The organism is Streptomyces sulphureus DSM 40104 (assembly GCF_000381025.1).
Taxonomy (GTDB): domain Bacteria; phylum Actinomycetota; class Actinomycetes; order Streptomycetales; family Streptomycetaceae; genus Streptomyces; species Streptomyces sulphureus.
In genome coordinates this window covers 230687-286617 of sequence record NZ_KB905816.1, presented here as the reverse complement: position 1 = coordinate 286617, position 55931 = coordinate 230687, and the positions used below count along the sequence as shown (strand labels likewise).

Sequence of the window (55931 nt, the reverse complement as noted above, 5' to 3'; positions counted from 1 at the left end):
TGCGGCGAAGGCAGGTTGGCTGAAGAACCGGTGCCGTGGGGTCAAGGGGCGGTCGCAGAGTCGAGGTGGGCGTGTTCGCTCCTCGCGGTGATCGACGGTGCTGGTGTGGCTGCGGACTGTGCTCCCCCTGCGCTGCCGGTGTGTGCGTCTGCGTGGCAAGTCCGTTTCCGAGCGCGGGAGTTCGGTGATTGGTGCCTGTAAACCCACCGGTGGTCGGGGAGTTGGCGCAGGGCCACGGCGCCGGATGCTTTCGGGCGCGTTCTCGTTGTGCCCCGAGCCCCGAACCCAGGATCAGTACGGGCAGTCCCTCTAAGCGCATGAGTGGATGCGCTGTGTAGCAATGCGAATGCCACCGCACCGGCTCAGTCCAACTCCGCAACGATTGCGCAGAGTTGCCGGTCAGTGACACCGGCTGCAAGGCGTCGGGCGTAATGCGGCCCGGGGGCGGGCCTCCGTTAGGCTGGATGGTTGCAGCATGCCGTCGGCCAGCGCCGCCCGCCGGATCGTCCCCACCGACGAGGAGGCAAGTGCACAGGACACCGCACCGTCCGCAACCCGCACCCCGCATACCTTCCGAGTCCCGCACGCGCGCCGTGCTGCCGCCCTGGCTGGCGCACCTCTTCCACTGGCAGCGGGGCCCCATGCCCTGGCAGGCCGTCTTCCGCGGAGCGCTCAGCGCGGGACCGCTCCTCGTCCTCGCCACCCTCGCGGGACACCCGGCGGCAGGCGTGCTCGCGGGCGTCGGCGCCATGCTCGCCGGCGTCAACGACCGTCCGGGCACGCGGCGTACGGGCATTGCGCACATCGGTGTGCCTGCGCTCGCAGGGGCTTTCGGCATCCTGCTCGGCAGCGTCTTCGCGGCGCTGGTGGCCTCGGGCTGGTGGGCCGTGCCGCTGCTTTTCGCCGTCGGACTCGTCTCGGGCGCGGTGAGCGTGAGCGGGCCCGTGCTCTCGGCCGCCGGTATGCAGCTAACGGTGGCGACGGCCGTCGGCGCGGGGATGCCGCTGCCGGGCGACGCCTGGCTGAAGGCGCTCTGCTTCCTCGGTGGTGCGGGCTGGCTCCTGCTCCTCCGGGTGCTGCTGCGTACGCCGGGCGCGCGTGCCGGTGCGCTCGACGGGGAACGCGCGGCGGTCGCCGGCGTCTACGAGGCGCTCGCCGACGCACTGGAAGCGGCGGGACGGCCCGGAGCCGAGGCCGCGCGCCGGCGTCTCACAACGGCACTCGACCGTGCGGACGAGGCACTCCGGATGCGGAGGGTCCTGCGCACCCTGCGCCGCTCGGGCCGCGTCGAAGAGGCGCTCCTCGCCGGGCGGTTCGCCGCGGCCACGGCGCTCTGCGAAGCGAGCGTCGCGCTGCTGTGGGAGGGGTGTCTTCTCCCGGCGCGCGTCGCCGAAGGGCCGCGGCGGCTCGCCGCCGCCGCGCGCACCGGCGCGCTGCCGGGGTGGCTCCCGGCGCCCGCCTCGGACACCCCGGCGCGCGCCTCCTTCGACCGTGCGCTCTTCGAGGCGGCACAGGTCTTCGCCCGGAACGAACCGACCACCGCGGCCGGGCCCCACACCCTCGACGCGGCCGTGCGGCGGCGGAGCCGGCGCGGTCGCATGCTCGGTGCCGCCGGGCGCGAGTACGGGCTGCGCGTCGCGGTCACCGTCTCGGCGGCCACCGCCGCGGCGCAGCCGCTGAGCACGGCGCACTGGTACTGGCTGCCCGCCACGGCGGCCTTCCTCGTCAAGCCGGACATGGGGCCGCTCTTCTCGCGGACGGTGAGCCGGTTCGCGGGGACCGCCGTCGGGGTGCTCCTCTTCGAGCTGTTGTGGCTGCTCGGCGGCGGGCCGTGGTGGCCCGTCATCGTCGCAGGGGCCGCCGGTGCCGCGGTGCCGGTCGCCGGGCGGCACTTCGCCGGACAGACCGCTGTGGCGACGGTGATGGTGCTCGCGATGGTCTTCACGGCGGGGGACACCCAGGCCGCGGGCGCCCGCCTCACCCACACGGCGATCGCGTGCGGACTCGCACTGCTCGTAGGCCACCTGCCGCTGGTCTTCGGGCCCGGGGCGCGGGTCGGGCACCGGTTCGTCGTCGGGCTGCGCCTCACCGAGGAGTACGTGCGACTCGCCCTTGCAGCCGGGCCGGACGACACCGAGTCCGTGGCGCACCGCAGGGCCCTGCGCAGAGCCGCCTACCGCGCGCTCGCGGAGGCGCGCGGCCTCGCGGAGACGGCGTCCGCCGAACTCCCCTGGCTGCGCGGGCGGATGCACGAGTGGCTGCCGGCGATGGCGACGGCCGAACGCGTCGTCGACGCGGCGACCGCCTGCGCCGTGCGCCTCGCCAACGGGGCTCCGCCACCCGAGGCCGCGTCCGTGCAGGAGACGGTCGGGATACTCGCGTGCGCGGGTCGCCGCCTCGAGGAGCGGCGCGCGTTCACCCACCCCGGCGCTCCGGCGCGCGAGCGTCGCGCGCTCGGTGATGCTGCCGAACGGTTGCGTGGAGTGGGGGTGTTCACTCCGGCGGCGTGAGCCGGGGCGCTCCGGGCCCTGGCGCTGTGCCGCTGCTGACTGCCTGCGTGAGCGTTGTGCGTGCGCCGATGCCGGCGAACGGTCGCGTGGAGCAGGCGTGTTCGCGCACCGGCGCCGTGCGCCCGAGGGAAGTGCGCCGCGGCGCTGCCGCTGCACCGACATGCCCCGGACCGCCTCGACGAGCCCGGTTCCGAGCCCCGCTCGCGGTACCGGCGGCTGCGTCGGGACCCCCGGGGGCCACGCCTCGGGCGCCCGGGCGCCCGAGGCGTGGACTACCCGCCGCCCGCCGGCCTGCGGGCGTCGCGAACAGTCACCCCCGACGTGGTCCGCCCCTCGGAGGAGGCCGCCCAACTCGCCCTCCGTGGGCGGCCTTCCGGTGTCACAGGATGTCGAGCGGCTGCTTCTGCGACGGTGGTGGGAAGGCCGCGTCCAGTGCGGCGAGGTCGTCCGCGGTGAGGTGGAGGTCGAGGGCCTTGCGGTTCTCCTCCACGTGGGCGTTGGTGCCGGCCTTCGGGATGGCGATGGTGTCGCCGCCGCGCAACACCCAGGCGAGCGCCACCTGGGCGGGGGTCGCGTCGTGCGCGTCGGCGACGGAGTGCAGTGCCGGCTCCTGGAGGATGCGGCCCTGCTCCACCGGTGAGTACGCCATCGCGGGGACCGACAGTTCGCGCAGGCGGGGGAGCAGGTCGTACTCGGGGCCCCTGCGCGAGAGGTTGTAGAGGACCTGGTCGGTCTGCGGGAGGGCGCCGTCGGGGAGTTGGGCGAGGTCGTCGGTGTCGAGGTTGCTCACGCCCCACGCGCCGATCGAACCAGCCTGCTGGAGCCGTTCGAAGGCGTCGACGGTCTCCTCCAGCGGCACTGTTCCCCGCCAGTGGAGCAGGTAGAGGTCGATGTGCTCCGTTTCGAGCCGGCTCATGCTGTCGTGGCAGGCGCGCGCGACGTCCCGTGCGCCGGCGTGCGAGGGCAGAACCTTGGAGACGAGAAAGACCTCGTCCCTGTGCCCCCGCAGGGCTTCGCCCACGAGCTCCTCGGCAGCGCCTTCCGCGTACATCTCCGCCGTGTCGACGAGGGTGAGCCCCAGCTCCAGACCCCGGCGGAGCGCGGCGAGCTCGGCACTCCGCTTCCCACGGTCCTCGGCCATGCGCCAGGTGCCCTGACCGAGTGCAGGCACGAGGGTGCCGTTCGGCAGCGCCACGGTGCGTACCTCTGACATCGTTCGTCCTCTCATCGCGGTGCCCGGGATGGGCGACCTCGGGCGATGATCGCCCACCCGCCGTCCTTCCGCGAGGAGGAGGGGCGTGCGCCGCAGGTCCGACGGTCGACGAGCGGGCGTGCGCCGCGCGCTCCGAGCGCCCGGCGCAAGTCACGCCGTCACCGCGACATGCCGCCCGCAAGCCTCTCCGCAACAACGGCTCGTGCTCCTCTCGGGCCACCCAACTCCCGGCGCACACAGCCCGATCGACCCTCTTACCGCTGCCCCGACCCGATAGCGTGCCCGGACCGCACCATCCCGGCGGACGAGTCCGCCCGCCGTACGACCGGAAGGCGCACCCATGCCGCAGACCGCCGCCGAAGCGACCACCGGAGCCGTCACCCGGCTCCCCGGACTCGTCCTCACGGACAGGCACTTCCACGTACCCCTCGACCCGTCCGACCCCGGAGGCGAACACCTCACCCTCTACGCGCGCGAGGCCGTCGCACCGGACCGGGAGGCAGAGCGGCTCCCCTGGCTCCTCTTCCTCCAGGGAGGTCCCGGCGGCAAGGCACCGCGGCCGCTCGGCAGGGACGGCTGGCTCGACCGCGCCCTCCAGGAGTTCCGGGTGCTCCTCCTCGACCAGCGCGGCACCGGCCTCTCCGCACCCGTCGACCGGCACACCCTCCCCTTCCGGGGCACCGCGTCCCAACAGGCCGAGTATCTCGCGCACTTCAGGGCCGACACGATCGTGCAGGACTGCGAGGCGATACGGCATGCGCTCCTCGGCGACGAGCCGTGGAGCGTGCTCGGTCAGAGCTTCGGCGGCTTCTGCGCCCTCAGCTACCTGTCGCACGCGCCGGAAGGACTCCGCGAGGCGCTGCTCACGGGCGGCCTGCCGGCGCTCGGGGTCGACGCGGCCGACTCCTGGCGCGCGGCCTTCCGCCGTTGTGCGCATCGCGTCGAGGCGTACTACGAGCGGTACCCGCAGGACGTCGAGACGGTCCGCACGATCGTGCGTGAGCTGCTCCGCGAACCCGTACTGCTGCCGGACGGCGGGGAGTTGACGGCCGAACGCTTCCAGGCGCTGGGCAACGTCCTCGGCGCCGACACCGGCGCCGAGGTCCTCCACCACTTGCTCCAGGAGGCGTTCACCGGGGGCGCCGACGCGGGCGGTACGGTCCCGCGCCGGTTCTCCGACGCTTTCCTCGCGCAGACCGCCGCGATCGTCTCCTTCGCGCAGATGCCGCTCTTTCCGCTGATGGTGGAGCCCTCCTTCGACCAGGCCGGGCCCACCCGTTGGGCGGCCCAGCGCGTCCGCGACGCATCCCCGGAGCTGGACGCCGCTGCCGCGCTGGAGGCGGGCGGCCCCGTACCGCTCACCGGCGAGGCACCCTTCCCCTGGGCGTTCCGCGCCGACCCCGCCTTGCGTCCGCTCGAAGGCGCGGCCGAAGCGCTCCACGCGCGCGGCGACTGGCCCCCGCTCTACGACCCGAACCAGCTCGCGGCGAACGAGGTCCCCGCAGCGGCAGCCGTCTACTTCCACGACTTCTACGTCGACACGGCGCACTCCCTCGCCACCGCCGACCGCGTCCGCAACCTGCGCACATGGGTGACGAGCGAGTACGAGCACAACGGCCTACGAGCCGACGGCTTCCGCATCCTCGACCGGCTCCTCGCCATGGTGCGCGGCCGAGCGTGAACACGCCGCCGCACAAGGCCACTTGGCGGACGCCCCGCCCGGAGCCGCGGCCAGCAACCGGCCGCGGCTCCGCAACCGGTCAACGGGCGCGCACCGCGCTCCTGCGCAACGCCTCCACGGCGCCCTCGGCCGCCCGCACGCCGCTGAGCACCGAGATCTCGCCGCGCATGCCCGGCGCCGCCACCATGTCGCCGGCGAGGAAGACCCCGTCGCCGCGGTCGATGGCCGGACGGTCCCGCCACGTGCTGCCCGGCAGGTCGATCGCGCCGCTCCGGCCGCGGGCGGTGGCGGTGCGCTGCCAGACGGTGCGGCCGTGCCGGCCGGGCAGCGCGAGGTCGGCGAGCGCGTCGAGACGTGCCCTGGCCTGCGTCGTCGAATCGTCGGCGCGGACCGGCATGTCGAGCTGGAAGAGCGACTCGCCGGCCGGGGCCGTGGTCGGGTCCTGAAACGAGTACGACTCGTGGAACCCGCCCGAGTCGAGGTCGAAAACGAGGAAGCGGTCCCCTGTGCGGCGGCGTACCGCCAGGTCGAGCAGGACGCAGTGCCCGCTCTCCCAGTGCAGCGCGTCGTCGCCCAACAGCCGGCGCGCCGCGGCAAGTTCGGTGGCGACGACGACCGGGCCCGTCTCGGGAAGCGCTTCGACCCGCGACCCGAGGGCGATCTCGACGCCCAACTCCCGGGCGCGTGCCGCCATTCGGCCGAGCACCGCCTGCCACCCGCCGACCACCCATCGGACGGCCGGTGGCTTCGGCGCGAAGACCCTGCGGTAGAGCTGCCAGACGAAGGCGGCGGAGAGGCGTCCCGTGTCGGCGTCGAAAGTCGTGACGGCGACGGCGTTGGCCGCCGCGCGTGCTGCCTCCTCGCCCCAGCGTGCGGAGGCCCACTCGTGGAAGGTCTCGTCCACGGGGGCGGTGCGGGGCCGCCAAGGCGAGGCCATGCGCATCATGCCGGCGGGCGGCAGCCCCCGCAGCCTCCCGCGGCGCACGAAGGCGAGCCGTGCGTCACGCAACCGTGGGCGGCCCAACTCTCCTGTGAAACCACGTTCCTCGAGCCACGTCCAGTGCGGTCCGTCGGCGTAGAAGACGTGTGCGCCCTCGTGCGCCACGTAGGGCGGGTCGGTGGCGCGCCCGCGCCCGCCGAGGGTGCGGTGGGCCTCGTGGAGCGTGACGGGCACGCCCCTCTCCGCGCAGGCGACCGCGGCGGTGAGCCCGGCGATACCGCCGCCCACGATCGTCACCCGGTCCGTCATGCGTCTCTCCTTCCCGGGCGGCGCACGGCCGCCCCGCAGGCTGCGGCGGACCGGGTCCGGCCCGCCGCACGTACGACGCGGCCGCGGCGGACGGTGTGACATCCGGGAGGTCACCCCGCTGCGGTCCGCTCGCCGGCTGCGAGTTCCTCGTCCACCCACGCGTGGAACCCCGCCAGGTGGTGCTCGCTCGGCACGAGGACGCCGCCGGCGCGGTAGGCGCGCGAGTCCATCGAGGGCTGCGTCCGCTCGCACGCCTCGAAGTCCTGGAGGTTGACCCGGTGGAACAGCTCGACGGAGCGGGAGACGTCGTCGCCGGAAGCGACCACCTCCGGGGCGTAGAGCCAGTCGCACTCGACGAGGGTGCGCGCGGGGGAGAGGGGAACCATGCGGTGCAGCACGACGTGGTCGGGGAGGAGGTTGAGGAAGACCTGCGGGCGCACGGTAGCCGCGTAGTACCTGCGGTCGTGGGAGGCCGGCACCTCGGGGAGCCGTGCGAAGCCCGCGCCGCCGTCGACGGTGAACCCGTCCACCTCGCTCCCGAACTCGGGGCCGTGGCCCACCCAGTACTGCGCCGCGAGGCCGCCCGCGAACTCCGGTAGCACCTCGGTGAGTTCGGGGTGGATCGTCGCGCAGTGGTAGCACTCCATGAAGTTCTCGACGATCAGTTTCCAGTTGGCCGCGACGTCGTAGGAGACGCGTCGGCCGAGCGCCAGCCGTTCGACGCCGTACCGCTCCACCGCCCGCGCGTCCCCGAGCCGTTCGGTGACCTGGGCGCGCACGGTCGCGTCGAAGGACGGCGGCTCCGGCGCGAGGCAGACCCAGGCGTACCCGAGCCACTCGTGCAGCGCGACGCGGTGCAGGCCGTACGCCGTGCGATCGAGGTCGGGCATGCCGGCGAGGTTGGGCGCCGAGACGAGCCGCCCGTCGAGACCGTACGTCCACGCGTGGTAGGGGCACTGGAGCGAACGCCGCACGGCGCCGGACTCCGCGGTGCACAGCCGGGCGCCGCGGTGCCGGCAGACGTTGAGGAAGGCGCGCAGGCTGCCGTCGCGGTCCCGGACCAACACCACGTTCTCACGGCCGACTTGGGCCGTCCGGTAGGAGCCGGGCGCGTCGAGGTCCGCGCACCTCGCCGCGCAGAACCAGTGGCGTTCCAGAAGGTGCTGCTGCTCGCGTGCGAACTCCGCCGGGTCGGTGTAGCGGGTCCCCGGCAGTGTGGCCAGGAGGCTGGTTGCGGACGTCATCGGGAGGCTCCTCGGGTGCGGTGGACGCTGTGCTGAGGCGTGGCAGGGGTGGCGGAAGGCGGCGCGTCGGCTACGGAGAACCGCGTCGGGTCGAAGAGCGCGACGGGATGGCGGGTCGCGCCGTCGAGGAGCAGCTCCGCGGTGATCTCGCCGACCACCGGCGCGAACTTGAAGCCGTGGCCGGAGAACCCGCAGACGACGACGGTCGTCCCCGGGTGCGCGGGATGGCGTCCCAGGACGAAGTGCTCGTCCGGGGTGGTGGTGTACATGCAGGGGTCGCCGCGGAGGAAGGCACCGGGGAGCGACGGGAGGCGGGGTGCGAGGTGGCGGGCGAGGGCCCGCGTCTCGGAGGGATGGACGCTGCGGTCGAGGTGCTCGGGGTCGCAGTCGGTGCCGTTGCGGAAGAAAGCCGCCTTGACGCCGCCCTCGGGCCCGTCGAGGGCGGGGAAACCGTAGACCTGCACGGCCCGCCCGTCCTCCCAGATGTAGACCGGGTGCCGCTCGGGCCCGAACGGGCCGGTGCCGCCGTCCGGTTGGAACCACTGCTGCACGTGCCGCTCGACGGCGAACGGCACCCCGAGGCCGTCGAGAAGCCGGGGAGCCCATGCGCCGGGGCAGACGGCGAGCTGTGCCGCGGTGTGCACACCACGGGCGGTCTCCACGCGCACCCCCCGGCCTCCCGGCAACTCTTCCCAGGTGAACGCCGGTTCGTGGAACCGCAGTTCGGCACCCGACCTCGCGGCGAGTGCGAGTTGCGCCGCAACGGTCGCCTCGGGGCGCACGGCGCCCGCGCGCGGCTCCCAGACAGCGACCTCGTCCTCACCAGGGGCGAATGTCGGGTGCCTGCGCCGGAGTTGGGAGGCGTCGAGGAGCTCGTGCGGGAGCTCCCAGCGGCGCGCCGAGTCCAGGCTCCCCGCAACGGTACGGCTCCCGGCCGGGCCGATCATCAACCCGCCGCACCGGGTGAGGAGCGCACGTCCGCTCTCCTCTTCCAGTTCGCCGAAGAGCTCGTACGAGCGCAGCAGGAGCGGTACGTACGCGGGGTCCTCGAAGTACGCCTGGCGGATGATCCGCGAGCTGCCGTGGCTGGAGCCGCGGTCGTGCGCAGGGCCGTGGCGTTCGAGGCCGAGCACGGTGGCGCCCCGTGCGGCGAGACGGTGGGCCGCGGCACTGCCCATCGCGCCGAGCCCGAGGACGATGACGTCTGCATCCATGGTGCAACTCCTGGAGGTGCGAATCGGCTGCTTCCGGCGGTACCCCGTCACCCGGGGGCGCCGCTCGTCGCCGCCGGGGTTTCGGCGAGCGACGCGACGGCGAAGGCGCCTGCGGGGCGTTCCGGCTCCGCACGTACGGTCGCGGCGAGCCGTTCGCCGAAGTACTCGACGTCGACGGGGGTTTCGGGCACGGCGGCCCGCGCCGGCAGCCAGGCGAAAGCGAGGCAGCGACCGGCCGCGGGTGCGAACGCGGCGCCGGTGACGTGCCCGGCCGGGGCGCCCGCGACCCGCACCGGCTCACCGCCGAGCACCGCGGCGTCGGGGTCGTCGAGCGTGAGCCGGACGAGCCGGCGGCGCGGCGGGGCAGCACCGTGCAGCGCCGCCAGCCCTGTGAACCCGGTGTGCCCCGGGTCGACGGCCCGGTCGAGGCCGGCCTCCGACGGCAGGCACTCGGCGCTCAACTCCCGCCCCCACTCCGGGACTCCGGCCTCCAATCGCAGCGTCTCCAGGGCCGCGAGGCCCGCCGGGACGAGGCCGAGTCCCCTGCCCGCCGCACGCAGCGTGTCCCACAGCGCCGGCCCGAGATCGGCGTCGGTGTGCAGTTCCCAGCCGGGCTCGCCGAACTCCTCGGAGCGCACGGCGGTCACCGGCACCCGCCCGATCCAGACGAGGCGCACGTCAGCGGACCGGTCGCCTGCGCGGCGTACGGTCCCGGCCGAGCGGAGCACCTCCCCGGCGTGCGGTCCCCACAGGCCGAGCCGGCAGCATCCACCGGTCACCTCTGCCACGTGGGTGCCCAACTCCGCGTCACGCGCCAATAGTTCGACGATTCCGGGCGCCCGCGTCGTGAGGAGCCAGCGCTGCGGGGCCACCTCCGCCAGGTGCGCGTCGCCGCGGATGCCGGCGGCCTCGTCGAGGAAGAGCGCGCGGACGCTCCCGCCCGGAACATCGGGCAGCCTCCGGGTCAGAGAACGCTCCAGGAGGGACACGCCTCCGGGACCCGTGACCTCGATCCGCCTGCGCCAGCTCAGGTCGAAGAGCCCCGCTGCGGTGCGTACGGCACGGGCCTCGGCGGCGATCGCGGGGGAGCGGTGCCGCCCGGCCCAGGTGGTGTCCTCGCGCCGCGGTGCGTTGACCGCGTACCACCGCGGGGTCCGACGGCCGTCCGACTCACCCATCTCGGCGTCGAGTTCGAGGTGGCGGGCGTGGCACGGAGAGGTGTGCGGCGAGTGGCGGTCCGTTGGTGCCTCGGGATGGCGGATCGCGTAGACGTCGCGGAACTCGTCCACGGCGCGCTCGCGGACCAGGGCGGGGGACAGCTCGCCCGCCGCGAACCGTCCGGGGTCGCACTCGTGCAGGTCGAGCGAGGAGCGGCCGTCGACGAGCGCCTCGGCGACCGCCCGCGCCGCGCCCGCCGAGTGGGTCACCCAGACCGCCTCCGCGAGCCAGCAGCCGCGCACCCCCGGGGCCTCCCCGAGGAGCGGCATACCGTCGGGGGTGAAAGACAGGATTCCGTCGATGCCGTGCCGCGGCTCCATCCCTTCGAGGATCGGCAGCAGCCGGGCGCTCTCCCGCATGGACGGACCGAACAGGTCCTGTGTGAAGGGGAGTTGCGACGGATTCGGCGTCGTCTCGGAGTGCGTAGGGGGAGCCTGCGGGTCCAGGGGGAGCGGGGGATGGGCGTAGCTGCCGATGCCCAGTTCCCCCTCGGCAAGGTGCTCGCGGAAGTAGAGGGAGTGGTCCTGATGGCGCAGGATCGGCCGGGACGCCTCTGCGAACACGGCGCCGCCGTCCGCCCGCTGGGCGAGGGCGGGGAGAGCGTGAGTGCGGGCGTACTGGTGCGCCATCGGCAGCAGCGGCACCTCGAACCCTGCGAGCGCCCCGAGTTGGGCCCCCCACAGTCCGGCTGCGCAGACGAGCACGTCGCACGGAAGGTGCCCCTGCTCCGTCGCGACGCCCGTGACGGCCCCGGCGGTCCGCTCGACGCCGACGACGGCGCACCGCTCCAGCAGCCTGGCGCCGCGGGCCTCCGCCCTGGCGAGCTGCGCCCGGCATGCGGGCACCGCGCGCGCGAGGCCGTCCTGCGGGGTGTGGAGGCCGCCGAGCACCGCCGCGGTGTCGAGGAGCGGCCACAGCTCGCCGCAGCGCTCGGGTGAGACGACTTCGGCCCGTACTCCCCACGAGGTGGCGAGGCCGGCCCGCCGGTGCAACTCCGCCAACCGCGCCTGAGACGTGGCGAGTTCAAGGCCGCCGACGTCGAGGAAACAGCAACGGCCGCCGTCGGCGAGTCCTCGGAACTTGGCGACGGTGTAGGCGGCGAAGGCGGTCATCGTCCGTGACGGGTGGGTCTGGAAGACCAGGCCGGGAGCGTGCGAGCTGGAGCCGCCGGTAGCGGGGAGCGGACCGCGGTCGACGACGGTGACGTCGAGTACGCCGCGCGCCGTGAGCTCGTCGGCGAGCGCGGAGCCGACCACTCCGGCGCCGACGATCACCACGCGGGGGCCGCCGTCCGAGGGCCTTCCGGGCGGCGTGAGCGGTTGGTTCGAGTGCGGGAGAGACGACATGCCGCGGGCTCCTTCCGTGCGGCGGGCGCTGGGTGCGCGGCACGGCGTACGTGCGGCGCTGCGGGGCAGCAGGTCCTCCGAGCGCGGAAGGTCCAACTATCCCGTGATATTTCGGTGTTGGGCACCGGCGCCGAAGAGCCGCAGCGGCGGGGCCGCATGCGGGCGCACGGTGCACGGTGTGGGATGCGGGGTTGCCGGCGGCCTTGCGCGGCCGGTCCCCGCGGTTCTCGAACGGCCGGAACAGGTGAGGCGGTCCGGCGGGGGAGGGGACACCTCCGGCCCTGCGCGGCAAGCGGCGGGACGGAGCGGGCGAGGCGTGCTGCGCCGAGGACGGCAGCGGCAGGGGCGAACCCGTGCCCGCACCGCACTCGCAGCCTCGCGACTGTTGCGTCTTACACGACTGGTTGCGCTATGGGAAACATCTTGGGAAAGCCGCTCGTCCAGCGTCAAGAGGTCTCGACGAGTGCGGCATCCGGCGCGGGGCGCGAGGGGGCGCACCCCGCGCACGGGGCGGCGCGGGGCGTCAACCGGCCGGTCATACGGAGACGTTGGCCAGTGGCGCTAGAGCGCGTACCCCATGCGGCGGGAGAGGTCCTGCGCCGCCGCCATCGTCCGCTTCGCGACCTCCGGCAGCCGTCCCTCGCCGCCGAGACGGTACGACGGCCCGGAGACGCTGATGGCGCCGATGACTTTGCCGTCGTGCGCCCGCACCGGGGCGGCGACGGCGTGGAGGCCGATCTCCAACTCGTCGGTGGCGACGGCGTATCCGTTCCGCACCGTGGTCCGCAGCTCTTCGCGGAGGTCGGCGGGCGAGGTGAGGGTGTACTCGGTGAGACGGGGCAGTTCGCGCGAGAGGACGCTTTCCTGGACGGACCTCGGCTCGTGGGCGAGGAGTGTCTTGCCGCTCGACGTGGCGTGGAGCGGTGTCCGGCGGCCGAGCCAGTTCTGCGCCGTCACGGAGGAAGACCCCCGCGCCTGCATGATGTTGACCGCCGCGTCGTCGTCGAGGATGGCGATGTTCGCCGTCTCGCCGGCCTCCTCGGCGAGATCGCGGCAGACCGGGGCGCCCTCCTGGGAGACGTCGAGGCGTGCGGCGGCGGCACCGGCGAGCCTCAACACCCCTGAGCCGAGATAGTACTTGCCGCGGTCCTGCTCCTGCGCGACGAGGCCGCGTGCCTCCAGCACGCCGAGCAGCCGGAAGGCCGTCGACTTGTGCACCCCCAACTCCTCGGCTATTTCCGTCACACCGACTTCCCCGTGCCGCGCCAGTATCTCCAGCACGCTCACGGCGCGGTCGACGGACTGCACGGAGCCGGCGCCTCCCCTGGTCCTCCCCGAGGTCTGCGCCTCCGTCTTCTCGCTCATCCCATCTCCTTGCGTTCTCCCAGGCCAGGGCCTGGGGGAGGGTGCGTCCACGGTCCGGCGGCGCCGTGCTCGCGACGGTCCCGCGACGGCGTGCGTGCGGTACCAAGCCGGCGGCCGTACCCGCGCGTTCCGCCGTCGGTTTGCCCAACTCCACTCCTCTGTGGGGCGGTTGGGCCGACCGTCGGAAAAGAGTCCTTGACGTACGGGCCCCGCGGCTTGGATTCTGTTGCGCATGGCGCGGCATCGTGCGTCATACGAAACGTGCCTCGCAGCCAAGAGCACGAGGGGGACCCGTGATTCCCGTCTGCCGTCTTGAGGACCTGCCCCTCGGCGGGTCCGTCCGTCTCGACCTCGACCCTCCCATCACCGTCTTCCACGCCGACGGCGGCCTCTATGCCGTCGACGACACCTGCACCCACCAAGACGCCTCGCTCTCCGACGGTTGGCTGGAGGGCTGTCTGATCGAATGCCCGTTGCACGCGGCTTCATTCGACCTGCGCACCGGAGAGCCACAGTGCCTGCCCGCGCGACGCCCCCTGCGCACACACCGGGTGAGCGTCGAAGAAGGTACGGTCTGGCTCTCGCCCGCGGAGGAGCCCGCGCGCGAGAAGGGGGATGCGGCATGAGAACCGTTACCGTAGTGGGAGCCTCACTCGCCGGCCTCCACGCCGCCAGGGCGCTCCGTTCGCAGGGGTTCGAGGGACACTTGCGCATCGTAGGCGCCGAGCACCATCTGCCGTACGACCGACCGCCGTTGACGAAGGGCTACCTCACCGGCGCGGTGACGGCGGAGCATCTCGCGCTCACCGACGCGCAGGACGAGGCCGAACTCCAGCCGGAGTGGCTCCTCGGCGCGCGGGCCACGGCGCTCGACCTCGGCGAGCGCTCCGTCGTCCTGGCGGACGGCCGCCGCCTGCGCTCGGACGGCGTCGTCCTCGCCACGGGCGCCGCGGCGGTGCCGCTGCGCGGCACGCAGTTCCTCGGGGTGCACACCCTGCGCACGCTGGAGGACGCCGCCTCGCTCCGCGCCGAGCTGCGGGAGGGGCAGGCACGTGTCGTCGTGGTGGGCGCGGGGTTCATCGGAGCCGAGGTCGCCTCCTCGTGCGCCTCGCTCGGCCACCGCGTCACCGTCGTCGAAGCGGGCGCCCATCCGCTCGCCTCCCAACTCGGCGAGGAGATAGGCGCGTTGTGCGCAGGGCTCCACGCCGACCACGGGGTGACGCTCATCTCGGGCGTGGGCGTCGCGGAGCTGCACGGCAAGGACGGCGCGGGCTCCTCGGCGGGGCAGCGCGTCTCGTGGGTCGAGTTGACGGACGGGCGGCAGCTTCCGGCCGACATCGTCGTCGTCGGCATCGGGGCGCGCCCGGCCACCGCCTGGCTCCTCGACAGCGGCCTCCCCCTCTCCGACGGAGTGGTCTGCGACGCGGGCGGTGTCACCGAGGTGCCCCAGGTCGTGGCGGTCGGCGACGTGGCCCGCTCGGCGGGCCGGCGGGAGGAGCACTGGACCCACGCGATGGCGCAGCCGGCCGTGGCCGTGCGCAACCTCCTCGCGGGCACCACGGTCGCCGGCTACGAGACACCGCCGTACTTCTGGTCCGACCAGTACGGCGCTCGCATCCAGTTCGCCGGCCGGCGCCATGCGGGCGACACCGTCCGCCTCGTCGAGGGCTCCCCGAGCGACCGCAGCTTCGCCGCCGTCTACGAGCACGAGGGGGTGCGGACAGCGGCCGTCGCCATGAACCGCCCCCGGCCGTTCGCCCACCTCCGCAGGGAGTTGGGACGCCCGGCAGGCACGGTGCCGGCATGACGCCGACAAGCACAGGGGGCTCGAGGGAGAGTTGTGGGGCGTTCACCCCGCGGGCTGCTCGATGCGGAGCCGCGTCGGGGCCGCGGCCGGAGGCGGCAGCCGGAAGCCGTCGCGGCCCGGGGTGAGCGAGCCGAGGATGCTGGGGTGACGGGCGCCCGTGAGCGTCGGCGCCGTCGCCGCCAGCCCGTGCACCGTCAGCCAGCCGAGGACGGCGAACGCGTACGCCTCCTTGTCGTCCATCGGCATCCCCAGCTTCTGCGAGGTGTGCAGCGGGGTACGTCCCAGCTCTTCGGCGAGCGCCGCCATGAGTGCCGGATTGCGGGTGCCTCCGCCCGAGGCGAGCACCTCCGTGGCGCCGGCCGTGCGCACCGCGTCGGCCGCCGTGCGGGCGGTGAGCCGTGTGACGGTCGCGACGAGGTCCTCCGCCGCAAGCTCCCCGGCGCCCGACGCGGCCAACGCCCGTTGCAGGTAGGCCGGATGGAAGTGCTCGCGGCCCGTCGTCTTCGGTGCGGGCAGCGCGTAGTAGGGGTCGTCGAGCAGGTGCCTGAGGAGGCCGGGGTGCACGGTTCCGCGTGCGGCGAGCGCGCCGCCCTCGTCGAACTCGCGGGCGCCGGAGGTGAGATGGCGCACGGCTGCGTCGATCAAAGCGTTGCCGGGGCCCGTGTCGAAGGCAGAGGGCGGCTTCTCCTCCGGTGAACTGCATGGGACAAGCGTCGCGTTGGCGATGCCCCCGATGTTGAGCGCGGCCGGTGTCCCTTCGCGTCCGCGGAGCCAGAGCACGTCGAAGAGGCCCACGAGCGGCGCGCCCTGGCCTCCCGCGGCGATGTCGCGCGGACGCAGGTCGGAGACGACGGGCAGCCCTGTCGCCTCCGCGATCCATGCCGGCTGCCCCAACTGGAGGGTGCCGAGGGCGCGTTCGCCGTGCGTCCAGTGGTAGACGGTCTGCCCGTGCGAGACGGCGAGCTCTGCACGGTCTCCGCACAGCTCGCGGTCGGCGCGCGCGGCGAGGTCGGCGAAAGCACGGCCGATCTCCGTGTCGAGCGCGCAGACCTCTGCAAGAGTGGTGCCGCCCGGCGGCAGGCACGCGTCGAGGCAGCGCCGCAGCCTCGGCGGATATGGCGCCGAGAGCGAGCCGAGCGGCCGCAGGCGGAGCGTCCCCTGCTCCGGTTCGAGGTCGGCAGCGGCCGCCTCCACGGCGTCGCAGGACGTTCCCGACATCAGCCCGATCACTCGCACGTAGCTCTCCCGCGTCTCCGTCAACTCTGCTGAACACCGTCCTGTTCACAGTTCCCCGAGCGCCTGCCGGTGCCGCGCCTCGCGCATCCCGGTGAGCGCGAGCGCACTCACCGCGCAGGTGGCGGCCGCGTAGTAGCCGGGGATGTCCGCGTTGCCCGTGTGCTCGATCACCTCGGTGATGATCAGCCCCGCACTGCCGGAGAAGACGGCGTTGGAGAGTGCGTACGCCAGCCCGAGGCCGGTGTAGCGGACGCCGGTGGGGAACATCTCGGCGAGCATCGCAGGTCCCGGGCCCGCCATGAGGCCGACGACGGCGCCCGCGGCGAAGAGGGCGCCGGACTGGAGCACGGTCGAAGCCTCCGGGTCCTGGAGGAGGTTGAGCAGCGGCAGCGCGAGGACCACGACGGCTGCCGCGCCGGTGAGCATCACGGGACGGCGCCCGATCCGGTCGCTGACGATCCCCGCGGGCAGGATCGCCGCTGCGAAGCCGAGGTTGGCCACCACCGTTGCGAGCAAAGCCTGTTGGAAGCTGGCGTCGAGCTGACTCTCCAGGTATGCGGGGAGCACCACGAGAAAGGTGTACCCGGCCGCCGACCACCCCATCAGCCGGGCCGCGCCGAGCGCGATCGCCTTCGCCGTCGCGGCCGCCCCCGGCGTGTGCGGGGCCGCGCCGCGCTGGGCCGGGACGGCGGACGGCTGCCCCTCACCCGAGAGCCGCCGGAAGGACGGCGTCTCGTCGAGCCGGAGTCGCAACCAGAGCGCGACGAGCCCGAGCGGCAGGGCGAGCAGGAACGGCAACCGCCAGGCCCAGTCGGCGAGTTGCTCCTCGCCGACGACGGCGACGAGAAGGGCGGCGACGCCGGCGCCCGCGAGCAGTCCGAGCGCCACGGTGAACGACTGCCATGCGCCGTACCTTCCCCGCTTGTCCTGCGGCGCGAACTCCGTCATGAGCGCAACGGCTCCGCCGAACTCGCCGCCCGCGGAGATGCCTTGGAGCACCCGCACCAGGGTGAGCAGCCAGGGCGCCGCGGCGCCGAGCACGGCGTGTCCGGGGAGCAGTCCGATCGTGGTGGTGGCCGCCGTCATCAGTGAGATGACGAGGATCAGTGTGGGCCGGCGGCCGATCCGGTCGCCGAGCCGCCCGAAGAGCGCGGCCCCCACGGGGCGGAAGAAGAAGGCGAGCGCGAACGAGGCGTACGTCTTGATCAGCGCCTCGGCCTCGGTGCCGCCCTCCGGGGTGAAGAACTGCGCGGCGATGATCGTCGCGAAGAAGCCGTAGACGGAGAACTCGTACCACTCGAGAAAGTTGCCGACGGAGCCGGCCACCAGTGCCCGCCGAGAAGTTGACGGTTCATCGGGTTCCTGCGCGGTCGACTCCGTCGCGGTCACGTCGGCTTCCTCCGGGCTCAGCGCTGGTGACCAGGCGAGCGTCCAGCGGGTGCGTCCGGTTGTCAACGAGGTGTTCTCGGCGCACGGATGGCACGACGCGCGCGTCGCCGTGTCTCGCGCTTCCGCGGCGGCAACTGTCTTAGTATCCCGTCAAAAGTCACCTCTGTCCCTTTTTGGGATGTCTGACTGCCCACGAACTCAAGGAGAGGAGGAGACGCGCATGTCGCTCGTCTCTCGTCACCCAAGGATCGTCGCGGGGGTCGGTGCCGTGCTGCTCACCGGCTCGCTCGCCGGCGCCGGCTCCGCCCAGGCGGCACCGCAGGACCCGTCGACCATCTCCGACTCGAAGGCCCCCACCGCGGCCCCGGGGAAGCCGTACGTCACGGTCACCGCGAGCCGCCTGTACCGGCGCATGTACCCGAGCACCGACTCCACCCGCAAGGGCGGCTACAACCAGGGTGCCAAGGTCGGCGTCGACTGCAAGGTCAACGCGCAGAACGTTCAGGGCAACACCATCTGGTACAAGATCCGCGGTGAGGAGCGCTGGCTCAGCGCCCGCTGGGCGAAGAACACCGGCTCGGTGCGGCTGTGCAAGCAGGTCTTCCGCTCGGCCGAGTCGCCCGTCCCGGGGGCCGTCGGCTGACGGAAAAGTGAGAGCCAGGGCCGGCTCCACGACGGAGGCCCTTCCACCGCGCAGGCGGGGAAGGGCCTCCGTCGTGCGTGCTCAAGGCGTCAGGAGCTTTTCCTTGAGTGCCTCGACCGTTGCCGTGTCGAGTCCCAGGCCCTTCTCGACGTACGCGTCGAAGCTGCCGTAGAGGTCGTCGACCTTGTCGAAGGCCGCCTTCAGCCAGGAGAGTTCGACGGCCTCCGGGTTGCCCGTGTACGCGTTGCTGGCGAGGAAGTCCGCCTCGACCGTCGCGCGGGGCACCCCCAAGAGCGTCAGCAGGACGGCCGCGCCCCACCCGGTGCGGTCCTTGCCCGCGGAGCAGTGGAAGACGGTGGCGCCCGAGCCGTTCTCCCCGACGCCGCGCAGGAGCTTCTCGAAAGCACGGTCCGCGCCCTCGAAGTTGACCATGAACGGGTAGCCGATCGACTGCCCCAGATCGGAAGAGCCGGAGAGCAGCCCGAGCGCGATCGCCTCGGCGAGGGTCATGAGCGCGGGGTCGTGGAACCCGATGCCGTGCCGGAGCGAGGCGACGTCCGCCACGGTGTAATCGGCGCCCTCCCAGAGCACGTCCGGATCCTCGTGGCGCTCGACGTGGTTCCGCAGGTCGACGTCGAGGGTGATGCGCTGCGAGGAGAGCTTCGTCTGCTCCTCGGGCGTGAGGTTGTTGAGCTTGTTGCTCCGGTACACCTTCCCGAAGGTCACCCACCGCCCGTCGGCGGTCCGGTACCCGCCGACGTCGCGGAAGTTCTTCGCCGAGGCCACGTTCAGCGAGCGCTCGGCGACGTCGAGTGCGCCCCCGGAGTCGGGCGCGAGCCGGAAGTACCACCGCTCGGCCGGCGGGAGTTGGCCGGCCGGGACCGTCAGGGTGGCGGTGCCCTCGCCGGCGCCGAGGGCCACACCGTCGTCGTCGGCCTCGGGCGTGGTGTGCGCCGTCACCGCCACCGACCGTGCGGGGGAGGACCAGGAGAGGGTGTACGAGCCGTCGGGAGCGCGTTCGGCGCTCGCGGCCGTGAACGGAACTGCCTGCGCTGCGCTTCGCTCGGCGCCGGTCGTGGCGGGGGAGCCGGCGAACGCCGGCGGCGCCGTTGCCGCGGCTCCGGTGAGCAGCAGCACCGAAAGAGCGGCGGCGGATATGCGTCGGGAAGTCACGTGCGGCCTCCTGTGGAGCCTCCACGCGGGAGGCGTCCGGGTCGGCTATCGAGCGGTCGGGAGCTGCTCGTTGATGATCCGGGCGTAGTTCCCCTCGCCCCTGCGGTTGGGGTGGAGCGGGGCCGCGAGGTCGGTCGGCACGAACCCTTCGACCCACTTCTCCTTCGGTGCCGCGCAGGCGTCGTGCCCGCGCGAGGGCGTGAAGAGGTCGACGTACCGTGCGCCGTGCGCGGCGGACTGCTCGCCGATGACCTCGTTGAGATGGTTGACGCCCCCCTGGAGCCAGTCGGCGTCCGAGGGCAGCACGGGGACGGCCGGGTAGCAGCCGCCCGGCTTGACGTAGTCGCCGTATGCGGTGACCACCACGCGCGCCTGCGGGGCGCGTTCGGCGATCCCGTCGAGGACGGCGCCGAGCTTCGGGCCGAACTCCTCGATCCGCTGCGCGACGGTGTCGACGCCGTCCTCGGTGTACTCGTCCTGGCAGCGCGCACCGCGGGGATCGAGTTGGACGCAGTCCTGCGCGACGCCGACGAGCCCGGCGTCGTTGCCGCCGACGGTGAGCGTGACGAGGGTGGTGTCGGCGCGGACGGCGTCGAGCTGGGGCGGCACCTCTCCGGCGGGGACGCCCGCGAGGGAGAGCTTCTGCGGCTCCGTCATGTGCTGGGACTTGGCGCCGCTGCACGTGACGTCGCGGTACTCGTCGACGCCGAGCGTCTTCGCCAGCTCGTGCCCGTAGTTGTGCGTGGAGCGGCCGCAGGCGAGCAGGCCTGTGATGTCGGGGATGAGCGGGCCCGACGCCATCGAGTCGCCGAGCGCCACATAGACCTCGGGTGCGCTCTCGGCGTGCGCGGGCGCGGTGCCCGCGGCGCCGAGGAGGCCGAGCGCGGCGAGCGCGCCGGCTGCGAGTCTCCGTCCGTTGCTTCGCCGGTCCTTCTGCATCTGCGGCTCCTCCGTCCGTCGGCCCGCGGAGTGCGGCCTTCTGGCATGTCCATGCGCGATTCCGGACGCTCAGCATGCTCAGGGGGCACCCGCTGCGGGAACTGGCCCGCAGGGCAGACTTCGGACGCCGCCGTTGTGGTCCGTCACAACAGGGAGGAGTCCGGAACAGCGACTGCCGTCGGGAAAGTGCTCCGAAGGCGCGGTCCTACGACGGCCGCCCGCGTCGACTCCCTTGCAGGGGAGGGGAGTTGGCCCGACCGGTCGCGCCGACCGGCGGCGAGCCGGGGCGTGTCCGCCGGCCGACGGGCGGCGCGGCGTCATGCGCCGACGGGCGGTGTGCCAGGATCGTCCGCAGGCAATCGAAGACCAGCGCGAACGGCGGAGGTGCCATGAGCGAGCCCGTAGGCCGGGAAGGGCCGCATACGGAGGGAGGCGTCGCCTACCTCGTGAGGTTCCGCGCGCAGCGGGGCAGCGGGGGTGCGCTCGCGGAGCTGCTCCTCGCAGCGGCCGACTCCATGGGCACGGTGCCGGGCTGCCTGCTCTACGCAGTCAACTCGGCGGCCGACGACGCGGACACGCTCTGGGTGACCGAGGTCTGGCGCAGCGCGGCGGACCACGCGGCGTCCCTGGAGGCCGACGGCGCACGCGAACTGATCGGCCGCGCCGCTCCCCTCCTCGACGGCGCCCCGGAGCGTACCGACCTCGTGCCGCTCGGCGGTTGGGGCCTGCGCGCGTGAACCACGAGGAGAGCGGGGTGCAGGCCGGGCGGCCGCCCTTCGGCGAGGCGTACGCGCGAGAGGTCCTCTCCGCGGCAGGTGAACGAGGAGCGGAAGCCGCACTGCTCTCGCTCGGCGAGAACGCCGTCTTCGCGCTGCCGGCCCGGGACGACCGCACCGCAGGCCACGGCACCGTCGTCCGTATCGGCCGCGGACCCCGGCTCGCCGAGCGCGCCGCGCACGAACTCCGCGTCGCCGGCTGGCTCGCAGAGCACGGGGTGCCCGTGGTCCGCCCGGCGGCACCCGAAGTCACCGCCGTCGAAGGGCACCCGCTCACCTACTGGGAGAGGCTGCCTCCGGCCGTGCGCCCACCCGGACCAGCGGACGTCGCCGAATTGGTCGGCCTCGTCCACCGGCTCGGGCCCGCCCCCTTCCCGCTGCCCCCACGGGAGCTGCTCGCCGGCGTCGACCGGTGGCTGAGCGTCGCGGGCTCCGCCGTCCCCGCCGCGGACGCCGCGTACCTGCGCGCACGCAGGGACGGTTTCGCCGCCGCCGTCGCCGAGTTGACCCCCGTGCTCGCCCCGGGCCCGATCCACGGGGACGCGCTGCCCCGCAACGTCCACGTGGGACCGGACGGGCCGGTCCTGCTCGACCTGGAGACCTTCTCCGACGACCTGCGCGAGCACGACCTCGTCGTGATGGCGCTCAGCCGGGACAGGTACGGGCTGAGCGAGGAGTCCTACCGGGAGTTCGCCGACGTTTACGGCTGGGACGTGCGTGAGTGGGAGGGCTGCGCCCTGCTGAAGGGGGCGCGCGAGACGGCGAGCTGCGCCTGGGTCTCGCAGCACGCTCCTTCGAACCCCGCCGCGGCACGCGAGTTCGCGCGCCGGATCGCTTCGCTGCGTGACGGGGACACCACCGTGCGCTGGTACCCGTTCTGACGCCCCGCTGTTCCGGGAGGTTCCGGAACACGGAGCGGGAGGTGTGCGTTGTGCGGAACAGGCGTAGCTACCGACCTGCTGTACGGAGGCAACCCATGGGTACCAATTCGGGGGCGGACGGCGGCAAGGGCCGCAGGAGGCCCGGCAAGAGGGAGCAGGGAGGCGCCGAGGAGCACGGCCCTCCTGAGCAGGCGCAGCCGGACGAGGGGGAGAACGGCACCGACTGGGACGCGCTCGTCCTCGACGAGCAGTTCGTCCGCGGCGCCGAGGTGAACGAGCCCGCGGCGCGGACGCGCATGCTGCAGGAGCGCTGGAAGGACAAGCCCCCGGAGCCGCAGCCCTGGCGGGCCGACCAACCGCCGGCCGGCTGGTTCTTCAGCAAGGCCCGCCGCAAGCAGCGCAAGCGCCGCAAGAAGCGGGACTGAGCTCCTCGTCCCGCCATGGGCGAGTGCGCCCGTGCGCCCCCGTCGTGCACCACGGCACCCTTGACCCGCCCCGCCGGCCGTTGAACCGGCGCAGTGGGCATGGTCCGCCGCCCGCGTCGACGGGCGCCGCCTCTCCGGCACCGGCAGTGGAACGACGGGCGGGGATGCGATGACCGGCGGCCGAGCGCGGCGCAGCCGCCGGCACGGTCCCGGCTCCTCGGCCCGCCGCGCGTACGCCTTGCCGACCGTGCGCCTGCACGTTGGTCTGCCCCACGTCGCGAGCGCGGGCTGTCCCCGGCCTGCCGGGAGCTGACCCGTACCGCACGCGACGCCGCCGGTACGGCCGGGAGAGCTTCCGGCGCCGCGGCTGCTGGCGCCTTGGCCGGTCCGTGACGTGCCCGCGCGTCGAAGGACCGTGCGGCAGAGCCGAGTCACCCCACTCCGAGAAGCCTCCGCGCCCGAGCACACCACGCCCGTGCGCACCTTCCGCGGCCGCATCGGGGCGGCGTCGGACAGCGGCTCTCACCCGGTCCCGCACCGTTACGCACTCCACGTGTCTCCGTATCGCCGTGACCCATGAACTCATCGGCCTCAAAGGGCAGTTGCTGCTCCCTGCCCGAGAAGCTGCGCGGCGCCCACGAACGCTCCTGTGCCCGACGACGCGGGCCCTGCGGCGGCCCCGTGCTGCTCGACCGCTGGACGGGCCGCATCGTCAGGAACCACGCCCCGCACATCCGTCGGGATCTCGCCCGCTGCTTCCCGGAAGGCGGCCACGACCTGCAACTGCATCCGGGCGGTGCGGAGTTCGAGACCGCCGCCGTCGCGACCCGGTGCGAAAGGGACGTCGCCGGGGCGGCGCAGCGGGCAGGGCGTTCCGGCGCGGGGGCAGGTGGAGGTGGCGGGCGGTCGGCGCCGACTCCTCGCCGCTCTCGGCGAGTTCGAGGCGCGGCTCGCGCAGCACACGTACGTCGGCAGCGCGCGTACGTCATGGGTGACACCCTCACGGCGACCGATGTCCATCTCTGGGTGACTCTCGTGGAGTTGGACCCCGTGCACGGTCGGCACCTCGACGCGGAGGCGGTGCAACGTGTCGCCGCGCCCCCCATGTTCGGGCGTACACACGGCGGTTGCTCGACCGCCCGGCGCCCCGCCGGCACCTGCGGCTCGACGAAATCGCTCTCCGGCACCGTTGCGCGTACCGGAGGGTGAAGCGGCGGGCGCGGCCGTGCCGGGCATCGGCCGGGCTTCGCGCCGTGACCGCACCGGGCACCGCCCCCGGAGTGAGCCGCGTGCGGTGAGCCAACGCGGCGGGGCGGTCGTCCCACGGGCGGCCGCCGCGCCGTGCCGTTGGTCCAACGACCTTCCCATTCCGGCAAGTTGAGGCGCGCCCCCTGACCGAGCCCGGGAGGAGCCGAGGCGCGCGCTGGGAGGCGCAGGGGCGCCCGGTTGTTCATGGGGCTTGCGCTGGCGCGGCGCGCGCCGTGTCCGCACCACCCCGCGCCGATTCGGCTTCATTGCAGGTCCTCCGCGTACGCCTGCCGTCGAGCGGGTGCGGACATCGTGAGGGGGCCGGCCCGGCAGGGTGTCGTCCCCCGACTACTGCCTCGTGTGGGGGACTTGGCGCCGTTGTCCGCGGCCGGAGCACCATGGCGTTGTAACTACATCTGCAATTACAGTCGCTCCCGTCCGAGTCCGAGCGGTCGAGGTGTGCACGGGGGTACCGCACTATGTACGGCCGCCCAGCACGAAGGAGTCACCAGGATGCGGCAGCAGTTCGAGAACGGCGTCACGGCCACCCGGATCGAGGGCGCGACCTGGCGCAAGAGCACGCACAGCGCCCCCGGCGGGAACTGCGTCGAGGTCGCGGCACTCGCGGACGGGGGCGTCGCCGTCCGCAACTCCCGCGACCCGGAGGGCCCCGCCCTGATCTACACCCGTGACGAGATCGTCGCCTTCCTCGGCGGCGCCAAGGACGGCGAGTTCGACAACCTCGTGGGTTGACGTACGCACATTGACGCACGCGTCTACCCGAGTTGACGTAGACAACACCGTGCTGTAGTTCTCGGAGGCTGCGACACCCTGTCGCCTCGCAGCCTCCGGCGGCGGGTCTTATGGCAATTCCATACCCCCGACAGGATGCTTGGTGCGAGACTGTACGTCCGCCCGGTCACCCAGGGGAGTGGGAATGTCTTCGATGTCTCCGTCGAGCGGGGCCCTGCCGGCGCCTGCCCGCAACGGGCAGTCGCAGGCAGGGCCCACCGCGTTGCGCATCGTGCTCGGCGCTCAACTGCGCCGCATGCGCCAGGAGTTGGACATCACTCGGGAGGCCGCCGGCCGTGCGATCCGCGGCTCGCACGCGAAGATCACGCGCCTGGAGCGCGGCCAGGTGGGCATCAAGGAGCGCGACCTCTCCGACCTCCTCAGCCTTTACCGCGTCCTCGACGAGCCGTCCCGCGCCACCTACTTCGACCTCGCCCGCCAGGCCAACGCGCCCGGCTGGTGGCACCAGTACAGCGACGTGCTGGAGGACTGGTTCGCGCTCCACATCGGTCTGGAGGACGCGGCCTCCCTGATCCGCAGCTACGAAGTGCAATTCCTCCCCGGCCTGTTGCAGACGGAGGCGTACGCGTACTCCCTCAGCCGCCTCGGTTACCCGGACACCCCGGACGACACCGTCGAGCGCCTCGTCCAACTCCGCATGGAGCGCCAGAAGTTGCTGACACGCGAGGGCGGCCCGCGGCTCTGGGTCGTCCTCGACGAAGCGGTGCTCCGCCGCCCGTTCGGCGGTCGCGACATCATGCGCGACCAGCTCAGGCACCTCCTGGAGATCGCCGAGATGCCGCACATCACCCTCCAGGTGGCGCCGTTCGCGACGGGTGCCGCTGCGGCCGGCGCGCCGATCACCATCCTGCGCTTCAACGAGTCGGACATCCCCGACAAGGTCTACTTGGAGCACTGGGGCAGCGCCGTCTACCTCGACAAGCAACCCGAGATCGACCGCTACATGCTGATCATGGACACCCTCTGTGCGGAGTCCGAACTCCCCGACCGCTCGCTGGAGATGATCCACCGGCTTCAGCAGGAGCTCTAGCCACACGCGCCTCCCGCGTCGCCCGCGCTCGCCTCCGCGCGTCCGAGGGTCCCACGGTTTCGGGCAAACACGTACCGCAACCGCCGGAAGTGCGTCACCCTGGCCTCATGTCGGTGTATCAGGTCTCGTGCCCGGCCCGAGTCTTCTTCCTTCGCGAGGAGCTCACGCTCCTGCCGGAGGACGGCTTCGGCGTTGAGTCCGCGCTCTGGTGCGTCCTGGAGAGGGACCACGCCGGGCTCCATCACACGCTCACCCAATGCCTCAGAGGGACCGACTCCCTTCCGCCCCGAAACCTGTGGACCCGCTGGCCGGCGGGCCGCTCCCACGGGCCGCCGCGGGAGACGCTCGTCCTCCCCTCCTGCGACGAGCGCTTCCTGGAGGGCACGACGCAGGAGGAGCGGTGCTCCCTGCCGGACGGCCACGAGGGGCGGCACAGCTACGAGTTCGGTCCCCCGATCACGAAGGACGACGTCCTCCCCGAGTGGATGCTGAGGTTCTTCGAGTGACTCGCACCTGACCCGCGCCGTCTCTCGGACGGGCACCGCGTCGTCGCTCTCCGCAACCGTCCGGCGCGCGGATCAACTGTGGATCGCCAACTTGAACTGCGCATGGACGATTTGGCGCGCAGATGCTCCGTTGTGGCTGACGAGCAGGCCGAGCGGAGTCCCGGGGTGGACGAAGATCTCGTGGTGCTTGGTGAAGCACTGCATGCCGACGGAGCGCGGCCGGTGATCGGTCGCCGTCGAGTCGGTCCCGCCCGCGAGGCTCAGCGGGTCGCGGACGAACTGGTCACGCAGTTCGGTGTAGGCGCCGTCGGCCCACTGGATCATGGCGCTGAGCGCGCCCCAGCCGTCGGCCGACGGCCAGATGAGGCCCGAGCGCGCGTCGCTGTCCCAGTCGACGACCTCGTGCCCGTCGGGCTGCTGCGCCTGGTGCATCCCCTCCTCGTCGTAGGACTCCGCGTCGCCGAAGGGGAAGCGCAGGACGTGGTATTTCCCGTCGGCGGGGATGGACTGCGTCTTGCTGCGGATCAGCGAGCAGACGTGTACGGCCATCGTTCACTCCTCGCTCGTGCGCCCCGCGCGGGCGCCGGATCGCTCCGCCGGCGGCGCTCTGTGTACCGGGCGCCTCCCGTGGCACGGACCCGACCGGGCGTCGGCACCAACTCAACTGCGGAAAGCGTGTGTTGAAGAGTGCCAGGGGAGACGGTGCGCCGGGAGGGGCGGTACGGGGATGTCGCGGATTCGAGACCGTATCGGGGCACCGCGGGCACGAGGCGAGGCGTTCAGAAGTGGGTGCCGCCGTCGATGCGCAGCTCGGTGCCGGTGACGAACCTGCCGTCCTCGCTGCCGAGCAGCGCGACGACCGAGGCGACGGTCTCGGGCCCGGCGAAGCCGTCGCCGAGCGCGGGGCGGAGCTTGGCGAAGTGGCCCCTCTCCGCGTCCTCGGGCAGCCCGGGCCCCGTGCTCCGCCGCGAGGCGCCGGAACCGTCGGTCATGCCCGAGGAGATCGATCCCGGCTGCACCGCGTTGAAGCGGATGCCGTCCTTGGCGTACTCGGCGGCGAGTGCGTGCGTCATGGACTGGATACCGCCCTTGCTCGCCGCGTAGGCCGCCATGTACGGGTGGGCGAAACCGGCCGCCGTGGAGCTGAAGTTGACCACCGCGGGCGCGTTCCCCCGTTGCAGCGCGGGGATCGCCTCACGGGTCACGAGGAAGGTGCCGACGAGGTTGACGCCTATCACCTGCCGGAAGTCGGCGAGCGAGGTCAGGTGGGTGTGCGAGGAGCGCAGGATGCCGGCGGCGTTGACGAGGACGTCGAGCCCGCCGAGCGTGTGCACCGCCTCGGCGACCCCGCTGCGTACCGAGCCCTCGTCCGAGATGTCGACGACGACGGCGGTGAGGCGCTCGGCGGCGACTCCGGCCTTGTGCGCGGTGTCCGCGAGGCCGGCCCCGCTGACGTCGGCCGCGACGACGCTTCCGCCCTCTTCGAGGAAGCGCAGCACGGTCGCCTGACCGATGCCGGAGCCGCCGCCCGTGACGAGAGCACGGCGGCCGGCGTAGCGGCGGCCGTGGTCGACGGAGGAAGAAGCCGCAGCAGACGCAAGGTGGTTGGGGTTCATCAGGTTCTCCGTCCCGTGGAGTGCGGCTCGGCAGGTCCGAGCACGCGCGATGTCGATGCTACGCCTAGGTGGCACGTTTTGCCATGAAGTCACTTCGTGCACATCGGCGGCTCCGCCGCGTAGGCTCTTCCCGTGAGTGAGCACAGAGCACAGGGAGCCCCGGCCGCGAAGCCCGGCGCCCGCCGCACGCTGACCGAGCGGCGCAAGAGCGCGACGCAGCTCGACATCGCACGCGCGGCGGCCGAGCTCTTCGCCGAGCGGGGCCCGCAGGCAACGACGGCTGAGGAGATCGCCGAGCGGGCCGGGGTCGCTCTGCGGACCTTCTACCGCTACTTCCGCAACAAGCAGGACGCCGTCGGCCCGCTCCTCGCCAGCGGGGGCGACCGGTGGCGCCAATCCCTCGGCGCATCCGGCCCGTTGCAGCCGGGCGCGGCGCTGCGCGACGCGCTGGAGGAGGCCGTGCGCGGGAGCCTTACGCCTCCGGACGCCGTGGCAGAGGAGAGCCTGGAGGTGACGCGGCGCCTGCTCGCAGCCGCCCGGGAGGACCCGGCGCTGCGTTCCGTCTGGTACCGGGTGAACCAGGAGTCGGAGGAGGCGCTCGCGCCCGTCGTCTCCGGCCTGCTGGACGAGGAGGCGGAGCCGCTCGACGTACGGCTCGTCGCCTCGGCCGCTACCGATGCGATCAGGCTCGCGCTGGAGTCCTGGGCCGAGGCGACGGGGGAGGGACGCGAGCCGGCGGAGCTCGCCGTGCGCTGCCTCCGCGAACTCACCGCGGGGCTACGGTTGACCCGCGACAAGTCCCCGCGCAGTGAGGGGAGTTGACGCGCTGCCTCGCTGCTCGCGCCCTGGTGGGTGGCGGGCCAGTGCATCGCGCCGAGCGCCCGACCTTCGGCGCGTGCGCCCTGGAGGGCGTGGCGTCCGATGCGGTGGGCTTTCCGTGCTGTGTGCGGCGTCCGAGCCGGGAGAGAGGGCTGCGCAGGGATGCCGGTCGCTCGGGCAGGTGCACCGTGCGGGGGTCCTCGGTGCCTATGTCGCTCAAGGACTGCTCGTGCCTTGTGCGTCTCGCCGGTGTCGCTTTCGCTCCGGTTGTCGATCATGTGGGTCGTGACGTCTCCTGTCGGCATCGTGCGGCGAGGGCTCCGGTGCACGACGCGCTCTCGCGCCCGAGGTGGTGCGGGCGCGGCGAAGTGGACGGCTTCCGCCGGGGCTGCTCGGGTCCGGGCGGGTCGCGACTTCCAGGCTGACCAGCGGTCGGAGCGACCGGTCCACGCGCTCTCACGGGTCCTCCGCTCCGGTGTCGCACGGTTCCGCTCGGGTGGGGGCACGCCCCGACTCCGCCGCACGCCACAGAAGTTACCGTTCCGTAATTTACTCACCGGTTAAATAGTGGCGGCTTGCGGTGCTAGTTTCGCCTCGCCTCAACCGGTCCAGCGAGGGAGTGAGCCGCAGTGAAACGACCTTGCACCACCGAAAGCAGTTCCCCGACCGCCCCCAAGGACACCGCCCGCCCGGGCCTCCCGCACGCCCGCCCCTGGGCGGTCGCGCTCGCCGCGGCGCTCTGCGTGGGCGCCTCGGCCGCGCCCGCGGCGGCGGTGGCGCCGCAGGAGGTCTCGCGGGGCGTGGAGATCCCGGAGTTCTACGACCCGCCTTCCGAACTCCCCGACGAGAACGGCGCGTTGGTACGCACCGAACCGCTGCCGCTGGGGCTCAGCTTCCCCGGTCTCGACGGCAAGCCGCTCCCGGGCGAGGCCACCCGCCTGATGTACAAGTCGACCGACGCGGGCGGCGGGCCCGTCGGCGTCACCGGCGCCTACATCGAACCGTCGAAGGAGTGGAAGGGGGACGGGCCGCGCCCGCTCATCGCCGTCGCCTCCGGCACGATGGGCCAGGGCGACCAGTGTGCGCCGTCCCTCGCGCTCCAGCACCCGTTGACGATCGGCAAGGGCACCATCTCCGTCGGGTACGAGGACCTCGCGATCTACCGCCTCCTCTCGGCCGGCATCGCCGTCGTCGTCACCGACTACCCCGGTCTCGGCGCGACGGACCGCTTGCACACCTACGTCAACCGCCTCGACGAGGGTCACGCGGTACTCGACGCGGTGCGCGCGGCCCGTCACCTCGAGGGGACCTCGCTCACCCCCGAGAGCCGCGTCGGCCTCTACGGGTACAGCCAGGGCGGCGGCGCCACCGCCGCGGCCTCCGAACTCCAGCCTGACTACGCCCCCGACGTCGACCTTGCCGGTACCTACTCCGGTGCACCCCCCGCCGACCTCACCGAGGTGATGAAGGGGATCGACGGCAGTTCGCTCGCCGGCGCCCTCGGCTGGTCGATCAACGGATTCGTGCAGACGGACCCGGAGTTGCGGGAGATCGTCGACGCGCACATCAACGAAGACGGTGCCGAGGCCCTCGAGGACCTCTCCACCATGTGCATCGGCGACGCGCTCTTCGGCTACGGCTTCTCGAAGAGCGACAACTGGACGAAGGACGGCTCCTCGCTCTCCGACATCGTCGCGGGCGAGCCGAAGCTGCAGAGCTTCCTCGACAAGCAGTTGATCGGGAAGTCCAAGCCGGCGGGGCCGGTGCGCCTTGCAACGGGCGTCAAGGACGACATCGTCCCGCACGGCCAGGCGCGTACCCTCGCCGAGAGCTGGTGCGCGAAGGACGCCGACGTCGAGTACGTGCCCGTCCCCGGGCCCAACATCGGCGACAAGCTCGGTGGCAACCACATCCTGCCGCTCCTCACCGACCAGGGCAGCGCCATCTCCTGGCTCAAGGACCGCGTCTCCGGAAAGCCGTCGGAGAGCAACTGCAAAACCCTGCCCGACCAGCCCTGAGGCGGACGCCAGGTGGCCGCGCCACGCTGCGGCGCGGCCACCGCGGCGTGCGAAGTGGCATGCGGCCAGGGCCTGTTGTCCCGCAACTGCCGTGTCCGCCGGCGGCTCGACGAGCTCCGTCGGCTCCTCCCGGTGCCGCATGCGCGACCGTGGCGTGCTCGTCCTGCCGCCGCAGCGTGCGGACGTGAGCGGCGGTCCCGTCCGGTGTCGTCTGCGAGCAGTGTCGAAGCACCCGGCGGTTGCTCCGGGGACGACAGACCGGACCGGTTGAGGCCGTGGCGGGAATCGAACCCGCGTAACTCGCTTTGCAGGCGAGCCCCTCAACCACTCGGGCACACGGCCGTCGGCTCCTTCGGGAGGCGGCGAGAAGCAGTCAACCCGTTGGCCGACGAGGCGTACAAGGGCATCGGGCGCTCTGCCACGAGACTGCAACGCCCGCTTCACAGAGGGGCGTTGCGTCGATCAGCCGTCGTAGTCCACCGTCAGCTCTTCGGACACCGGATACGTCTGGCACGTGAGGACGTAGCCGGCCGCCACTTCGGCGGACTCCAGCGCGAAGTTGCGGCGCATGTCGGCCTCGCCGTCGCGGACGAGGGCGCGGCAGGTGCCGCAGACGCCGCCCTTGCAGGCGAACGGCAGGTCGGGGCGCGCGCGTTGGGCGCCGTCCAGGATCGTCGCATCGCGGGGGAGGGGCGCCGTGGAGGTGCGGCCGTCGAGCGTGAGCAGCGCTTCGGTGACGGGCCCCTCGCCGAGCGGCCGGTCCTCGTGGCGGACGGGCGGGGCCGGCGCCTCGTCGGCGAAGAAGAGCTCCTGGTGGACGCGCTCGGCCGGGACGCCCAGCGAGGCGAGCAGCGTCCGCGCGTCTTCGACCATTCCGTAAGGACCGCAGAGCCACCAGTGATCGGCGTGCTCGACGTCGACGAGCGCCCCGACGAGTGCGCCGAGGCGTTCGCCGTCGAGCCGGCCGGAGAGCAGCTCGGCCTCGCGGGGCTCGCGGGAGAGGACGTGTGCGAGCTGGAACCGGGCAGGGTGCGCGTTCTTGAGGTCGGCCAGCTCCTCGGTGAACATCACGGTGTCGCTGCGGCGGTTGCCGTAGAAGAGGCTGACGCGGGAGTCGGGGTGGGAGCGGAGGACGGAGGCGGCGATGGAGAGCATCGGCGTCACGCCCGAACCCGCTGCCACGAGGACGTGGTGCTCGGGTGTGCCCAGCTCGGGCGTGAACAGACCGACGGGCTCCATGACGTCGAGGACGTCGCCGGGCCGCACCTCCTCCACCAGCCAGGTGGAGAAGACCCCTCCGGGGACCACCCGCACGCCCACACGCGGAGGCCCGCCGACGGGGGAGCAGATCGAGTAGGAACGGCGCTCGTCGCGCCCTTCGACCGTGCGCCGCAGCGTGAGGGACTGGCCGGGTGCGAAGGCGAACTCCTCCGCGAGCTCCGGCGGCACGTCGAAGGTGACGGCGGCGGCGTCCGTGCAGAGCCGCTCCACGGAGGCGACGCGCAGCCGGTGGAAGGCGGCGCGCCGGCGCGCCGGGACCCGGGCGGCCCAGGTGGTGGGCGTGGCCATCTTCAGATCTCCTTGAAGTGCTCGAACGGCTCGCGGCAGCTACGGCAGCGGTGCAGCGCGCGGCACGAGGTGGCGGCGAACCGCGACAGCTCCTCGGTGTCGCCCGAGCCGCACCGCGGGCACGGCACGACGCGCCTGGTCGGGGAGAGGACGAGCGGTACGGGCCCGGCGTCGGACGGGGGCGCGCTTCCGGGCGGCGCGATGCCGTGCTCGGCGAGTTTGCGCCGGCCGGCTTCGCTGATCCAGTCGCTCGTCCACGGCGGCTGCAACTCGGTCTTCACACGCACCTCGTGGAAGCCCGCGGCGCGCAGCTCGGCCGCGAGACGGGAGCGCATCTCGGCCATGGCGGGGCAGCCGGAGTAGGTCGGTGTGACCCGGACGACGACGGCGCCGTCCGCCTTCGCCTCGACGCCGCGCAGCACTCCGAGGTCGGCGAGGGTGAGCATCGGCAGCTCCGGGTCGGTGACCCGCTCGGCCGCCTCCTGTGCGCGGGTCTGCGCGCTTCCGATCCCGGGGAGGGCGCTCACCATCTCGCCCCCGGGTGCTCCCTCGCGACGCTCTGCAACTCGCCGACGAGCGGGGCGAGATGCTCGGTGTGCTCGCCCGAGCGGCCCGTCCCTGCGGGTGCCTCGGCGGGTGGGGGCAGGGTGAGCCCGGCGGCGTCGGCTGTCTGGCGCAGTACGTCGGAGAGGGCTTTTGACGCCTCCCCGCCGTCGGCTCCGAACGGCGCGGAGATCTCGTCCCGCGCCAACTCGACGGCCCACGGCAGCACTTCGGCGAGCGCCCGCGCCGTCCTCTTCCGGGACTCTTCGGTCCCGTCGCCGAGCCGTACCACCCACTCGGCCGCGAACTGCCGGTGGTACGCGAGCTCTTTGACGCCCTTCGCCGCGATCGCCGCGAGGACCGGGTCGGCGGCGCCGGCGAGCCGCTCGAAGAGGGCGAGGCGCCAGGCGCTCAGGACGAGCAGACGCACCATGTCGAACGCGAAATCGCCGCGGGGGAGTTCTACGAGGCGGACGTTGCGGAAGTCGGCCGCGTCGCGGAAGTAGGCGAAGGCGTCCTCGTCCCGCCCCGTGCCGTCGACCTGTCCCGCGCGGGAGTAGAGGAGGCGTGCCTGGCCGAGGAGGTCCAGGCCGATGTTGGCGAGGGCCAGCTCTTCCTCCAACTCCGGCGCGTCGGTGCACCATTCGGCGAGGCGCTGCGCGGTCACCAGCGCGTCGTCGCCCAACGCCGCGCAGCATGCGGCGAGTCGGGCCGCCTCGACACCTTCGGGCACGGCTGTCGCGATGCCGTGGAGGGGGTCCTCGAAGCCCGTGCCGAAGGCCCACCGCGCGTCGTCAGGACCCTCCTCGCCGAGGGCGAGGGAGATGCGCTCGTCGTTCACGCCGGGCTCCTAGATGTGCGGGACGTCGTCGGGGATTTCGTAGAAGGTGGGGTGCCGGTAGACCTTGTCGCCGCTGGGCTCGAAGAAGGGGTCCTTCTCGTCGGGCGTCGAGGCGACGATCGACTCGCTGCGCACCGCCCAGACGCTGACGCCCTCGTTGCGCCGGGTGTAGAGGTCGCGCGCGTGCGTCAGCGCCATGCGGTCGTCGGCGGCGTGGAGCGAGCCGACGTGCACGTGGTTGAGGCCGCGCTTGGCGCGCACGAAGATCTCGTACATCGGCCAACCCCGTGCGTCGACGGGGACGTCGGGGATTCCTTCCGCCTGCTCCGCGGCGCTCATGCCGCTGCCTCCTGCCGTGTCGCCCTGCCCGACGCCTGCTTCGCCGCATGCGCCGCTGCCGCCTCCCTGACCCAGGCACCGTCCTGGTGCGCCTTCCTCCGCCGCGCCACTCGCTCCTCGTTGCAGGGGCCTTCGCCGCTGATGACGCGCTTGAGTTCGGAGAAGTCCGGGGTGCCGAAGTCGTACCTGCCGCGCTCCTCGTTCCACCGCAGCTCCGGGTCGGGGAGGGTGACACCGAGCCGCTCGGCCTGCGGGACGGTCATGTCGACGAAGCGCTGGCGCAGCTCGTCGTTGGAGTGGCGCTTGATCTTCCACGCCATCGAGCGCTCCGAGTTGGGCGAGTTGTCGTCCGGCGGGCCGAACATCATCAGCGAGGGCCACCACCACCGGTCGACGGACTCCTGCACCATCCGGCGCTGTGCCTCGGTACCGCGCATCATCGTCAACAGCAGTTCGTAGCCCTGGCGTTGGTGGAAGGACTCCTCCTTGCAGATGCGCACCATCGCCCGCGCGTAGGGGCCGTACGAGCTGCGGCAGAGCGGGACCTGGTTGCAGATCGCGGCGCCGTCCACGAACCAGCCGATGGTGCCGACGTCGGCGTAAGTGGGGGTGGGGTAGTTGAAGATCGAGGAGTACTTCTGGCGGCCCTCGACGAGCCGCTCGGTGAGGTCGGCGCGGTCGACGCCCAGCGTCTCGGCCGCCGAGTAGAGGTAGAGGCCGTGGCCCGCCTCGTCCTGCACCTTGGCGAAGAGGATCGCCTTGCGGCGCAGGGAGGGCGCGCGGGTGATCCAGTCGCCCTCCGGCTGCATGCCGATGATCTCGGAGTGCGCGTGCTGGGCGATCTGGCGGACGAGGGTTCTGCGGTAGCCCTCCGGCATCCAGTCGCGCGGTTCGATCCGCTGGTCCCTGGCGATCGTCTCGTCGAACTGCCGCTGGAGCGCCGCCGGTTCGACGGGCGTCTCCTCCGGGCCCCTCGAGCCCGTTGGCGCCTGTTCTGCCGTGGCCATGGTCACCCCTGCCTCATGTCCCTGATTGCCAACCGACCGTTCGTTCGGTACAAAGTCTGGTCCATGCCCGCGCGTTAGGCAAGTCCAACTGCCCGCTCACTCCCAGGTGTAGAAGCCCCGCCCCGACTTCCGCCCCAGCTCACCGGCGGCCACCTTCTCGCGGAGCAGTACCGGCGGAGCGAAGCGGTCACCGAGCGCGCCCTGGAGGTACTCGGCGATCGCGAGCCGCACGTCGAGCCCGACGAGGTCGGTGAGGCGCAGTGGCCCCATGGGGTGCCGGTAGCCGAGTGCCATCGCGTTGTCGATCGCCTCCGGCTCCGCCACGCCCTCCTCGACCATCCGGATCGCCTCCAGCCCGAGCGTCAGCCCGAGGCGGCTGCTCGCGAAGCCGGGGGAGTCCCGCACCACGACGTCGGTTTTGCCCAGTGCGCCGACCCATCCGAGCGCCGCGTCCACGGTCGCCCGAGCCGTCGTCGGGGCGACGATCACTTCGACGAGCGCCGAGGCGGGAACGGGGTTGAAGAAGTGCATGCCGAGGAAGCGCGCGGGCGCCTCGAGCGCGGAGGCGAGCTCGGAGACCGACAGCGAACTGGTGTTGGTGGCGAGCACCGTCTCCGCACCGAGGACTCGTTCGGCGCCGGAGAGGACCTGCGCCTTCAGGGCCGCGTCCTCCGGCACCGCCTCGACGACGAGGTCCGCGCCGCCCGGCAGCCCGGAGACGTCGGCCGCCGTGCCGATCCTCGCCAGCACCGCCTCCGCCGGCTCGGCGAGCTTGCCGCGGTCGGCGGCGCGGAGCAGGCTCTCGGCCATGCGCGCCTGCGCCGCTGCAGCGGCCTCCGGACTGCTCTCCACGACGGTCACCGACGACCCGGCCGCGGCGAAGGACTGCGCGATGCCCGCGCCCATCCGCCCTCCGCCGATCACGCCGACCTGTTCCGGTGCCCTGCTCATCGCTGCTCCTCCGCGTTGTCTCCCGGGCGCGGGCGTGCGCCCGCGCCCGTCGCAGGGACGGCCCCTGCCCCTCTCGCCCCTCCGCTTCCGGACGGGCCCGGCCCGCCGCCTCGCGCCGGCGTGCGCCTTTCGCGTCCGCACCGGCGCACCTGACGGCGCCTCAGCGCGCCGGGCGCACCCTTCACCGGCACGATCCGAGGCGCACCCAGAGGTCAACCGCCTGTGTACGTACGCCGGTTCACGCCACTGCGGACGCGCCCCTCATACGCGCTCGACCAGCATCGCGGCGCCCTGCCCGACGCCGACGCAGAGCGTCGCCAGTCCGCGCCTCGCGCCCTCCCGCTCCAGCCTGCCGAGGAGCGTCAGCAGGATGCGTGCCCCCGAGCAGCCCAGCGGGTGTCCCAGCGCGATGGCGCCACCGTCCGCGTTGACCCGCTCCTCGTCGAGCCCGAGACGGCCGATGACGGCGAGCGCCTGCGCCGCGAACGCCTCGTTGAGCTCGACGGCCTGCACGTCTCCCGCCTTCCAACCGGCGCGCTCCAGCGCCCGCTCGGTCGCCGGGACGGGACCGAGCCCCATCAGACGCGGCGGAACGCCGGCCGAGGAGGAGGTCACCACGCGCGCCCGCGGCGTCAGCCCGTACCGCTCAACCGCCTGCTCGCTCGCAACGAGAAGCGCGGCGGCACCGTCGGAGAGCGGCGAGGAGGAGCCGGCCGTGACGACGCCGTCGCGCCGAAAGACCGTACGCAGGTCGGCGAGCTTCTCCGGGGTCGTCGACGGCCGTGGCCCCTCGTCGAGGGTGACCGCACCGTCCCGGACGGGAACGGGGACGATCTCCCGGTCGAACCTGCCGGCGTCGCGCGCCGCGAGCGCCCGCCGGTGGCTGCGGTAGGCGAAGGCGTCGGACGCCTCGCGCGTGATCCCGTCGAGCGCCGCAACCTCCTCCGCCGTCTCGCCCATCGAGAGCGTGGTGCGCGGTGCCCCGACGGTGTCGCCCGCCTCGGCGTCGGCCTCGGCGAAGGCCGGGTTGGTGAACCGCCAGCCGAGCGAGGTGTCATGGACCTCGCCCGGCCGCGCCCACGGGGTGCCCGGCTTCGCCATCACCCACGGCGCACGCGTCATCGACTCGACGCCGCCCGCGACGACCAGCTCCGCCTCTCCCGCCCGCACCGCCTGCGCGGCCGAGGCAGCAGCCGTGAGCCCCGAGGCGCAGAGCCGGTTGACCGTGTATCCGGGCACGGTGTGCGGAAGTCCCGCGAGCAGGGCGGCCATTCGCGCCACGTTCCGGTTGTCCTCGCCCGCCTGGTTGGCGGCGCCGAGGACCACCTCGTCCACGGCCTCGCCCGGAGCGCCCGAGCGCCGCACGGCCTCGCGGACGACGAGCGCGGCGAGGTCGTCCGGGCGCACGGAGGCGAGGGCGCCGCCGTACCTGCCCTGCGGAGTACGGGCTCCGTCGACGAGGAAGACCTCAGGCACCGGTCGCCTCCTCGGCCGCGGCGTGCCTGCGGGACTCGAGAAAGCTGAACCGGCCCGTGACGAAGGCCGCGTCCGAGAGGGTGGCGCTCGCCGCAGGGTTGGCGGCGCTGCCGTGGAAGTCGGTGAAGGCGGTCGTCTGGTTGACGAAGACGCCGCCCGTGAGGTTCTCCGAGAGGTGGACGCCGGCCTCGTGCGCCGAGGACTCGGCGGCTTCGAGCACCCCCTCGTCCGTGGAGTAGACGGACGCGGTCAGCGCGCCGTGCTCGCCGACCGTCTCCCTGAGGAGGCGCAGGCTCTCGTCAGTCGATTCGGTGTCGATGACGAAGGAGACGGGGCCGAACCACTCGCGGGTGAAGGTCTCGCGGTCCTTGGCGGCGTCGAGCCGCGCAACGAGCGGGGTGCGGAGCAACGCGTCGGCGTACTCCGGGTGTTCGACGGGTTGTGAGGCGTGCGCCACGCGTCCGAGTGCGGCCGCTTCCTCCAGGCGCGCCTTGACGCCCTTGTTGGCGACGGCGCCGAGCGTGCCGGCGGCCCGTGCCGGATCGCCGAGGAGCTTGTCGAGCGCGGTGCCGAGGTCGGCGGCGAACTCGTCCGGCTTCTTGGTGCCTTGGTCGGTGGCGATGCCGTTGCGGGGTACCAGGAGGTTCTGTGGGGTGGTGCACATCTGGCCGCTGTAGAGCGAGAGGGAGAAGGCGAGGTTGCCGAGCATGCCGCGGTAGTCGTCGGTGGAGTCGACGACGACGGTGTTGAGACCGGCCTTCTCGGTGAAGACGCGGGCCTGCCGGGCGTTGCCCTCCAGCCAGTTGCCGAAGGCGGTCGAGCCGGTGAAGTCGACGATGCGGATCTCGGGGCGCACGGCGTACTCGGCGGCGGTGCGGTCGTCGTGCCCTTCGGCGGCGAGCACCACGACGTTCGGGTCGAACCCGGCCTCCGCGAGCACCTCGCGGGCGACCCGCACCGTGACGGCGAGCGGAAGCACGGCGCCCGGGTGCGGCTTGACGACGACCGGGTTGCCGGCGACGAGGCTGGCGAAGAGCCCCGGGTAGCCGTTCCAGGTGGGGAAGGTGTTGCAGGCGACGAGGAGCGCGACGCCGTGGCCGACGGGGGTGAACTTCTTGTCGAGCACCAGCGGTTCGCCCTTGCGCTGCGGCTTGGTCCACCGTGCCGTGCGGGGCAGGCGCCGCTGCTCGACCCACGCGTAGGTGACCGCTTCGAGCCCGCGCTCCTGCGCGTTCGGGCCGCCCGCCTGAAAGGCCATCACGAACGCCTGGCCCGTGGTGTGATGGACGGCGTGCGCGATCTCGAAGCTCGCCGCGTTGAGACGGCCGAGGATCTCGGCGGCGACGCCGGCGCGCACGTCCGGGGTGGTGTCGCGCCATGGGCCCGCCGCCGCCCTCGTGGCAGCGATCGCCTCGTCGGGCGTCACCCTGGGGTAGCTGACGCCGAGCGAAAAGCCGTAGGGGGAGGTCTCGGTCGGTGCGACGGTGCCGGTCCCGGGATGGCCCGGGAGCGCGAACTCCCGGTCGAGCAGGGCCTTGAACGCTGCCTCGCCCGCCTTCGGCGCCTCCTCGCCGTACACCCGGGGACTGGGCGACTCCTTGTACGGGTTGAAGAACTCCCGGCTCTCGGCCGCAGCCGCCGCCTCGTTCAGCAGCGCGCTGTGGCGTGCGAAGAACTCGCCGCCCGTCGGTACCTGCTCGGACATGTACTCAACCCCTTGACAGCCAGGTCGGATGCTGAATTACTTAACGGCGCCGAAACACTAACCGAATGTTCGGTCGGTCAACAAGGGCAGTACAGGTCAGTCGAACCACGGATGGCACACCGCATGGGCGCAGTTCCGGACCCGGTCCGCAGGATGTTCGAAGCCGACACGGCATCCCGGCACCTCGGCATCGAACTCGGCGATTCCGACGAGGGGTTCGCCGTCGCGACGATGACCGTCACGGAGAAGATGGTCAACGGCCACCGCATCGCCCACGGCGGCTACCTCTTCCTTCTGGCGGACACCGCGTTCGCGTGCGCCTGCAACAGCCACGGCCCGGTGACCGTCGCCTCCGGCGCAGAGATCAACTTCATCGCGCCGGCCAAGCAGGGGGACGAGCTGCGGGCGGTGGCCAGGGAGCGCACCAGGTACGGCCGCAGTGGCATCTACGACGTCAGCATTGTGCGCGGCGCCGACGTCATCGCGGAGTTCCGCGGGCGCAGCCGTGCGCTCCGAGGCGTGGAGGAGAAATGAGCAGCACGCAGGCGGGGGAATCGGTGCTCGTGCAGCGGACACCCGGACCTCCGCTCCCCCCCGAACTCCTCGACGACGGCGAGCGGTTGACCGCCGAGGGGCTCGCAAGCCTCCAACGCGAGCGACTCACCGGCGTGTTGCGACGTGTCTACGACCATGTCCCCCACTACCGCGCGAAGTTCGACGCCGCAGGTGTGCGCCCCGAGGACTTCGCCACCCCCGCCGATCTCGCCCGCTTCCCCTTCACCACCAAAGCCGACCTGCGCAGCAACTACCCGTTCGGCATGTTCGCCGTCCCCGGCGAGGACGTCCGCAGGCTCCACGCCTCCAGCGGTACGACGGGCGTGCCCACCGTCGTCGGCTACACCGAGAAGGACCTCTCCGACTGGGCCGACGTCATGGCCCGCTCGATCCGCGCAGCGGGCGGACGCCCCGGGCACAAGGTCCACATCTCGTACGGCTACGGCCTCTTCACCGGCGGCCTCGGCGCGCACTACGGCGCCGAGCGCGCGGGCTGCACCGTCATCCCGGCGTCCGGGGGGATGACGGCGCGGCAGGTGCAGATCATCACGGACTTCGAGCCCGAGATCATCATGGTCACCCCCTCCTACATGCTCACCCTCCTCGACGAGTTCGAGCGCCAGGGCATCGACCCGCGGAGCACCTCGCTGCGGGTCGGCATCTTCGGCGCCGAGCCGTGGACGGAGGGCATGCGCGCGGAGATGGAGGAGCGGCTCGACATCCACGCCGTGGACATCTACGGACTCTCCGAACTCGCGGGCCCCGGTGTCGCGCAGGAGTGCGTGGAGACCAAGGACGGACTCCACGTCTGGGAGGACCACTTCTTCCCCGAGGTCGTCGACCCGATCACGGGTGAGCCCCTCCCCGACGGCGAGGAGGGCGAGTTGGTCTTCACCTCGCTCACCAAGCAGGCGATGCCCGTGATCCGCTACCGCACCCGCGACCTCACGCGGCTGCTGCCGGGAACGGCCCGAAAGCCCTTCCGCAGGGTGCAGAAGGTCACGGGGCGCAGCGACGACATGATCATCCTGCGCGGCGTCAACCTCTTCCCCAGCCAGGTCGAGGAGATACTCCTGCGGACCCCGGCCGTGGCGCCCCACTTCCAACTGCGGCTCAGCAGTCGGGGGCGCATGGACCACCTCACGGTGCGCGTCGAGGCCCGCCGCGACGCCTCCACGGCCGACCGGGAGGCGGCGACGGCCGCCATAGTCAAGGGGGTCAAGGAGGGTGCAGGGGTGAGCGTCCAGGTGGACGTCGTCGACCCGGAGACGTTGGAGCGGTCGGTCGGCAAGATCAAGCGCATCGTGGACGAGCGCGAGGGGCGCTGAGCCCGCAGCGGTGACGTGCGGCCCCGTCCCGGGGTGTTCGGGGCGGGGTGTTCGGCTGAACAAGTCCCGCTTCACAGTGGGTGGTTGGGAGCTGCTGTCGGTCCGCGGCGGGCTTGTCAGGGCAGACGTGTCCGACGCCTTCGGCGCGTCGAAGCGGGGTCGTCGACGAGGTGCTCCCGCGAGCGCGGTCACGGGCACGTGCGTTCGCTTCGTCGCAGTGAGTGGGCGACCTCCGGGTCTCGCTCGGTGAGTCAACCTTCAGTGAACGGGGTGCCGTTGCGGACGGTGGGTGAGGCGGGCCGCTCGATCGGTCGGTCCTCCGTCAAGCCTCGAGCCTCGGTGCTCGCCGCGGACGGTGTCACGGCGCGTCGTCGGAATGTGCCCGCAGCCGGCGGCGAACCAGCCTGCTCCGGCCGTGGGTTCGCCGCCCGGTCCGCAGCGACCGCGCCCCTCCCGGCGGATGCCCCGCCGGTCCTCGGCCCCGAGCGGCGCGCAAACCCCAACGCCCTTGCAAGGAAGCGGGACCTGGCAGCACGTTCGTGACTACTCAGGGCGTGTGATCCACTACGGTGCGTCCGTCGAAAACGCACTACCGCAAGGAGCCGCCGCGTGAGCCGCTTCCACCCCGTCCGCTCCGTACTCACCGCGCTCGCCGCTCTGGCGGCCGCGAGCACGGTCCTCGCCGCCCCCGCGGCCCACGCCGACGACCAACTCCCGCTGCCGCCCCAGCGCCTCACGCACGCGGGGCAGCAACTCGCCCCCGCGGGCGTACCGCACGGGCTGTGCACCGGCCGTTTCCTCGGGGACGCGCGGCTGGGCCCCGAGCGTCTGCCCGCTGCGTGGCAGCGCCCCGTCGGCCCGCTCCTCGACGGATACGACCGCACGGGCGGCCTCGCACCCGCCGACTTCCTGCGGAAGTACTGGGAGGGCCCGGCCGACGGCGGCGGCTGGAAGTACCCGCCGAACGACGGGTTCGCCGAGGTCAATGGCGAGGTGGACCGCCACAGGGTGGCGCTGCGCCCGGGTGCCCTACTCGACCGCTTCGGCTCGGAGTTCGGCGGCTTCCTCGCGCCCGCGGGCGACCCGTACGCGAAGCGGGCGCTGCCCCCGCAGAGCCTCAACACCCGTGACGACAACCGGCCTTGCGACTACCGCGTCTATCGTGTCGTGCGGTCCTTCGCCGTCTGGCAGGGCGGCATCGCCCCGTGGTTCGAGCAGCCGGGAGGCGGACAACAGATCAAGCTCGACGCCGCCCTCCTCGACCCGGGGGAGGGCGAGCGGCTCAACGTCAAGTGGCTGCTTGAGCACGGGTACCTCGTTGAGGTGAATCGATCCGGAGGGAACCCCTGAACCGTGGATCGCACGGACTTGCGCGCCGCCCTCAGCGCCGTCGGCGTTCCGGACGGCTACTACGTCATCGAGGGCGTCCACCAACCGACGCCCACACCACCGGACTTCCTCTACCTGAGGCGCGGCGACGACGGGAGGTGGGAGACGGGCGTCTACGAGCGGGGCCTGCACCACCCGGTCACCCGGCACAGGACCGAGCACGAGGCATGCGTCCACTTGCTGAGGCTGCTGAAGTGACGGGTGCCCGTCGAAAGTGCCGGAGACGGCCGTTACCCGCCCCTGCTCGCTCGAACGAGTGGTGTGCGGCGTGGTGAACGACCGGACGACACAGGTGCGTTGAGGATGTGCGACGGCGCCTCTGCCCTCCGGGGCGGCAGGCGCGGCCCCTCGCCGCCGACCGTGCCCTGCCCGCGGCGGCCGACGTCTCTCCACCCTCGGAGGTCCCGTGTCCCGAAGCCGCCCGCCGGCCGGCCCCACCACCTGCCCCGCCACCGTGCCCCGCAGGGCCGTGCTCCTGCGCCGTGCCGGCGCCTTGGCCGCGGCCGGCATCGTGCTCGCCTCGGTGCCCGCAGCGGCGGCGCCCGGGCGGTTCGTGCCGATGCCCGAGGAGAAGGCCAAGGAGCAGCGCGCCGACGCAACCGCCGCAACGGCGGCCCGACTTGAAAACCTCAAGGGCGACGAGGCCGGACTGCGCAGGTTCCTCGAAGGGCTGCCGAAGGGCGGTGACCTCCACAACCACCTCTCGGGCGCCGTCCCGACCGAGGCGCTCGTCGCCCTCGCCGCCAAGCGCGGACTGTGCATCGAGACCGCCACCCACAAGGCCGTCAAGGCCCCGTGCGGCGAAGGGACCCGTCCCGCTCAGGACGCCGTCGACGACGCGGAGTTCCGCCGGGCGACGATCGCCGCGTGGTCGATGGAGGAGTACCAGAACTCGGCAGGTGCCACCGAGCGCAAGCTCGACGAGAGCGGCCACGACCACTTCTTCGCCACCTTCGACAAGTTCGGCGCCGTCACCCACGAGCATCGGGGCGAACTCCTCGCCGAGGTGGCGAAGGTGGCCGCAGGAGAGAACCAACGGTACCTGGAGACCATGTTCTTCCCCGCCGGGTCCGCGATCGCGGACGTCCTCTCGCACGCCCGCTGGAACGACGATCTTCAGGCGATGCGCCGGCAGTTGCTCGCCGCCCCCGCCATGGACACCTTTGTGCGCCAGGCCCGGCAGAACACCGACAGCGAGCTCGACGAGTACCGCTCGACCCTCGGCTGCGGGACGTCCAAGGCGCACCGGGCGTGTGCCACCCAGCTCCGCTTCCTCGTCCAGGTCGGGCGGGCCGCGGAACCGACGGCCGTCTTCGCGCGGCTGCTCGCCGGCTTCGAACTCGCCAAGCAGGACGGCAGGTTCGTCGGCGTGAACCTCGCCCAGGCCGAGGACTCGCCGGTGGCCCTGCGCGACTACCGGCTCCAGATGCGCATGGTGGGCGCGCTGCGGAAGCACTACCCAGGCGTCCATGTCGCGCTGCATGCGGGCGAGTTGACGCCGGGACTCGTCAAGCCCGAGGACCTGCGCTTCCACATCGACGACGCGGTGCGCACGGCGGGAGCCGAACGCATCGGGCACGGTGTGGACCTCGTCCACGAGGACGACCACAGGCAACTGCTCAAGCGGATGGCCGCGCGCCACGTCGCGCTGGAGTCACCGCTCACCAGCAACTGCCAGATCCTCGGCGTCTGCGGCGCCGAGCACCCGATCCGCCGCTACCTCGACGCGCGAGTGCCCGTCGTCCTCTCCACCGACGACCCCGGTGTCTCGCGGATCGACCTGACCCACGAGTACGTTCGCGCCGCCGTCGAACACGGCTTCACCTACCGCGAGTTGCGCACCTCGACGCGCGCCTCCCTGGAGCACTCGTTCCTGCCGGGGGCGAGCCTGTGGCGCGCGCGGGACGACTACCGCCCCGCGCGGGTCTGCGCCGGCAGCATGCTCAACGGCGGTGCCCCGTCGGCCGGTTGCCGGGAGCTGCTCGCCTCCAGCCCGAAGGCGAAGGCGCAGTGGGACCACGAGGTGGCGCTCGCCGGCTTCGAGGAGCGGATCGCGCGCTCCTGAGGTCGCGGCCCGCAAAGTGAACTGCCGCGTGGAAACCGCGCGTTGAGAGTCGGGCTTGTACGGGGTCCGTCTCGTGCCGTGCCGCGTGCACGGCACGAGACGGACAGGCGTGTGCCCGCGACCGTGCAGCCTCAGCAGCCGCCGCAGTTGTGGTACGTGACGTCCCAGTGGTTGCCCTCGCGGTAATAGACGTTCCCGCTGCCGGACTCCCACTTGGAGCCGCCGATGGAGGTGAAGGTGCCCGTGATGTAGTTCTCGAGGCAGTTGCTCAGGCTGAAGTCGACCTTGTAGCCGTTCCAGTGGCTGTAGGTGCCGTCTGCGTGCCCCGTCTCCGTGCCGCCCGTGAGGTTGATGGAGCAGCCGCTCGCGCTCTTGAGCGTGATCACGCCGTCCACCGTCGCGGAGTTGACCTGGTCGAACGAGGTGCACGTCGAGGTGTTCCGGTCGGAGCAGCCACCGCTGGAGCTCCAGGTGATGCCTGCTGCCTCGAACTTGGAGGTCGCCTGCGAGTGGCTGAGCTTGGCGAGCGTGCCAGGGGACTCGGGGGCCGGCGCCGCGTACGCCGTCGTGCCGCCGAGGCCGAGTGCGAGAGCGGTGACCGCGCCTGCCGCGCCGAGTGCCAGACGTCTTCTCATGTGGGGGGTCCTCTCGTCTTCGGGGCGGACCACCGGGTCCGCCCGTGGCGAAGCCATGACAATAACCTCCGACGGTCTACCCCGTCTCTCCCCGTGTATCTCGCCCTGCGCGGGGGCGAATTCGACGTGCCTTCCCGCGGGGCGGTCGCCGATCGCGGTGGTCGGCCGGGGTCTTGGCGGCTGAGGGCATTGCCCGGCGACGGCGCTCGGTGCGAGGGGTCGACAGGCGGGTGCGACGAGACGCATGTGCCAGGGGGTTAACCTTATTAATCTTGCAGATGCGAACTCTTTCGCCGTAGATTGGCGCACATGCAGTCCTACACGATCGGCCAGGCCGCGCGGCTGCTCGGCGTCAGCAGCGACACCGCACGGCGCTGGGCCGACGCGGGAAGGCTCGCCACTCGGCGCGACGACGCGGGCAAGCGCGTCGTCGACGGGCGGGATCTCGCGGAGTTCGCCACCGAGTCGGCGCAGAACGACGCCGAGGAGGAGTCCTTCACCTCGGTCCGGAACGCCTTCCCCGGCATCGTCACCGCCGTACGGCTGGGAGACGTCTCCGCCCAGGTGGAGATCCAGGCGGGCCCCCACCGCCTCGTGTCGCTCGTGACCCGCGAGTCGGTCGAGGAGCTGGGCCTGGAGGTGGGGATGCAGGCCACCGCCCGCGTGAAGGCGACCAACGTGCACGTCGACCGCGCCTGACCCGGCGCGGGCGTGCGCCGGCGCGAGGCACTCGGACCGCGCCGAGTCGCGTGCCACGGCGCCCAGTCCGTACCCGACCGCCTCGTCCAGGAGGAGCCCCGATGCCCGCCCCCCGCCGTGCCGTACGCACCACCGTCGCACTCTCCGCCGCCGCCCTGCTCACCCCGCTCGCCGCCTGCGGGAGCGGCGACGACGAGACGGACTCCGCCTCCTCCGGGGGCGGGACCCTCACCGTGCTCGCCGCCGCCTCCCTCACCGACGTCTTCAAGGAGGCCGGCGCCGTGTACGAGAAGGCCCACCCGGGCTGGAAGGTGCGGTTCTCCTTCGCCGGCTCCCAGGAGCTGGCCTCCCAGGTGAAACAGGGCGCACCGGCCGACGTCGTGGTGACCGCCGACACCGAGACGATGGAGGGGCTGGAGGACGAGACGGCGAAGCCCTCCGTCATCGCGAAGAACCGCCTGGTGATCGCCGTACGCAAGGGCAACCCGCAGGATGTCGGGGAGCTGGGCGACCTCGCCGAGGAGCGGCTCAAGGTGGTGCTCGCCGCCCCCGAGGTGCCCGTCGGCCGGTACAGCCGGGAGGTCCTCGACGCGCAGGACCTCCAAGTGAAGCCGGTCTCGCAGGAGTCGGACGTCCGCGCCGTTCTCAGCAAGGTCCGCCTCGGCGAGGCCGACGCGGGCATCGTCTACAAGACGGACGCGGCGACGGTACCGGAGAAGGTCTCCGCGATCGAGATCCCCGACGAGGAGAACGCCGTCGCCGACTACCCGGCCGCCGTGCTCGACAAGCCGCAACACAAGGCCGAAGCACAGGAGTTCGTGAAGTGGTTGGGCGGCGCGAAGGCGCAGGGGCTGCTGCGGGAAGCGGGCTTCCAGAAGCCGTGACACCGATACCAGCACGCCCGATGGCCCGAGGGGGCCGCTCCGCATGAGGCGCTTCCTGGCGCGTACGCCCTTCACGCTGGTGCTCCCCGCCGCGCTCGCCGTCGTCTTCCTGCTCCTTCCGCTTCTCGGCATCCTCGCGCGCACCCACTGGTCCCGGCTCGCCGAGCACCTGACGAGTGCGGAGTCCCTGGAGGCGCTGCGGCTCTCCGTCGTCGTCTCCGCCTGGGCGCTGGGCCTCTCGCTGGTGCTCGGTGTGCCGCTGGCGTGGCTGCTGGCCCGTGTCGAGTTCCGCGGCAAGGCGCTGGTGCGGTCGCTCGTACTGCTGCCGATGGTGCTGCCCCCGACCGTCGGGGGAGTGGCGCTGCTGCTGGGGTTCGGGCGGCGCGGGCTCGTCGGGCCGCTGCTGGAGGAGACGTTCGGGGTGGTGCTGCCGTTCCATACCTCGGGCGCGGTGGTGGCCGCGACCTTCGTCTCGATGCCGTTCCTCGTGATCAGTCTGGAGGGCGCGCTGAACGGGCTGAGCCCGCGCTACGAGGAGACGGCCGCTTCGCTCGGCGCCTCGCCCGTACGGGTCTTCGCCACCGTCACGCTCCCCATGGTCGCGCCGGGGCTCGCTGCGGGCGCCGCTCTCACCTGGGCGCGCGCGCTGGGGGAGTTCGGCGCGACGATCACCTTCGCGGGGAACCTCCCCGAGACGACGCAGACCCTGCCGCTCCGCGTCTACCTGCTCCTCCAGGAGGACCCGGAGGCGGCGACCTCCGTCTCGCTGCTGCTGCTCGTGGTCGCCATGGCGGTGCTCGTGCTGCTGCGAGGACGGTGGCTCCAGGGGGCGGGCGGCGACAGGAGGCTGCGTGCCGCGACGGAGGGCGCGGAGGAGGACGTACCGGACGAGGCGCTACCCGAGAAGTCCGCCGGGTCTGGGCGGAGTTGGCCCTTCCGGGCGGACGTGACGGGGTTCACCGAGGTGGCGTTGGACGTCGCGCCCGGTACGACGGTCGCCGTCGTCGGGCCCAACGGGGCCGGCAAGACGACGCTGCTCCGCGCACTCCTGGGGCTCACCACACGCTCCCGCGCCCGGATCGGCCTCGGCCCGGACGAGGTGGGCGACGCGCCTCCGCACCGGCGGGGGATCGCGTGGGTGCCGCAGGACGGTGCGCTCTTTCCGCATCAGTCGGCGCTCGCCAACACCGCGTACGGCTTGCGGGCTCAAGGCGTGCGCCGGCGCGACGCTCACGAGGAGGCGTACGGCTGGCTCCAGCAGCTCGGTGTCGGGCACTTGGCGGCGCGGAAGCCGGCGCAGCTCTCGGGCGGGCAGGCGCAGCGCGTCGCACTGGCGCGCGCCCTCGCGTCGCGCCCGCGGCTCCTCCTCCTCGACGAGCCGCTCGCCGCGCTCGACCAGACGACGAGAGCGCGCGTGCGCCACACGCTCCGCCGTCACCTCGGCGGTTTCGGCGGCGTCTGCCTGCTGGTGACCCACGACCCGGTGGAGGCCGTATCGCTCGCCGACCGCATCCTGGTGCTGGAGGACGGCCGCCCGGTCCAGCACGACGTGCCCGCCGAGGTGAGCCGCCACCCGCGCTCCCCTTGGGTCGCGCGGATGCTCGGCCGCAACGCGTGGCCGGGAGCGACCACCCCGCAGGGCGTGGAACTGGCCGGCGGCGCATGCCTGTCGGCCTCCGAACCGCTGCCGGAAGGCGGGCGGGCGCTCGCCGTCGTGGGGCCCGAAGCCGTTTCGCTCCACCGAACGCGGCCCGGCGGCAGCCCGCGGAACGTCTGGGCCGGCACCGTACGGGAAGTCACCGCGGCGGGCAGCAGACTCCGCGTGCTCGTCGCCACCGACAGGGGGCCGGACGTCGTCGCCGAGGTGACACCGCAGGCGGCGGCGGAGCTCGAACTCGGCGACGGAGTACGGGTGTACGCCGCGGTGAAGGCGACCGAGGTCCGACTCGTGGAGCTGTGAGCCCTGCCGGTCGGCCGATGTTCGCCCGGTCGCGGAGTATTCGGTCGTTGTCCCGTCGCGGGCTGTATAAGGTCGGCGGAATGACGACACGGCTGGTTCAGATCGCGATGGATGCTCGGAACGATGCCGCGCTCGGCCGGTTCTGGGCGGAGGCGCTCGGCTGGGGCGCCGAGGTCGAGGAACCGGGTGTGGTGACCAACCTCGAACCCGAGGGCTTCGTCTACCCCGATCCCGCCGCCGTCTGCATCGACGTCATCACCGTTCCGGAACCCAAGACAGTGAAGAACCGTGTGCACATCGACCTCGCCACCACCTCTGCGGCCCATGGCGCAGAGGTGGTCGCCCGCCTGAGGCAACTCGGCGCCACGCCCGTCGACATCGGCCAGGGCGACGTCCCGTGGACGGTGCTGGCCGACCCGGAAGGCAACGAGTTCTGTGTGGCGGAGCCCCGTGAGCTCTACCGCGACACCGGGCCGATCGCCGCGGTCGTGACCGACTGCGCCGATCCGCGGGCCATGGCCCGGTTCTGGGAGGAGGCGATGGACTGGGAGCTGCACGAGGTCAGCGACGACCATGCGATGCTGCGCTCTGCCAAGGGCGTCGGCCCCTACCTGAAGCTGGTGCGCACGCCCGACGCCAAGACCGTGAAGAACCGCGTCCATCTCGATCTCCGGCCGTACCCCGGCGGCGATCGAGCGGCGGAGGCGGCCAGGTTGCAGGCTCTCGGTGCCACCGCCGTCGACCTGGGCCAGGGCGACGACGTGCCGTGGACGTGCCTCGCCGACCCGGAGGGCAACGAGTTCGACGTCCTCTCTCCGGCCTGACGCACAGCCCCGCCGATCCGGTACGCCAGTGCTCCGCGTGCCCTCAACTCCGCGCTCGAAGCGCGCGTCACAGCCCGGCGGCCGGGGAGCTCGGGCACGCGTCGGCACGGAGCGGGCGGCATCCCCGGGACGGGTACACGGCCGGCCGCTCGCGGTTCGAACCCTCCGCCGGACCCGCCGTGTCGACCGCCTACGGCTTCGACCACACCGGCTCGACGCCGACCGCGCGGCACGCGGCGATGTAGAGCAGCAGCGGGTGGGTGTAGGGGACGGTGTCCTTCGGCAGGTGGAGCAGCCGCGGAAGGTCGCCGTCGCCGCGCTCGGGGGCGATGAGCGCGCCGACCGAGTAGTCGGCGACGGGCCGCCAGTCGAGGCCTATCTCGGCCTGTGCGGGGACGAGCCACCACCACGTGCTGCGTTGGGCGTAGATGCATCCGACGCGCGGGAGGCTGCGCCTGATGCGTTCGCCGTAGACGGCGTCGACGCCGACGGCGTCGTGACCGAGCGGGGCGTTGAGGCCCTGCGGGACCGGTAGGCGCAGCGGCGCGGGTTCGGTGCCGGCGCGGGCGCAGCGGCTTGCGCGCTCTTTGGAGAGCCGGGCGAGCAGGTCGAGCGGAAGTGTGTTCATCGACAACGTGCTTCTGCCGGAGGGCGGTTGACGGGATGCGCGGGCGACGCGGCGGCTGCCGCCGGGCCTCCCGTGCGGAGAGCTGGGCGCTTCACGGGCGGTCCCCGGGGCGTGTCAGGTGGGCCCACACCGACCACCCACGTTCCTGGCCGCCGTCCTCTATCCCCCACGCCGTGCTGAGCGCCTCGACGAGCATCAACCCGCGTCCGTGCTCCTCCTCCGGCGCGAGGCGTCCCGGTTCGGGCGCGCCGCAGCCCTGCCCGCCGCAGACCCGCACCTGGAGCCGCTGCCGCTGCCGGTCGTCGACGAGTTCGCAGAGCACGGTCGAACAGGCACTGTGCACAACGGCGTTGGTGAAGAGCTCGGAGAGTATGAGCGCGGCGTTGTCCCTCGTCTCCTCCTGGACGGACCACGCCGCGAGGCGACTTAACGTACGGTGCCGCGCCTCGGCGACGGAGGAGGCACAGGAGGGGAGTTCGAACGCCTCACGGCGCTGCTCCGCGTGCATGTCGGCCTGCTGGCCGGCCGGCACGGCGGTGCTGCCGGAGTGGGGAAGCATGGTGTAACCGGGTGCCACGGCCGCAGGTCCTAACGGTGGGAGTGCCGGGGGCGGAGCGGGCTCGGACCGCACCGCAGTGGAGACGGTGGGGGCCGTCCGCACCACGTCACTATCCCTGCGGTCAGGTTCAGTTGGCAAGACCCACTGTGAAATTTTCAGAGTTACAGGTGCAGGGTGTTCGGTTCTCTGAGCCACGTGGCACACTGCCGACATGAGCACGACGCAAGCGCCGCGGGAGGTCCCGGGTGAGTGAGCCCAGGTCCGCCCCTACGGTCGGCCAACTCGTCCTCGGTAAAAGGCTTCAGCAGCTACGCGAGCGCGCCGGGCTGAAGCGGGAGGACGCCGCCCGGGTGCTCCACGTGGCCCCGGCGACCGTGCGGCGCATGGAGACGGCGGAAGTCTCGCTCAAGATTCCGTATGTCAAGGCGCTTCTGGAGACGTACGGCGTCCAAGACCCCGCCGACATCGAGGGGTTCGTCAGCCTCACCCAGGAGGCGAACCGACCGGGCTGGTGGCAGCGGTTCCACGACGTGCTCCCCGGCTGGTTCAGCGTCCACGTCAGCCTGGAGGGTGCGGCGAGCCTGCTCCGCGCCTACGAACCGCACTTCGTCCCCGGTCTGCTCCAGACCGAGGACTACGCCCGCGCCGTGCTGCGCAGCGGAGCCGTCGGCCAGACGAAGCCGGACGACATCGAACGGTACGTGGCCCCTCCGTATGGAGCGGCAGAACCTCCTCGCCGCCGACGAAGGGCCCCGGCTGTGGGTGCTGATGGACGAGACCGTGCTGCGCCGCCCTGCGGGCGGCCCCGGGGTGATGGCCGCCCAGGTCGAGCGCCTGCTGGAGGCCACGGAGAACCCCCGGGTCACGTTGCAGATAGCCGAGTTCGAAGCGGGGCACCACCCCGGGACGTACGGGCCGTTCGTCCTCTTCCGCTTCGAACTGCCCGAACTCCCCGACATGGTGTACGTGGAGTACCTGACCGGTGCCGTCTACCTGGAGGAGCGCTCCGAAGTCGCATCCCACCTGGAAGTCCTGGACCGCATGTCGACCCAGGCTGCAACAGCACGACGCACAAGGGAAATCCTGGAGGATTTCCGCAAGGAGCTCTAATGGACGGCATATACAACGGCATGTGCGCCCGCGACCTCGGCAACGAGGGCTGGCGCAAGCCGTGGAGCGGCGGCAACGGCGGCAACTGCGTGGAGGCTATGAAGCTGCACGACGGCCGCGTCGCCCTGCGCCAGTCAACCGATCCCGAAGGCCCCGCCCTGATCTACACCCACGGTGAGATCACTGCCTTTCTCCAGGGAGCCAAGTCCGGTGAGGCGGACTTCCTGATCTCCTGAAGCGCCCCCGGGCGTCCGGCTGCCTCCCGGGCGCCCGGACCTGCGACCGCACCTCGCGGCCACCTACCCCATGAGCTCTCCAGACCCCGCCCCCTGCGGGGAGCACACCACCGGAGCGATGCATGACCGCACAGGACGGGCGCGACGACCCCGCGGCCGCGCAGCGTGAGGACCGCCCCACAGCCGCCGACTACACCATCGACACCAGCCGCCCGCACCCCGCGCGCGTCTACGACTGGCTCCTCGGCGGCCGCAGCAACCACCCGGCCGACGAGGAACTCGCACGCCGCATGGTCGCGATCGATCCCCGGGTCGTCTCCAGCGTCCGGCTCAACCGCGCCTTCATGCACCGCGCCGTCCGCTGGGCCGTCGGCAACGGGGCGCACCAGTTCCTCGACCTCGGCACCGGCATCCCGACCGAGCCCAACCTCCACCAGATCGCCCAGCGTGCCGAGCCGGCGAGCCGCGTCGTCTACGCGGACAACGACCCCATCGTCCTCGCGCACGCCGCGACGCTCCTGCGGAGCAGCCCCGAGGGCGTCACCGAGTACCTCCAGGCCGACGTCAGGGAGCCGGGGCTGATCCTCTCCCAGGCGCGGGAGTTCCTCGACTTCTCCCAACCCGTGGCGCTCTCCCTCCTCGCCTGCCTCCACTTCGTCCCCGACGAGGACGGCGCCCACGAACTCGTCGCCAGGTACCGCGAGGCCCTCGCGCCCGGCAGCCTCCTAGTCCTCTCCCACGGAACCGGCGACTTCGCCCCCGAGGGCGCCGAGCGCGCGCGGGACCACTACGGCGAGGGCGGCATCCGCCTCGCTCTGCGCAGCCGCGCCGAAATCCTCCGCTTCTTCGCCGGGACGGAGCTCGTGGAACCCGGGCTCGTCTCCGATCCGGCATCCTGGCGCCCCGAGTTGGGGGAACCGGCCGGGACGGAGAAGGTCGCGGAGCACGGCTACGTCGGCGTCGCGCGCAAGCTCTGACCCGTCACCTCCGCAGGTAGTGGCCGGCCTCCCCGCCGCAGGGCGCCCCCTCCCGGGCGGCGAGCGCGGCGACGGCCTGCTGCGCCGTGGCGACGTCGGCCGCGGCCCCCTCGGCTCCGGTGCGCGGCGGTACCCCGTCGACGGCCATCGCATGGAAGGCGACCAACTCTTCCTCGAACGCCTCCGCGACGGAGCGGAACTCGGCTCGGTGCTCCCCGCCACCCACCGCGGAGGTCTCCGTCAGCACCGTCGGCGCGTTCATCAAGTACGGGCTGGGGAAGGCGAGTTCGAGCGAGCCCTGCTCGTGATGGACGCGGACGGTCTCGCGGTAGGCGGCGTGCTCGGGGAGGAAGTGCCAGCGCACCGCGTACCGTCCGCCGCTGGGGAGGCGGCCGTCGAGCGCGAGTGAGCCGGTGGCCTCGCCCTCGTCGGCCCAGGTGGCGGCGAAGTCGACGCCCTCAGGGGGGCCGTCGATCTGCCGGAGCAACGAAAGCTCGTGGCAGACCGAGGAGTTGACGATGGCGTAGAGGGCACGCATCCGCTCGGACGCCAGGGGGCCGAGCGCCTCCTCGACGAGCGAGTCGTCCCGGCTGCGGAGCGCGTCCAACTCGCCGTCGGGGACGTCTCCGCCGGTGCGCGGCAGCCGTGCGAACGCCAACTGGGCGCCGCTCGTGGGGTGCAGGACGCACACCTCGACCGAGCGCACGGCGCCGGGACCGCCCGCGTCCTTGAGCACCTCGTTCAGGCGCACGGCCGCCGGGTCGTACTGCTTCATGTAGCCCACCATGAGCCGGGGCCCTTCCCCTGCCGCCCGCTCGGCGGAGGCGACCTCGCGCACTTCGGCCCTGGTGAAGGCGAGGGGCTTCTCGCAGAGCACCGGGTACCCGGCCCGCAGCGCCGATGCGGCGTCCGCGCCGTGCGAGCCGGAGGTGAGCAGGATCAGCGCATCGAAGCCTCCGGCGGCGAGGAGTTGGGCGAGCGAGGTGTGGCGCTTGCCGGGTGGTACGCCGTGGCGGGTGCCGACGTCGTCGAGCGCGCTCCGGGAGAGGTCGCAGAGCGCGGAGACCTGGAAGAGGTCCCGCCGGCGCTCCAGCAGCGGCAGGTGCGCGGTGCGCGCGACGGCGCCGAGTCCGGCGACGGCCACGCGCAGCCGGGGGCGGCGCGGCCCCGCTGAGGAGTCGGAGGGGGAGGGCGAGGCGGCAGGGTGCGGCATGCGGCGGTCCTTCCTGCTCCGGCCCGCGTCGGGGCCTGACTGGCTCTCCAGGGTGCGTCAGCCGGGGATTGTTGATCAAGGGGTGGCCGCTGGGAGTCCGATCGGCTCGGGACGCGCCCCGCCCGACGACGTGCGTACGTGCTCACCGTGGCGTGACCAACGCCGCCGGCCCGTACGGGAGTTGCCCGCCGCACGAGCGCGACCGCCGTGCTCACCCGCAGAGCGCCACCGTCTCGCAGTCGTACCGCTCCAGCCGGTGGAGCCCTTCGCCCGCGGGGAACACCGCGTGCCGCTGGCGGACGACGGTGCGCTCTCCGTCAGGGCGCACGAGGACGGTGTTCTCGGCGTCGAGCGCGGTCAACTCCTCGCCGTCGCGCAGGAGAAGAGGTCCGGCGAGGTCCGGGCTGACCGCCGTCCGGCCTGCCGCAAGCGCCGCAAGCAGTGCCTCGGGGGTGTTCTCCTCGGCGAGTACCCAGGTCGTCGGCTGCCCGGGAGGGCGGCCCTCCTCGGGGCGGTGGAAGTCGCTGCCGCCCAGCGGCACGAGCGCCTCTCCGTCGAGCCAGGCGTCCGCCCACGCCAGCGGTGCCCCGTGCCGCCTGTCGAACCAGCTGTGGTGCCACACCTCGGCGTGGCGCGGCCTGCGTCCGGTGAACGGCAGCTCCCAGGCGCAGTCGGCGGCGAGCGGATGGTTGACGGAGAGAACGCCGCCCGCGGACTCCGCGTGCGCGAGCCAACTGCCGGCGTCCGTACGGAAGTCGACCCAGCCGATGTCCCCGAACGCGTTGGCGTGCCCGAGGTCGGTGGTGACCTCCTGCCCGGGGAGAAGCGTGACGGACTGCCGCCTGGCTGCCTCCGGCAGGTGTGCGTGGTGGCTGACCGTGTTGTGATCGGTGACGGCGAGGAAGTCGAGGCCGCGCGACGCGGCGAGCCGCGCGAGCTCGTCCACGCCGAGGGAGCCGTCGCTGTGCACGGTGTGCGCGTGCAGGTCCCCCGCGAACCAGCGTGCGCCCTCGCGCGCCGGGAGCCTCCGGCGCACCGGCCGGTCGCCGATCGGGAGCGGGTCGGGCACCTCCTCTGCGGGCGGTGCGGGGGCGCGGTGCGAGAGGTCGACGCGCACCTTGAAAGGGAGCCCGTCGGGAGGGACGCGGTGAAGCCGCAGCAATACCTGCCAGTCGCCCGCCAGTCGGCCCGGCAGGTACCCGGGGGTCGCCCACTCCTCGGTGACTGTGAACCCGTCGCGGGCCCCGCCCGACCACCCGCGGAAGGCGCCTCCCGGCCCCAGTGCACCGAGATCGAGGACGCCCGCGCCCCGCGGGTAGTCGAGGCTGACGGTCAACGCCCCTGCGTGGCGCGGTACTTCGAAGGGGAGCGGGCGGAGGACGGAAGCGGCGCGGTCCTCCATCGTCCACACTCCGGAGCGCACCACCCCCTTCATGCGGGCACCCTGCTCTCCTCGGCGCCGACGAGGACGCCGTCGCGGTAGATCAGCGCCCGGTCGCTCCGAGGCGCCGCCCAGCCCGGCTCGCCGGGCGCGGGATCGTGGTCCTCGGAGACCACGACCTGCACCGTCCTCCCTGCGCACTCCATCGTCACCAACTGCGCACTGCCGAGGTTCTCCACGACGGAGACCGTACCGGCGAGCGCGTCCGGCAGCGGCGAAGCGGACCAGCGGAGGTACTCGGGCCGGATGCCGTAGACGAACTCCCCGCCGCCTGCGGCCTGCCCCTGCGCGCCGGACGGCAGGGGGAGGCGGCAGTCGGCCGCGAGGACCGCGCCCTCGGCAAGTTCGGCCGGCAGCAGGTTCATCGGCGTCGAGCCGATGAACGAGGCGACGAAGGTGCTCGTCGGCCGCCTGAAGACCTCGGCCGGGGTGCCGACCTGCCGTATCCGGCCGTCCTCCATCACGGCGATCCGGTCGGCGAGGGCGAGGGCCTCCGCCTGGTCGTGGGTGACGAAGACGGTGGTCACGTCGAGTTCCCGCTGGAACTTCTTGAGGAAGGTGCGGGCCTCCAGACGCAGCCGCGCGTCGAGGTTGGAGAGCGGTTCGTCGAGGAGGAGGACGTCGGGCCGTGCGGCGAC

The 55931-nt window shown here is 72.7% G+C and carries 51 protein-coding genes, 1 tRNA gene and 1 pseudogene (2 of these 53 running past the window's edge); 26 read left to right on the top strand and 27 right to left on the bottom strand.

Features of this window, described 5'->3' with window-relative positions; all coding sequences use genetic code 11:
* Together F603_RS0113145 and F603_RS0113140 are read left to right on the top strand one after the other, a co-directional pair.
* Window positions 1–91, top strand: partial view of a DoxX family protein gene (locus tag F603_RS0113145; RefSeq protein ID WP_019546467.1) — the 3' end only. Its footprint begins 548 nt before the window's first position; 91 of the gene's 639 nt are visible here — the last part of the coding sequence; its start codon lies beyond the left edge, outside the window; it ends in the stop codon at window positions 89–91.
* A 436-nt stretch (window positions 92–527) separates the two neighbouring features.
* Window positions 528–2510, top strand: coding sequence for an FUSC family protein (locus tag F603_RS0113140; RefSeq protein WP_019546466.1), 1983 nt, complete (start codon window positions 528–530; stop codon window positions 2508–2510).
* Between the two features lie 379 nt (window positions 2511–2889).
* Here the strand turns inward: F603_RS0113140 and F603_RS0113135 are convergent, their stop codons facing one another.
* Window positions 2890–3723: an aldo/keto reductase gene (locus F603_RS0113135; protein ID WP_019546465.1), complete on the bottom strand. Its 834-nt coding sequence runs from the start codon at window positions 3721–3723 to the stop codon at window positions 2890–2892.
* Window positions 3724–4063: 340 nt separating this feature from the next.
* Here F603_RS0113135 and F603_RS0113130 point away from each other — a divergent pair, with 340 nt between their 5' ends.
* Window positions 4064–5404: an alpha/beta fold hydrolase gene (locus F603_RS0113130; RefSeq protein ID WP_019546464.1), complete on the top strand. Its 1341-nt coding sequence runs from the start codon at window positions 4064–4066 to the stop codon at window positions 5402–5404.
* Window positions 5405–5483: 79 nt separating this feature from the next.
* Here F603_RS0113130 and F603_RS0113125 read toward each other — a convergent pair whose 3' ends face one another.
* The 5 genes from F603_RS0113125 to F603_RS0113105 form a co-directional block, all read right to left on the bottom strand.
* Entirely contained in the window at window positions 5484–6653 is a 1170-nt protein-coding gene (locus F603_RS0113125) for an NAD(P)-binding protein (protein WP_019546463.1), read from the bottom strand.
* A 110-nt stretch (window positions 6654–6763) separates the two neighbouring features.
* Window positions 6764–7897: an aromatic ring-hydroxylating oxygenase subunit alpha gene (locus tag F603_RS0113120; RefSeq protein WP_019546462.1), complete on the bottom strand. Its 1134-nt coding sequence runs from the start codon at window positions 7895–7897 to the stop codon at window positions 6764–6766.
* Window positions 7894–9111 carry an N-methyl-L-tryptophan oxidase gene (gene solA / locus F603_RS0113115; protein WP_019546461.1) on the bottom strand — a complete coding sequence of 406 codons (1218 nt, stop codon included), beginning with the start codon at window positions 9109–9111 and terminating at the stop codon, window positions 7894–7896. The genes F603_RS0113120 and solA overlap by 4 nt, the downstream gene beginning before the upstream one ends.
* Window positions 9112–9158: 47 nt before the next feature.
* Complete coding sequence (locus F603_RS0113110) at window positions 9159–11675, bottom strand: FAD-dependent oxidoreductase (RefSeq protein WP_019546460.1); 2517 nt, start codon at window positions 11673–11675, stop codon at window positions 9159–9161.
* 561 nt (window positions 11676–12236) lie between these two features.
* Window positions 12237–13040 carry an IclR family transcriptional regulator gene (locus F603_RS0113105; protein WP_019546459.1) on the bottom strand — a complete coding sequence of 268 codons (804 nt, stop codon included), beginning with the start codon at window positions 13038–13040 and terminating at the stop codon, window positions 12237–12239.
* Between the two features lie 293 nt (window positions 13041–13333).
* On the opposite strand from F603_RS0113105, the gene F603_RS0113100 reads away from it, so the two are divergent.
* Window positions 13334–13666, top strand: coding sequence for a bifunctional 3-phenylpropionate/cinnamic acid dioxygenase ferredoxin subunit (locus F603_RS0113100; RefSeq protein WP_019546458.1), 333 nt, complete (start codon window positions 13334–13336; stop codon window positions 13664–13666).
* Window positions 13663–14847: an NAD(P)/FAD-dependent oxidoreductase gene (locus F603_RS0113095; RefSeq protein ID WP_026328379.1), complete on the top strand. Its 1185-nt coding sequence runs from the start codon at window positions 13663–13665 to the stop codon at window positions 14845–14847. Before F603_RS0113100 ends, F603_RS0113095 begins: the two co-directional genes overlap by 4 nt.
* A 42-nt stretch (window positions 14848–14889) precedes the next feature.
* Here the strand turns inward: F603_RS0113095 and F603_RS0113090 are convergent, their stop codons facing one another.
* A complete protein-coding gene (locus tag F603_RS0113090) occupies window positions 14890–16083 on the bottom strand; it encodes an anhydro-N-acetylmuramic acid kinase (protein ID WP_026328378.1) in 1194 nt (397 codons plus the stop codon).
* Between the two features lie 45 nt (window positions 16084–16128).
* Window positions 16129–17472 carry an MFS transporter gene (locus F603_RS0113085; RefSeq protein ID WP_169379068.1) on the bottom strand — a complete coding sequence of 448 codons (1344 nt, stop codon included), beginning with the start codon at window positions 17470–17472 and terminating at the stop codon, window positions 16129–16131.
* A 220-nt stretch (window positions 17473–17692) separates the two neighbouring features.
* On the opposite strand from F603_RS0113085, the gene F603_RS0113080 reads away from it, so the two are divergent.
* Window positions 17693–18115: a hypothetical protein gene (locus F603_RS0113080; RefSeq protein WP_019546454.1), complete on the top strand. Its 423-nt coding sequence runs from the start codon at window positions 17693–17695 to the stop codon at window positions 18113–18115.
* A gap of 81 nt (window positions 18116–18196) precedes the next feature.
* On the opposite strand, the gene F603_RS0113075 is transcribed toward F603_RS0113080, so the two are convergent.
* Window positions 18197–19288 (bottom strand): tyrosine-protein phosphatase, encoded by a 1092-nt coding sequence (locus F603_RS0113075; protein WP_019546453.1) that lies wholly within the window; start codon window positions 19286–19288, stop codon window positions 18197–18199.
* Window positions 19289–19333: 45 nt separating this feature from the next.
* Window positions 19334–20227 (bottom strand): SGNH/GDSL hydrolase family protein, encoded by an 894-nt coding sequence (locus tag F603_RS0113070; RefSeq protein ID WP_019546452.1) that lies wholly within the window; start codon window positions 20225–20227, stop codon window positions 19334–19336.
* A gap of 389 nt (window positions 20228–20616) precedes the next feature.
* Between F603_RS0113070 and F603_RS0113065 the strand changes: the two genes are divergently transcribed.
* From F603_RS0113065 to F603_RS0113035, 6 genes are all read left to right on the top strand, one after another.
* Complete coding sequence (locus F603_RS0113065; protein WP_019546451.1) at window positions 20617–20964, top strand: putative quinol monooxygenase; 348 nt, start codon at window positions 20617–20619, stop codon at window positions 20962–20964.
* The gene (locus F603_RS0113060) at window positions 20961–21884 is read left to right on the top strand and encodes a phosphotransferase enzyme family protein (protein WP_245600763.1); all 924 of its coding nucleotides are present in this window, start codon (window positions 20961–20963) and stop codon (window positions 21882–21884) included. The genes F603_RS0113065 and F603_RS0113060 overlap by 4 nt, the downstream gene beginning before the upstream one ends.
* A 95-nt stretch (window positions 21885–21979) precedes the next feature.
* On the top strand, window positions 21980–22309 hold the full coding sequence (locus F603_RS0113055; protein ID WP_019546449.1) for an SGM_3592 family protein: 330 nt from the start codon (window positions 21980–21982) through the stop codon (window positions 22307–22309).
* Window positions 22310–24070: 1761 nt separating this feature from the next.
* Window positions 24071–24310, top strand: a complete 240-nt coding sequence (locus tag F603_RS0113045; protein ID WP_019546448.1) for a DUF397 domain-containing protein — start codon at window positions 24071–24073, stop codon at window positions 24308–24310.
* A 184-nt stretch (window positions 24311–24494) separates the two neighbouring features.
* Entirely contained in the window at window positions 24495–25400 is a 906-nt protein-coding gene (locus F603_RS0113040) for a helix-turn-helix domain-containing protein (protein WP_026328376.1), read from the top strand.
* A 107-nt stretch (window positions 25401–25507) separates the two neighbouring features.
* Window positions 25508–25906, top strand: coding sequence for a hypothetical protein (locus tag F603_RS0113035; RefSeq protein ID WP_019546446.1), 399 nt, complete (start codon window positions 25508–25510; stop codon window positions 25904–25906).
* A 72-nt stretch (window positions 25907–25978) separates the two neighbouring features.
* On the opposite strand, the gene F603_RS0113030 is transcribed toward F603_RS0113035, so the two are convergent.
* Together F603_RS0113030 and F603_RS0113025 are read right to left on the bottom strand one after the other, a co-directional pair.
* A complete protein-coding gene (locus F603_RS0113030) occupies window positions 25979–26455 on the bottom strand; it encodes a hypothetical protein (RefSeq protein WP_019546445.1) in 477 nt (158 codons plus the stop codon).
* 230 nt (window positions 26456–26685) lie between these two features.
* Window positions 26686–27522, bottom strand: coding sequence for an SDR family NAD(P)-dependent oxidoreductase (locus F603_RS0113025; RefSeq protein WP_019546444.1), 837 nt, complete (start codon window positions 27520–27522; stop codon window positions 26686–26688).
* A gap of 132 nt (window positions 27523–27654) precedes the next feature.
* Between F603_RS0113025 and F603_RS32030 the strand changes: the two genes are divergently transcribed.
* Together F603_RS32030 and F603_RS0113015 are read left to right on the top strand one after the other, a co-directional pair.
* Window positions 27655–28344: a TetR family transcriptional regulator gene (locus F603_RS32030; RefSeq protein ID WP_019546443.1), complete on the top strand. Its 690-nt coding sequence runs from the start codon at window positions 27655–27657 to the stop codon at window positions 28342–28344.
* 626 nt (window positions 28345–28970) lie between these two features.
* Complete coding sequence (locus tag F603_RS0113015; RefSeq protein WP_019546442.1) at window positions 28971–30359, top strand: lipase family protein; 1389 nt, start codon at window positions 28971–28973, stop codon at window positions 30357–30359.
* A gap of 270 nt (window positions 30360–30629) precedes the next feature.
* On the opposite strand, the gene F603_RS0113010 is transcribed toward F603_RS0113015, so the two are convergent.
* The 9 genes from F603_RS0113010 to paaN all read right to left on the bottom strand — a co-directional run bounded on the left by F603_RS0113010 (window position 30630) and on the right by paaN (window position 38790).
* A tRNA-Cys gene (locus F603_RS0113010) sits at window positions 30630–30701 on the bottom strand.
* 120 nt (window positions 30702–30821) lie between these two features.
* Window positions 30822–31928, bottom strand: coding sequence for a 1,2-phenylacetyl-CoA epoxidase subunit PaaE (paaE, locus tag F603_RS0113005; protein WP_019546441.1), 1107 nt, complete (start codon window positions 31926–31928; stop codon window positions 30822–30824).
* Window positions 31929–31930: 2 nt separating this feature from the next.
* Window positions 31931–32458, bottom strand: coding sequence for a 1,2-phenylacetyl-CoA epoxidase subunit PaaD (gene paaD, locus F603_RS0113000; protein WP_019546440.1), 528 nt, complete (start codon window positions 32456–32458; stop codon window positions 31931–31933).
* A complete protein-coding gene (paaC, locus tag F603_RS0112995) occupies window positions 32452–33312 on the bottom strand; it encodes a 1,2-phenylacetyl-CoA epoxidase subunit PaaC (RefSeq protein WP_019546439.1) in 861 nt (286 codons plus the stop codon). The genes paaD and paaC overlap by 7 nt, the downstream gene beginning before the upstream one ends.
* Window positions 33313–33321: 9 nt before the next feature.
* On the bottom strand, window positions 33322–33651 hold the full coding sequence (gene paaB / locus F603_RS0112990; protein ID WP_019546438.1) for a 1,2-phenylacetyl-CoA epoxidase subunit PaaB: 330 nt from the start codon (window positions 33649–33651) through the stop codon (window positions 33322–33324).
* The gene (gene paaA, locus F603_RS0112985; RefSeq protein WP_037955975.1) at window positions 33648–34658 is read right to left on the bottom strand and encodes a 1,2-phenylacetyl-CoA epoxidase subunit PaaA; all 1011 of its coding nucleotides are present in this window, start codon (window positions 34656–34658) and stop codon (window positions 33648–33650) included. Before paaA ends, paaB begins: the two co-directional genes overlap by 4 nt.
* Before the next feature lie 96 nt (window positions 34659–34754).
* Entirely contained in the window at window positions 34755–35609 is an 855-nt protein-coding gene (locus F603_RS0112980) for a 3-hydroxyacyl-CoA dehydrogenase family protein (protein WP_019546436.1), read from the bottom strand.
* A gap of 261 nt (window positions 35610–35870) precedes the next feature.
* Window positions 35871–37085, bottom strand: coding sequence for a thiolase family protein (locus tag F603_RS0112975; RefSeq protein WP_019546435.1), 1215 nt, complete (start codon window positions 37083–37085; stop codon window positions 35871–35873).
* Window positions 37078–38790 carry a phenylacetic acid degradation protein PaaN gene (gene paaN, locus F603_RS0112970; protein WP_019546434.1) on the bottom strand — a complete coding sequence of 571 codons (1713 nt, stop codon included), beginning with the start codon at window positions 38788–38790 and terminating at the stop codon, window positions 37078–37080. Before paaN ends, F603_RS0112975 begins: the two co-directional genes overlap by 8 nt.
* Before the next feature lie 123 nt (window positions 38791–38913).
* Between paaN and paaI the strand changes: the two genes are divergently transcribed.
* From paaI to F603_RS0112945, 5 genes are all read left to right on the top strand, one after another.
* Window positions 38914–39324, top strand: a complete 411-nt coding sequence (paaI, locus tag F603_RS0112965) for a hydroxyphenylacetyl-CoA thioesterase PaaI (RefSeq protein WP_019546433.1) — start codon at window positions 38914–38916, stop codon at window positions 39322–39324.
* Window positions 39321–40673, top strand: coding sequence for a phenylacetate--CoA ligase PaaK (paaK, locus tag F603_RS0112960; RefSeq protein ID WP_019546432.1), 1353 nt, complete (start codon window positions 39321–39323; stop codon window positions 40671–40673). The genes paaI and paaK overlap by 4 nt, the downstream gene beginning before the upstream one ends.
* Window positions 40674–41282: 609 nt before the next feature.
* Window positions 41283–42023, top strand: coding sequence for a TNT domain-containing protein (locus F603_RS0112955; protein ID WP_019546431.1), 741 nt, complete (start codon window positions 41283–41285; stop codon window positions 42021–42023).
* A gap of 3 nt (window positions 42024–42026) precedes the next feature.
* Window positions 42027–42260: a hypothetical protein gene (locus tag F603_RS0112950; protein ID WP_019546430.1), complete on the top strand. Its 234-nt coding sequence runs from the start codon at window positions 42027–42029 to the stop codon at window positions 42258–42260.
* Window positions 42261–42468: 208 nt separating this feature from the next.
* Window positions 42469–44127, top strand: coding sequence for an adenosine deaminase family protein (locus tag F603_RS0112945; protein ID WP_019546429.1), 1659 nt, complete (start codon window positions 42469–42471; stop codon window positions 44125–44127).
* A gap of 131 nt (window positions 44128–44258) precedes the next feature.
* Here F603_RS0112945 and F603_RS0112940 read toward each other — a convergent pair whose 3' ends face one another.
* The gene (locus tag F603_RS0112940; RefSeq protein WP_019546428.1) at window positions 44259–44762 is read right to left on the bottom strand and encodes a hypothetical protein; all 504 of its coding nucleotides are present in this window, start codon (window positions 44760–44762) and stop codon (window positions 44259–44261) included.
* A 309-nt stretch (window positions 44763–45071) separates the two neighbouring features.
* On the opposite strand from F603_RS0112940, the gene F603_RS0112935 reads away from it, so the two are divergent.
* From F603_RS0112935 to F603_RS0112920, 4 genes are all read left to right on the top strand, one after another.
* Complete coding sequence (locus F603_RS0112935) at window positions 45072–45461, top strand: TOBE domain-containing protein (protein WP_019546427.1); 390 nt, start codon at window positions 45072–45074, stop codon at window positions 45459–45461.
* A 101-nt stretch (window positions 45462–45562) separates the two neighbouring features.
* A complete protein-coding gene (gene modA / locus F603_RS0112930) occupies window positions 45563–46345 on the top strand; it encodes a molybdate ABC transporter substrate-binding protein (protein ID WP_019546426.1) in 783 nt (260 codons plus the stop codon).
* 43 nt (window positions 46346–46388) lie between these two features.
* A complete protein-coding gene (locus tag F603_RS0112925; RefSeq protein WP_019546425.1) occupies window positions 46389–48305 on the top strand; it encodes an ABC transporter permease in 1917 nt (638 codons plus the stop codon).
* An 80-nt stretch (window positions 48306–48385) separates the two neighbouring features.
* Window positions 48386–49129 carry a VOC family protein gene (locus F603_RS0112920; protein WP_019546424.1) on the top strand — a complete coding sequence of 248 codons (744 nt, stop codon included), beginning with the start codon at window positions 48386–48388 and terminating at the stop codon, window positions 49127–49129.
* A 190-nt stretch (window positions 49130–49319) separates the two neighbouring features.
* Here F603_RS0112920 and F603_RS0112915 read toward each other — a convergent pair whose 3' ends face one another.
* Both F603_RS0112915 and F603_RS0112910 read right to left on the bottom strand, forming a co-directional pair.
* Window positions 49320–49757: a hypothetical protein gene (locus F603_RS0112915; RefSeq protein WP_019546423.1), complete on the bottom strand. Its 438-nt coding sequence runs from the start codon at window positions 49755–49757 to the stop codon at window positions 49320–49322.
* 91 nt (window positions 49758–49848) lie between these two features.
* Entirely contained in the window at window positions 49849–50334 is a 486-nt protein-coding gene (locus tag F603_RS0112910) for an ATP-binding protein (RefSeq protein WP_019546422.1), read from the bottom strand.
* Window positions 50335–50561: 227 nt separating this feature from the next.
* Here F603_RS0112910 and F603_RS32025 point away from each other — a divergent pair.
* The 3 genes and pseudogenes from F603_RS32025 (at window position 50562) to F603_RS0112895 (ending at window position 52639) form a co-directional block, all read left to right on the top strand.
* Window positions 50562–51426: pseudogene (locus tag F603_RS32025) on the top strand (helix-turn-helix domain-containing protein).
* Window positions 51426–51662 (top strand): DUF397 domain-containing protein, encoded by a 237-nt coding sequence (locus tag F603_RS0112900; RefSeq protein WP_016909386.1) that lies wholly within the window; start codon window positions 51426–51428, stop codon window positions 51660–51662. The pseudogene F603_RS32025 and the gene F603_RS0112900 overlap by 1 nt, the downstream one beginning before the upstream one ends.
* Before the next feature lie 122 nt (window positions 51663–51784).
* Window positions 51785–52639 (top strand): SAM-dependent methyltransferase, encoded by an 855-nt coding sequence (locus tag F603_RS0112895; RefSeq protein WP_019546419.1) that lies wholly within the window; start codon window positions 51785–51787, stop codon window positions 52637–52639.
* A gap of 4 nt (window positions 52640–52643) precedes the next feature.
* Here the strand turns inward: F603_RS0112895 and F603_RS0112890 are convergent, their stop codons facing one another.
* The 3 genes from F603_RS0112890 to F603_RS0112880 form a co-directional block, all read right to left on the bottom strand.
* A complete protein-coding gene (locus tag F603_RS0112890) occupies window positions 52644–53852 on the bottom strand; it encodes a Gfo/Idh/MocA family protein (RefSeq protein ID WP_019546418.1) in 1209 nt (402 codons plus the stop codon).
* Between the two features lie 211 nt (window positions 53853–54063).
* Window positions 54064–55287: a CehA/McbA family metallohydrolase gene (locus tag F603_RS0112885; protein WP_026328374.1), complete on the bottom strand. Its 1224-nt coding sequence runs from the start codon at window positions 55285–55287 to the stop codon at window positions 54064–54066.
* Window positions 55284–55931, bottom strand: partial view of an ABC transporter ATP-binding protein gene (locus tag F603_RS0112880; protein ID WP_019546417.1) — the 3' portion only. It continues 444 nt past the right edge of the window; 648 of the gene's 1092 nt are visible here — the last part of the coding sequence; its start codon lies beyond the right edge, outside the window; the stop codon is at window positions 55284–55286. Before F603_RS0112880 ends, F603_RS0112885 begins: the two co-directional genes overlap by 4 nt.

What these genes read in the sequence shown, in the direction of transcription:
- F603_RS0112925 (WP_019546425.1), top strand. Translation starts at nt 46,389, where the DNA reads ATGAGGCGCTTCCTGGCGCGTACGCCCTTCACGCTGGTGCTCCCCGCC.
- F603_RS0113035 (WP_019546446.1), top strand. Translation starts at nt 25,508, where the DNA reads ATGTCGGTGTATCAGGTCTCGTGCCCGGCCCGAGTCTTCTTCCTTCGC.
- F603_RS0112885 (WP_026328374.1), bottom strand. Translation starts at nt 55,287, where the DNA reads ATGAAGGGGGTGGTGCGCTCCGGAGTGTGGACGATGGAGGACCGCGCC.
- paaK (WP_019546432.1), top strand. Translation starts at nt 39,321, where the DNA reads ATGAGCAGCACGCAGGCGGGGGAATCGGTGCTCGTGCAGCGGACACCC.
- paaN (WP_019546434.1), bottom strand. Translation starts at nt 38,790, where the DNA reads ATGTCCGAGCAGGTACCGACGGGCGGCGAGTTCTTCGCACGCCACAGC.
- F603_RS0113045 (WP_019546448.1), top strand. Translation starts at nt 24,071, where the DNA reads ATGCGGCAGCAGTTCGAGAACGGCGTCACGGCCACCCGGATCGAGGGC.
- solA (WP_019546461.1), bottom strand. Translation starts at nt 9,111, where the DNA reads ATGGATGCAGACGTCATCGTCCTCGGGCTCGGCGCGATGGGCAGTGCC.
- F603_RS0113135 (WP_019546465.1), bottom strand. Translation starts at nt 3,723, where the DNA reads ATGTCAGAGGTACGCACCGTGGCGCTGCCGAACGGCACCCTCGTGCCT.
- F603_RS0112980 (WP_019546436.1), bottom strand. Translation starts at nt 35,609, where the DNA reads ATGAGCAGGGCACCGGAACAGGTCGGCGTGATCGGCGGAGGGCGGATG.
- F603_RS0113080 (WP_019546454.1), top strand. Translation starts at nt 17,693, where the DNA reads ATGTCGCTCGTCTCTCGTCACCCAAGGATCGTCGCGGGGGTCGGTGCC.
- F603_RS0112915 (WP_019546423.1), bottom strand. Translation starts at nt 49,757, where the DNA reads ATGAACACACTTCCGCTCGACCTGCTCGCCCGGCTCTCCAAAGAGCGC.
- F603_RS0113120 (WP_019546462.1), bottom strand. Translation starts at nt 7,897, where the DNA reads ATGACGTCCGCAACCAGCCTCCTGGCCACACTGCCGGGGACCCGCTAC.
- F603_RS0112935 (WP_019546427.1), top strand. Translation starts at nt 45,072, where the DNA reads ATGCAGTCCTACACGATCGGCCAGGCCGCGCGGCTGCTCGGCGTCAGC.
- F603_RS0113110 (WP_019546460.1), bottom strand. Translation starts at nt 11,675, where the DNA reads ATGTCGTCTCTCCCGCACTCGAACCAACCGCTCACGCCGCCCGGAAGG.
- F603_RS0113025 (WP_019546444.1), bottom strand. Translation starts at nt 27,522, where the DNA reads ATGAACCCCAACCACCTTGCGTCTGCTGCGGCTTCTTCCTCCGTCGAC.
- F603_RS0113095 (WP_026328379.1), top strand. Translation starts at nt 13,663, where the DNA reads ATGAGAACCGTTACCGTAGTGGGAGCCTCACTCGCCGGCCTCCACGCC.
- F603_RS0113105 (WP_019546459.1), bottom strand. Translation starts at nt 13,040, where the DNA reads ATGAGCGAGAAGACGGAGGCGCAGACCTCGGGGAGGACCAGGGGAGGC.
- paaD (WP_019546440.1), bottom strand. Translation starts at nt 32,458, where the DNA reads ATGGTGAGCGCCCTCCCCGGGATCGGAAGCGCGCAGACCCGCGCACAG.
- modA (WP_019546426.1), top strand. Translation starts at nt 45,563, where the DNA reads ATGCCCGCCCCCCGCCGTGCCGTACGCACCACCGTCGCACTCTCCGCC.
- F603_RS0113065 (WP_019546451.1), top strand. Translation starts at nt 20,617, where the DNA reads ATGAGCGAGCCCGTAGGCCGGGAAGGGCCGCATACGGAGGGAGGCGTC.
- paaE (WP_019546441.1), bottom strand. Translation starts at nt 31,928, where the DNA reads ATGGCCACGCCCACCACCTGGGCCGCCCGGGTCCCGGCGCGCCGGCGC.
- F603_RS0112895 (WP_019546419.1), top strand. Translation starts at nt 51,785, where the DNA reads ATGACCGCACAGGACGGGCGCGACGACCCCGCGGCCGCGCAGCGTGAG.
- F603_RS0113125 (WP_019546463.1), bottom strand. Translation starts at nt 6,653, where the DNA reads ATGACGGACCGGGTGACGATCGTGGGCGGCGGTATCGCCGGGCTCACC.
- F603_RS0113055 (WP_019546449.1), top strand. Translation starts at nt 21,980, where the DNA reads ATGGGTACCAATTCGGGGGCGGACGGCGGCAAGGGCCGCAGGAGGCCC.
- F603_RS0112890 (WP_019546418.1), bottom strand. Translation starts at nt 53,852, where the DNA reads ATGCCGCACCCTGCCGCCTCGCCCTCCCCCTCCGACTCCTCAGCGGGG.
- paaA (WP_037955975.1), bottom strand. Translation starts at nt 34,658, where the DNA reads ATGGCCACGGCAGAACAGGCGCCAACGGGCTCGAGGGGCCCGGAGGAG.
- paaI (WP_019546433.1), top strand. Translation starts at nt 38,914, where the DNA reads ATGGGCGCAGTTCCGGACCCGGTCCGCAGGATGTTCGAAGCCGACACG.
- F603_RS0112920 (WP_019546424.1), top strand. Translation starts at nt 48,386, where the DNA reads ATGACGACACGGCTGGTTCAGATCGCGATGGATGCTCGGAACGATGCC.
- F603_RS0113070 (WP_019546452.1), bottom strand. Translation starts at nt 20,227, where the DNA reads ATGCAGAAGGACCGGCGAAGCAACGGACGGAGACTCGCAGCCGGCGCG.
- F603_RS0112900 (WP_016909386.1), top strand. Translation starts at nt 51,426, where the DNA reads ATGGACGGCATATACAACGGCATGTGCGCCCGCGACCTCGGCAACGAG.
- F603_RS0113030 (WP_019546445.1), bottom strand. Translation starts at nt 26,455, where the DNA reads ATGGCCGTACACGTCTGCTCGCTGATCCGCAGCAAGACGCAGTCCATC.
- paaB (WP_019546438.1), bottom strand. Translation starts at nt 33,651, where the DNA reads ATGAGCGCCGCGGAGCAGGCGGAAGGAATCCCCGACGTCCCCGTCGAC.
- F603_RS0112940 (WP_019546428.1), bottom strand. Translation starts at nt 44,762, where the DNA reads ATGAGAAGACGTCTGGCACTCGGCGCGGCAGGCGCGGTCACCGCTCTC.
- F603_RS0113130 (WP_019546464.1), top strand. Translation starts at nt 4,064, where the DNA reads ATGCCGCAGACCGCCGCCGAAGCGACCACCGGAGCCGTCACCCGGCTC.
- F603_RS0113040 (WP_026328376.1), top strand. Translation starts at nt 24,495, where the DNA reads ATGTCTTCGATGTCTCCGTCGAGCGGGGCCCTGCCGGCGCCTGCCCGC.